47 protein-coding genes (2 of these 47 cut by a window edge) are annotated in these 57,210 nt (G+C 64.5%); 23 read left to right on the top strand and 24 right to left on the bottom strand.

Translation table 11 applies throughout. The annotated features are described in order from the left end of the window. From AC1DSA_RS05720 to AC1DSA_RS05730, 3 genes are all read left to right on the top strand, one after another. A protein-coding gene (locus tag AC1DSA_RS05720; protein ID WP_477886962.1) for a pirin family protein crosses the window boundary here: on the top strand, positions 1-304 show its 3' end. The gene continues 578 nt to the left of window position 1, outside the view; the window shows 304 of its 882 coding nt (coding positions 579-882); its start codon lies beyond the left edge, outside the window; its stop codon occupies positions 302-304. A 994-nt stretch (positions 305-1,298) separates the two neighbouring features. Continuing rightward, complete coding sequence (locus AC1DSA_RS05725) at positions 1,299-1,871, top strand: cytochrome P460 family protein (RefSeq protein WP_477886964.1); 573 nt, start codon at positions 1,299-1,301, stop codon at positions 1,869-1,871. 1,385 nt (positions 1,872-3,256) lie between these two features. Next, positions 3,257-4,798: a PAS domain S-box protein gene (locus AC1DSA_RS05730; protein ID WP_477887424.1), complete on the top strand. Its 1,542-nt coding sequence runs from the start codon at positions 3,257-3,259 to the stop codon at positions 4,796-4,798. Positions 4,799-4,875: 77 nt separating this feature from the next. Here the strand turns inward: AC1DSA_RS05730 and AC1DSA_RS05735 are convergent, their stop codons facing one another. Further along, entirely contained in the window at positions 4,876-5,694 is an 819-nt protein-coding gene (locus AC1DSA_RS05735; RefSeq protein WP_477886966.1) for an alpha/beta hydrolase, read from the bottom strand. Between the two features lie 987 nt (positions 5,695-6,681). On the opposite strand from AC1DSA_RS05735, the gene AC1DSA_RS05740 reads away from it, so the two are divergent. Next, the gene (locus AC1DSA_RS05740; RefSeq protein WP_477886968.1) at positions 6,682-7,488 is read left to right on the top strand and encodes an IclR family transcriptional regulator; all 807 of its coding nucleotides are present in this window, start codon (positions 6,682-6,684) and stop codon (positions 7,486-7,488) included. A 26-nt stretch (positions 7,489-7,514) separates the two neighbouring features. On the opposite strand, the gene AC1DSA_RS05745 is transcribed toward AC1DSA_RS05740, so the two are convergent. The 4 genes from AC1DSA_RS05745 to AC1DSA_RS05760 form a co-directional block, all read right to left on the bottom strand. Continuing rightward, positions 7,515-13,172 (bottom strand): trifunctional serine/threonine-protein kinase/ATP-binding protein/sensor histidine kinase, encoded by a 5,658-nt coding sequence (locus AC1DSA_RS05745; protein WP_477886970.1) that lies wholly within the window; start codon positions 13,170-13,172, stop codon positions 7,515-7,517. Between the two features lie 327 nt (positions 13,173-13,499). Continuing rightward, positions 13,500-14,204: a gamma-glutamylcyclotransferase gene (locus AC1DSA_RS05750; protein ID WP_477886972.1), complete on the bottom strand. Its 705-nt coding sequence runs from the start codon at positions 14,202-14,204 to the stop codon at positions 13,500-13,502. A gap of 93 nt (positions 14,205-14,297) precedes the next feature. Beyond that, the gene (locus tag AC1DSA_RS05755) at positions 14,298-14,750 is read right to left on the bottom strand and encodes a MaoC family dehydratase (RefSeq protein ID WP_477886974.1); all 453 of its coding nucleotides are present in this window, start codon (positions 14,748-14,750) and stop codon (positions 14,298-14,300) included. Positions 14,751-14,842: 92 nt separating this feature from the next. Further along, on the bottom strand, positions 14,843-14,977 hold the full coding sequence (locus AC1DSA_RS05760) for a hypothetical protein (RefSeq protein WP_477886976.1): 135 nt from the start codon (positions 14,975-14,977) through the stop codon (positions 14,843-14,845). 388 nt (positions 14,978-15,365) lie between these two features. Between AC1DSA_RS05760 and AC1DSA_RS05765 the strand changes: the two genes are divergently transcribed. The 7 genes from AC1DSA_RS05765 to AC1DSA_RS05795 all read left to right on the top strand — a co-directional run bounded on the left by AC1DSA_RS05765 (position 15,366) and on the right by AC1DSA_RS05795 (position 21,790). Beyond that, the gene (locus AC1DSA_RS05765; protein WP_477886978.1) at positions 15,366-16,565 is read left to right on the top strand and encodes an MFS transporter; all 1,200 of its coding nucleotides are present in this window, start codon (positions 15,366-15,368) and stop codon (positions 16,563-16,565) included. Positions 16,566-16,624: 59 nt separating this feature from the next. Further along, positions 16,625-17,440: an SDR family NAD(P)-dependent oxidoreductase gene (locus tag AC1DSA_RS05770; RefSeq protein WP_477886980.1), complete on the top strand. Its 816-nt coding sequence runs from the start codon at positions 16,625-16,627 to the stop codon at positions 17,438-17,440. Then, the gene (locus AC1DSA_RS05775; protein WP_477886982.1) at positions 17,441-18,010 is read left to right on the top strand and encodes an N-acetyltransferase family protein; all 570 of its coding nucleotides are present in this window, start codon (positions 17,441-17,443) and stop codon (positions 18,008-18,010) included. Next, positions 17,979-18,221 carry a hypothetical protein gene (locus AC1DSA_RS05780; protein ID WP_477886984.1) on the top strand — a complete coding sequence of 81 codons (243 nt, stop codon included), beginning with the start codon at positions 17,979-17,981 and terminating at the stop codon, positions 18,219-18,221. The genes AC1DSA_RS05775 and AC1DSA_RS05780 overlap by 32 nt, the downstream gene beginning before the upstream one ends. Next, the gene (locus tag AC1DSA_RS05785; protein WP_477886986.1) at positions 18,215-19,903 is read left to right on the top strand and encodes a redoxin domain-containing protein; all 1,689 of its coding nucleotides are present in this window, start codon (positions 18,215-18,217) and stop codon (positions 19,901-19,903) included. Before AC1DSA_RS05780 ends, AC1DSA_RS05785 begins: the two co-directional genes overlap by 7 nt. Before the next feature lie 42 nt (positions 19,904-19,945). Then, positions 19,946-20,860: a LysR family transcriptional regulator gene (locus AC1DSA_RS05790; RefSeq protein WP_477886988.1), complete on the top strand. Its 915-nt coding sequence runs from the start codon at positions 19,946-19,948 to the stop codon at positions 20,858-20,860. A gap of 147 nt (positions 20,861-21,007) precedes the next feature. Further along, positions 21,008-21,790 carry an SDR family NAD(P)-dependent oxidoreductase gene (locus AC1DSA_RS05795; RefSeq protein ID WP_477886990.1) on the top strand — a complete coding sequence of 261 codons (783 nt, stop codon included), beginning with the start codon at positions 21,008-21,010 and terminating at the stop codon, positions 21,788-21,790. 86 nt (positions 21,791-21,876) lie between these two features. Here the strand turns inward: AC1DSA_RS05795 and AC1DSA_RS05800 are convergent, their stop codons facing one another. From AC1DSA_RS05800 to AC1DSA_RS05835, 8 genes are all read right to left on the bottom strand, one after another. Next, positions 21,877-22,314, bottom strand: a complete 438-nt coding sequence (locus AC1DSA_RS05800) for a cupin domain-containing protein (protein WP_477886992.1) — start codon at positions 22,312-22,314, stop codon at positions 21,877-21,879. A 46-nt stretch (positions 22,315-22,360) separates the two neighbouring features. After that, the gene (locus tag AC1DSA_RS05805; protein WP_477886994.1) at positions 22,361-22,732 is read right to left on the bottom strand and encodes a hypothetical protein; all 372 of its coding nucleotides are present in this window, start codon (positions 22,730-22,732) and stop codon (positions 22,361-22,363) included. 104 nt (positions 22,733-22,836) lie between these two features. Next, positions 22,837-28,431, bottom strand: a complete 5,595-nt coding sequence (locus tag AC1DSA_RS05810) for a trifunctional serine/threonine-protein kinase/ATP-binding protein/sensor histidine kinase (RefSeq protein ID WP_477886995.1) — start codon at positions 28,429-28,431, stop codon at positions 22,837-22,839. A gap of 190 nt (positions 28,432-28,621) precedes the next feature. Beyond that, positions 28,622-29,677 (bottom strand): thioredoxin family protein, encoded by a 1,056-nt coding sequence (locus tag AC1DSA_RS05815; RefSeq protein ID WP_477886997.1) that lies wholly within the window; start codon positions 29,675-29,677, stop codon positions 28,622-28,624. 59 nt (positions 29,678-29,736) lie between these two features. Further along, positions 29,737-31,053 carry an epoxide hydrolase family protein gene (locus AC1DSA_RS05820; RefSeq protein ID WP_477886999.1) on the bottom strand — a complete coding sequence of 439 codons (1,317 nt, stop codon included), beginning with the start codon at positions 31,051-31,053 and terminating at the stop codon, positions 29,737-29,739. Continuing rightward, positions 31,050-32,069, bottom strand: a complete 1,020-nt coding sequence (locus AC1DSA_RS05825) for an alpha/beta fold hydrolase (protein WP_477887001.1) — start codon at positions 32,067-32,069, stop codon at positions 31,050-31,052. The genes AC1DSA_RS05820 and AC1DSA_RS05825 overlap by 4 nt, the downstream gene beginning before the upstream one ends. Positions 32,070-32,078: 9 nt before the next feature. Next, positions 32,079-32,483 carry a cupin domain-containing protein gene (locus tag AC1DSA_RS05830; protein ID WP_477887003.1) on the bottom strand — a complete coding sequence of 135 codons (405 nt, stop codon included), beginning with the start codon at positions 32,481-32,483 and terminating at the stop codon, positions 32,079-32,081. Positions 32,484-32,493: 10 nt separating this feature from the next. Then, complete coding sequence (locus AC1DSA_RS05835) at positions 32,494-33,840, bottom strand: epoxide hydrolase family protein (RefSeq protein WP_477887426.1); 1,347 nt, start codon at positions 33,838-33,840, stop codon at positions 32,494-32,496. Positions 33,841-34,043: 203 nt separating this feature from the next. Here AC1DSA_RS05835 and AC1DSA_RS05840 point away from each other — a divergent pair, with 203 nt between their 5' ends. Continuing rightward, a complete protein-coding gene (locus AC1DSA_RS05840) occupies positions 34,044-34,694 on the top strand; it encodes a VOC family protein (RefSeq protein ID WP_477887005.1) in 651 nt (216 codons plus the stop codon). Positions 34,695-34,742: 48 nt separating this feature from the next. Here AC1DSA_RS05840 and AC1DSA_RS05845 read toward each other — a convergent pair whose 3' ends face one another. The 3 genes from AC1DSA_RS05845 to AC1DSA_RS05855 form a co-directional block, all read right to left on the bottom strand. Continuing rightward, a complete protein-coding gene (locus tag AC1DSA_RS05845) occupies positions 34,743-36,047 on the bottom strand; it encodes an epoxide hydrolase family protein (RefSeq protein WP_477887007.1) in 1,305 nt (434 codons plus the stop codon). 143 nt (positions 36,048-36,190) lie between these two features. After that, positions 36,191-36,535: a response regulator transcription factor gene (locus tag AC1DSA_RS05850; protein ID WP_477887009.1), complete on the bottom strand. Its 345-nt coding sequence runs from the start codon at positions 36,533-36,535 to the stop codon at positions 36,191-36,193. Positions 36,536-36,711: 176 nt separating this feature from the next. After that, entirely contained in the window at positions 36,712-37,290 is a 579-nt protein-coding gene (locus AC1DSA_RS05855; protein WP_477887011.1) for a flavodoxin family protein, read from the bottom strand. Positions 37,291-37,652: 362 nt separating this feature from the next. Here AC1DSA_RS05855 and AC1DSA_RS05860 point away from each other — a divergent pair, with 362 nt between their 5' ends. After that, on the top strand, positions 37,653-43,220 hold the full coding sequence (locus AC1DSA_RS05860; protein WP_477887013.1) for a trifunctional serine/threonine-protein kinase/ATP-binding protein/sensor histidine kinase: 5,568 nt from the start codon (positions 37,653-37,655) through the stop codon (positions 43,218-43,220). Positions 43,221-43,226: 6 nt separating this feature from the next. Here the strand turns inward: AC1DSA_RS05860 and AC1DSA_RS05865 are convergent, their stop codons facing one another. Further along, positions 43,227-43,895 carry a response regulator transcription factor gene (locus tag AC1DSA_RS05865; protein WP_477887015.1) on the bottom strand — a complete coding sequence of 223 codons (669 nt, stop codon included), beginning with the start codon at positions 43,893-43,895 and terminating at the stop codon, positions 43,227-43,229. Between the two features lie 445 nt (positions 43,896-44,340). Here AC1DSA_RS05865 and AC1DSA_RS05870 point away from each other — a divergent pair, with 445 nt between their 5' ends. After that, positions 44,341-44,817, top strand: coding sequence for a (2Fe-2S)-binding protein (locus tag AC1DSA_RS05870; RefSeq protein ID WP_477887017.1), 477 nt, complete (start codon positions 44,341-44,343; stop codon positions 44,815-44,817). Further along, on the top strand, positions 44,814-46,988 hold the full coding sequence (locus tag AC1DSA_RS05875) for a xanthine dehydrogenase family protein molybdopterin-binding subunit (protein WP_477887019.1): 2,175 nt from the start codon (positions 44,814-44,816) through the stop codon (positions 46,986-46,988). Before AC1DSA_RS05870 ends, AC1DSA_RS05875 begins: the two co-directional genes overlap by 4 nt. A gap of 63 nt (positions 46,989-47,051) precedes the next feature. Here the strand turns inward: AC1DSA_RS05875 and AC1DSA_RS05880 are convergent, their stop codons facing one another. Genes AC1DSA_RS05880 through AC1DSA_RS05890 form a run of 3 tightly spaced genes read right to left on the bottom strand, consistent with a single transcriptional unit; the run spans position 47,052 to position 48,834 of the window. Beyond that, positions 47,052-48,149: an FAD-dependent oxidoreductase gene (locus tag AC1DSA_RS05880; RefSeq protein WP_477887427.1), complete on the bottom strand. Its 1,098-nt coding sequence runs from the start codon at positions 48,147-48,149 to the stop codon at positions 47,052-47,054. Further along, complete coding sequence (locus AC1DSA_RS05885; RefSeq protein WP_477887021.1) at positions 48,122-48,463, bottom strand: FAD-dependent oxidoreductase; 342 nt, start codon at positions 48,461-48,463, stop codon at positions 48,122-48,124. Before AC1DSA_RS05885 ends, AC1DSA_RS05880 begins: the two co-directional genes overlap by 28 nt. After that, on the bottom strand, positions 48,460-48,834 hold the full coding sequence (locus AC1DSA_RS05890) for a hypothetical protein (RefSeq protein ID WP_477887023.1): 375 nt from the start codon (positions 48,832-48,834) through the stop codon (positions 48,460-48,462). Before AC1DSA_RS05890 ends, AC1DSA_RS05885 begins: the two co-directional genes overlap by 4 nt. A gap of 578 nt (positions 48,835-49,412) precedes the next feature. Here AC1DSA_RS05890 and AC1DSA_RS05895 point away from each other — a divergent pair. Both AC1DSA_RS05895 and AC1DSA_RS05900 read left to right on the top strand, forming a co-directional pair. Further along, the gene (locus AC1DSA_RS05895; RefSeq protein ID WP_477887025.1) at positions 49,413-49,643 is read left to right on the top strand and encodes a hypothetical protein; all 231 of its coding nucleotides are present in this window, start codon (positions 49,413-49,415) and stop codon (positions 49,641-49,643) included. 58 nt (positions 49,644-49,701) lie between these two features. Continuing rightward, complete coding sequence (locus AC1DSA_RS05900) at positions 49,702-49,968, top strand: hypothetical protein (RefSeq protein ID WP_477887027.1); 267 nt, start codon at positions 49,702-49,704, stop codon at positions 49,966-49,968. Between the two features lie 387 nt (positions 49,969-50,355). Here the strand turns inward: AC1DSA_RS05900 and AC1DSA_RS05905 are convergent, their stop codons facing one another. Beyond that, positions 50,356-50,883, bottom strand: coding sequence for a DUF4148 domain-containing protein (locus AC1DSA_RS05905; protein ID WP_477887429.1), 528 nt, complete (start codon positions 50,881-50,883; stop codon positions 50,356-50,358). Between the two features lie 442 nt (positions 50,884-51,325). On the opposite strand from AC1DSA_RS05905, the gene AC1DSA_RS05910 reads away from it, so the two are divergent. Genes AC1DSA_RS05910 through AC1DSA_RS05920 form a run of 3 tightly spaced genes read left to right on the top strand, consistent with a single transcriptional unit; the run spans position 51,326 to position 53,032 of the window. Further along, complete coding sequence (locus AC1DSA_RS05910) at positions 51,326-51,796, top strand: MotA/TolQ/ExbB proton channel family protein (protein WP_477887029.1); 471 nt, start codon at positions 51,326-51,328, stop codon at positions 51,794-51,796. Beyond that, entirely contained in the window at positions 51,786-52,445 is a 660-nt protein-coding gene (locus tag AC1DSA_RS05915) for a hypothetical protein (RefSeq protein WP_477887031.1), read from the top strand. The genes AC1DSA_RS05910 and AC1DSA_RS05915 overlap by 11 nt, the downstream gene beginning before the upstream one ends. Before the next feature lie 2 nt (positions 52,446-52,447). Beyond that, complete coding sequence (locus AC1DSA_RS05920; RefSeq protein WP_477887033.1) at positions 52,448-53,032, top strand: hypothetical protein; 585 nt, start codon at positions 52,448-52,450, stop codon at positions 53,030-53,032. Between the two features lie 106 nt (positions 53,033-53,138). Here the strand turns inward: AC1DSA_RS05920 and AC1DSA_RS05925 are convergent, their stop codons facing one another. After that, positions 53,139-53,618, bottom strand: a complete 480-nt coding sequence (locus AC1DSA_RS05925; RefSeq protein ID WP_477887035.1) for a RidA family protein — start codon at positions 53,616-53,618, stop codon at positions 53,139-53,141. Positions 53,619-53,641: 23 nt separating this feature from the next. Then, on the bottom strand, positions 53,642-54,340 hold the full coding sequence (locus AC1DSA_RS05930) for a LuxR C-terminal-related transcriptional regulator (RefSeq protein ID WP_477887037.1): 699 nt from the start codon (positions 54,338-54,340) through the stop codon (positions 53,642-53,644). 203 nt (positions 54,341-54,543) lie between these two features. Here AC1DSA_RS05930 and AC1DSA_RS05935 point away from each other — a divergent pair, with 203 nt between their 5' ends. Then, entirely contained in the window at positions 54,544-55,584 is a 1,041-nt protein-coding gene (locus AC1DSA_RS05935) for a D-cysteine desulfhydrase family protein (RefSeq protein ID WP_477887039.1), read from the top strand. A gap of 191 nt (positions 55,585-55,775) precedes the next feature. On the opposite strand, the gene AC1DSA_RS05940 is transcribed toward AC1DSA_RS05935, so the two are convergent. Further along, positions 55,776-56,195 carry a DUF4148 domain-containing protein gene (locus tag AC1DSA_RS05940; protein WP_477887041.1) on the bottom strand — a complete coding sequence of 140 codons (420 nt, stop codon included), beginning with the start codon at positions 56,193-56,195 and terminating at the stop codon, positions 55,776-55,778. 245 nt (positions 56,196-56,440) lie between these two features. Between AC1DSA_RS05940 and AC1DSA_RS05945 the strand changes: the two genes are divergently transcribed. Together AC1DSA_RS05945 and AC1DSA_RS05950 are read left to right on the top strand one after the other, a co-directional pair. Next, positions 56,441-56,950, top strand: a complete 510-nt coding sequence (locus AC1DSA_RS05945; RefSeq protein WP_477887042.1) for a hypothetical protein — start codon at positions 56,441-56,443, stop codon at positions 56,948-56,950. Between the two features lie 112 nt (positions 56,951-57,062). Beyond that, positions 57,063-57,210, top strand: partial view of an alpha/beta fold hydrolase gene (locus tag AC1DSA_RS05950; protein WP_477887044.1) — the start only. It continues 827 nt past the right edge of the window; only the first 148 of its 975 coding nucleotides appear in the window; its start codon is at positions 57,063-57,065; its stop codon lies beyond the right edge, outside the window.

Below are 57,210 nucleotides of genomic sequence, written 5' to 3' on the forward strand. Positions count from 1 at the left end.
CGGCACCCGCTTCGAACAGCCCCTGCCTGCCGGACACAACGCATTCGTCTACGTGTACCGGGGCGAGGCGACTGTGGGCGGAACCGTCGTCGGGGCGCACAGGATGGCCATCCTGGCGAACGAACCACGCGCGGACGGCGTCGTGATCGAGGCCGGTCCGGACACGAAGGCGCTGCTCATCGCAGGCCGGCCGCTCAAGGAGACTATCGTGCAGTACGGCCCGTTCGTGATGAACACGCAGCAGGAGATCTACCAGGCCTTGAGCGACTTCCGCGCAGGGCGACTGGGTGAGCCGCAGCGCTGACGACGCCGCAATCAGTTCGGCGCGCGGACCGTGCGGACGGCCGCCTACACCAGCGCGCCGAAGGATCCCAGCTGAGGGTGCGGCGCGAGCCTGGCGGCAATCCTTTGTCGGCGGCTCGCTTCGGCGGCGCGTCGCAGCCACTCGGCGCGCGGCAGCAAGTCCACGTCCTGCGCCGCGTGGACAAGGGCCTCCAGTCGCCGCTGCAGCTTGCTTTTGAACAGTCGACCAAGCCCAAGCATTTGCAAAGATCTCATTCCCAACTCCTGTTTCTTGCTGGCCTGGTCAGCATGCCGCAGCGGGAATCCGCGCACGGAAGCTGGCAGACAAGCGGCGCCCTCACGGAGACAGGTAGCTCGTAGCTCGCTGGTTGTGCAGGGTAGAGACAAAGAGCAACGGGCGATTGGCCGGCGGAGCAAAGGGCGGACGCGAGCACATCGCTTGCTCGCTGCCCGACGGATTCACACTACTCGCGGACAAAGGAAAAGGCCCATCGCTATAGGTTCAATAGCGATGGGCCTTTGTTTCTGGCGGAGCAGGAGGCAGCAGTATCGGGCGCCTAAGTACCTGCTGCAGCATGCTTTTTCTAACGTGCTCCAAAACAGGTACCCGTACTGTACCCCTATAACGGATCGCCCGTTTTGCTTCCCCGAGTAGGCAAACTTGTGGCGCAAAGCTCCGGTTTGAAGCAAGCAGTGGCCCTTCGTTCCCCGCTTCGCTTGTAGGCTCCTCTCCCTTCTTCGTAGACCTGTGTCACCTGTTCGGGTCGGCGCAAGAAGGTCAATCAGCATCGGTCGTGCAGCCACACCCGAACACCGTGGGACACCAGCGTCCTCAGTGCACCCGACCTTCCCCGGAAGCGGGGATCCTCCCAATGGCCTAGGTCCGCCACGTGCCAAGGTGCGCGGCAGAGTGCATGACCACGTGATGTGATTGAACCCGATCTCGGAATCCTGTCGGACTTCCGAATCAATCCATCCTCAATTAGGAGTTCGTCATGCAAATGCCTGTTAGATCTCTCTGTACCCTGATCGGTGCCGTCATCCTTGCTGGTTCCGGCATCTTCATCGCTGCTTCGGCGGCGGACGCCATGCAGGACAAGTACAGCTTGAAGGTTCCAGGCGGGCTATCGTTTGCCGAGTTCAAAGGGTACGAAACCTGGGAGGTGATCTCGGTGAGTCACGGTGGCACGGCCATAGCCGTTACCGTGGGGAACCCCGCGATGATCAGTGCCTACAAGGCCGGCTTTCCGTCGAATGGAAAACCTGTTCCCGACGGCGCCAAGATGGCCAAGATTCATTGGGCTCCCAAAAAGAGCGAATTCTTTCCGGATGTGACGGTGCCAGGCGCACAAAACGACGTCGACTTCATGGTCAAGGACAGCAAGCGTTTCGGGAATGACGGCGGATGGGGATATGCGTTCTTCAAGTACGACGCCGGGACCGATACGTTCAGGCCCGCAACTACCGCGGACACACCTCCGCAGGCAAACGACGCCAAATGCGGTGTAGCCTGCCACACCATCGCCAAACAACGAGATTACGTATTCACCGAGTACGGCCACCGGTGACTTGGCGCGGCGACGCCTACTCCCACCCGAGCTCTTCAAAGTATGTGGCGCGGCCTGGGTCTGTTTACCAACCTAAGGCCGCTCGCCGCAAAGCCGCACTGCCAAAGTTCGGTGCCCACAAGCCATTCGCAATGAACCTTGTTGCCGATCACCACGATCACCGTCATCAACCCACGGTCGTGGAGCGTACTGACCGTGTCACCGCTTTGAAAGGGAACGCTGCAAGGAGCGACGGTTCGATCGAATTCTGGGATGAGCGCTGACATTTGAAATTCTGGGACGAGTGTCACTTACGACCGCTCTTTGTGAACCCAACCAATCAGCGGTGATCCACGTGTGCGTACGGTCGTGCACAAGCATTCGCGCGCCCCGCACTCCCAAATCTCAATGGACATCTTTCTGAAGGCGCGCTCAGAGCTTGTCGGCACGCCGATGAACACTCGTTTCAGACAGCGATGCGACGACGACGGCAAGACGATAGCTTGCAGCCGCACGGAGCCGAGAGACCTCGGCCAGCACGGCGGCCGTGGGTGGATCTGCTCCCATGTCCCACGCCGCCCACACGGCCTGAAGGCGGCTTTCGACCTCGCGGGCCGCTGAGTCTGCGCGTTTCCACTCCTCGTACGCCTCTCTGGTCTTCTCTGACATCAGCGCCCTCAGCGTTCCACTTACTCAAAACTCCCGCACCTTGTCGAAACGCTCGTGTACGCCAACTGCGTGATTGCACCCCAGGGTTTTTCATCTCTTCAGCACTGCGTCTGGCTCGCGATCGGCCGCCGGTGTTCTCACACCGACGGTCCTGCGGGGAAGGAGGGCCGATTCTGCATTCAGAATTGCATGCATCGGCATTCCAACAGCCATCCTCAGTTTCGCAGTGCGGAACGCAAGGGCTGTCTTGCCAACACGAGGCTAATGCAGCGGTCTGCGAACACCCGCTCCGAGCGAACCCACGCACGAGTCGAGATGACAGTCCAGGATCCAGATCAGCTGCTGTTCACCCTCAGGCGCTTCTCCTCTAATCAGCGCGCTGCCGAGGACATCGCACTGCGCGCAGCCGCGGCGCCCGCCCCGAGCCGGTCACGGGGCAAAAGTCAGCGGACCAATACCAAAGTCCCATAGACTTTGATGGAATGTGTGACGCCATAATCGGCGGGCGAGTTGCACCCTCCGATCTCGGGGGCGCAAGCGCGAAGCTCCGAATCTGGCTTACGCAATTTCGGGGCAGCCGGAGGTACGCACGTGCCCGAATTTTCTTTGGACAGTAGACGGCTTTTTGCTCAACCGTCGAAGGACCTGCCTAGACGCTCCGCAGGGGCCGCGCCGTGAACTCAGTTTCTACAGAGATTGCAATACCGTCCGAGGTTTTTCGGAAGTGGCAGCGAATTGTGGATCTCTTGGCGGAGGTCGTGCACGTCCCGTCGGCGGTGGTGACCAAACTCGAACCACCGTACACGTACTACAAAATCGTCGCCTCCAGCAATTCCGAGGGGAACCCCTTCCCAAACGACGACACCTTCGCGATGGACATTGGGACCTTCTGCGAAACAGTCATCAAAAACCGCGAGCCACTCCTTGTTCCAAACGCGTTGGATGACATTCGCTGGAAGGATGCTCCCGAGATCAAGACAGGGATGGTTTCGTACCTGGGATTTCCCGTTCTTTGGCCTGATGGGCGGATCTTCGGAACAATTTGCGTCCTTGATGACAAAACCAATCCGTACAGCGACGCCTACCAGGAGCTCCTGTGTCTTTGCCGCGATGTCTTGCAGGATGATTTGAAGACCTTGGAGCGATTGGGCAACGAACTGGAAGACCAACGGGCACATCTCAGTGAGCTGTTCGCGAGAGTTCCAGAGGCTGTTGTCATGGTCGATCGCGACCGCATGATCACCCGTGTCAACCCGGCATTCACGAAGATCTTTGGCTATACGGCAGACGAGGCGATTGGTCAGACAATCAAAGAACTGATTGCGCCAGACGATCTGCAGGAAGAGGTCGAGGGTTTCATGAATCGGATGGCTCAGACTTTGGACGCATTTGCGGTGGAGACCGTTCGCAAACGCAAGGACGGCACGCGCATTCCAGTCTCCCTGATCTGCGTTCCTGTGCCATCCACTGACAATGGGAATGCTGGGTATGTGATCTATCGGGACATTTCGGAAACCAAGCGGCTTCAGGATGAGCAGCGACGAAACCACGAACTCCAGCTGATATTCGCTCATGCAAATCGCGTTGCGATCCTAGGGCAGATGTCGGCGTCCATTGCGCACGAGCTCAACCAGCCGTTGACAGGCATCATCACAAACTGCGGCGCCTGTCTTCGAATGCTGACAAGCGATCCGCAAAATCTCGACGGTGCACGCGAAGCGGTGCGCCGGACGATGCGGGACGGATACCGCGCTTCAGAAGTCATTACGCGCTTGCGTGCTTTGTTCAGCAAGAGAGCGCCGACGTTTGAGCCAGTGGACCTGAATGAAGCTGCACGAGAAGTGATTGCGCTCTCACTTGGTGAGATTGAGAGCAGGCAGGTGATTGTGAAGACCGAACTTGCGCACGATCTCTCGTTGGTCACGGGAGATCGTATTCAACTGCAGCAGGTCGTGCTCAATCTGCTCCGGAACGCGTTGGATGCCATGAACACAGTCGATGATCGACCCAGAAATCTGCTCATTCGAACTGAACGGGAGGAAGGCGATTCAGCGCGGTTGAGCGTGAAGGACGCTGGGATCGGCTTCGACCCGCACACGATGGACAAACTGTTCGAGGCTTTCTACAGCACCAAGAGCGACGGGATGGGAGTCGGCCTTGCAGTGAGCCGCTCCATCATTGAGAACCATCACGGCCGCCTGTGGGCGGCTCTCAACGATGGTCCTGGGGCCACGTTCTCTTTTTCGGTTTCTTGTTGCACCCAACCAGAAGCTCCATAAGAGATCTTTGGGAATACCTGCACTGGCCGAGAACCCACAATCGACGTGCACGACGACCGCGGATTGGTTTCTCCGGTTCAGAGTCGGCCGAGCGCCGACATCAGGGCCTTTCGAACCATTGGGAATTGGTGAACGTCTCCGTGGCCCGCTTCCGTGACACGCAGCAAATGCGCGGAGCGCATCGACTTGCACAGAGCCTCGCTGTGGTGAATGCCAATCAGTTCGTCCTTTTCCCCGTGAATCAGCATGACGGGCCCCAGCATCTTCGCCGCGTACTTCAGCGTTTGCAGCGGATACCGCAGGACTCGCGCCGGCACCCAGGGGTACAGCTCGGCGGCCAGCGCGCGCATGCTGCTGTAAGGAGATACCAGAAATGTCAGATCCGGCGCGCTGCCCTCCGAGGAGAGCTGCGCCGCGAGCGCGGCGGCCAGCCCTGTGCCGAGCGACTGGCCGGAAATGACCACCCGCTTGCCTTCATACATCGGTCGAAAGTACGTCCATACAGCCATGACATCGGTGTGCAGCTGCTGCTCGCTCTCGATCTGGCCGGTGCTCTTCCCGAAACCTCGGTAATCCAGCATCACCACGTCGAAGTTCGCCTGCCGGAAGGGTTCGAGCTCCACAAACCATTTCTTGAGATTGCCCGAATTGCCGTGCAGGAAGAAGAACACCCCGCGCGGATCCGGGAGCGCCATGCGTGCTACCGAAAGCCGCGCCCCGCGCACGTCGATGAAGAATTCACACGTGTCGCCGTCCATGCAGATCGGATCATCGAGGGGCAGAGGGTCGGGTTCGAACAGCAGCCGTTCCTGGCGTAAGTAGAGCCAACCGACGGCACCCGCGTAGATGGCACAAATGCCCAACAGAACGGAAGCCGAGAAAATCGCATACACCATGAGTCTTCTCCAGTAGGTTCAGAAGTTCTCATGGCGACCAACCGCGCACAATTGCACGATGGTGTGAACCGTGCGTGAGTCGGAGACCAACGAAGGAGCGCCAGGAGTGGACGCCCGGCAAAGCGCAGTCGGCGCAGCCTACCGCGGAGCACATGCAGCACCGAACGACATCAACGAGTAGTCCATCCGCCTTTGCATGTAGGCATCGTCGTAATAGAAGACCTGCTCCGCGTTGTGGTTCGCGATGGTCTTCGGGAACGTCACCGCGAGACGCCGCCAAGTCTCGTCCCCTTCTGACCATGGTTCCATTTCCCTCACCTCGACTCCGGGCTGAGCAAAAACGAAGGGCGTTGCGAGGTAATTCCAGACTGCGGCGCTGGTGAAGTACGCTACCTGAAGCGCGTCCCACGGAGTTGCGAGAGGATCGGATGGCTGCGGAAGGGAATTTCGCGGCTCCAGTCGCTGTTCGATGACGGACCCTGGATTCTCTTGGCCTCCATCCAATGGAGGAGTCCTCCGTGAGAATCGAGTACGGCAGAAAGCAGCATCCATCGAGGACTCCTTGTTGAGAGAGGGAGTCTGGGCGCCATGTGACAGATGCCTATAGACGATGGTGCAGGCGAAACCTACGCCTTATAGCCTACGGGACGGCAAAGCGAGGACTTCTCCTCCATCGCCGAAATGCAAGCCATCCGCCCACTCGGGGTGTGCCTGGGCATGTGCGCGCTTCCGTTCTTCGAAGCCCCCTGCTCTGTTCGGACATGGACACGCGCGGAGTGGCACGTCACCGTGGCTGCGGTCCCTTGTGGAAACGTCCGAGTGCCTCCATCTCTGCCTTGTCGTCAGAGAGATCGCATTCCCGATTTCGCAGCGCGGAACGCACGAGGGTTCCTGAAACTCGCTGCGGATACTCCACTCTTCTAACGGTGAAGGTGGCGGCACAACACCGCGGATCGAACGCAACGCACACGGAAAGCAGCCGGAACAATGAAGCAGCACGATGGAACCATGCCAGCCCGCGGGGAAGGCGATCGGCAGTTCGTGATTGCACTCGCCCGTGGCTTGCATCTTCTTCGCGCATTCCGATCCGCCGAGGATCGCTTGAGCAACCAGGACCTTGCGCGGATTTGCTCCTTGCCAAAATCGACGGTGTCGCGGCTGACGCATACACTCACGGAACTTGGCTATCTGCACCACGTGCATGAAACAGGGCGGTACAAACTCGGCATTGCCACCCTCGCTTTGTCTGGCACCGCGTTGTCCCGCCTTGGGCTCAAGGAAGCAAGCACTCCGGTCCTCCAGGAACTCGCTGAGCAGACCGGTGCGATGATTTCCATGTCATTTCGCGACGACCTGTCGATGGTCTACATCGCAGCCACTCAAGTCGAGAACTGCGCGGTGGGGTTCCAGTTGACCATCGGATCACGCGTGCCCATTGCTGTCACTGCGGCTGGCCGTGGCTACCTCGCGGGCGCTCCGGAAGATGTTCGCGACGCATTGCTCAACCGGCTGAGGACGCTCGCGCCCGCAGGATGGCACCGGATCAACGATGGTGTGCGCCGCGCTATCACGGACCTGCAGCAGCATGGCTGTGTCACGTCCTTCGGAGAATGGAAAGAGGAGATTCACAGCATCGCCACGCCCGTTTCTCTTGGCAATGAGCTTCCTATGGTTGTGCTCAGCGCCGCTGGGCCAGCGCGTCACTTTTCGCCTGATGTCTTGATGGATGAGATCAGGCCGCGCATGCGAGCAGCCGCCAACGAAATCGCATCCCGACACTCCGACAGGGTGTAGACACAACTCGTCTACACGCATCGCGCCTATTGTCCTGCCGACCAATGTGTCACGACCTCGCTGGGAATCGGGATCGTGAACGAGAAGCTGGCACCCGGACCTTCGTTCGGCTCGCCCCATAGCCGACCGTTGTGCCTCTCGATGATCGAGCGACTGACCGACAGCCCGATTCCCATTCCGCCACTCTTTGTCGTGTAGAACGCCTCGAAGAGCTTTTCCATGGCGTCCACGCTGAGGCCGATACCTGTGTCGCGCACGGTCAACTGGACACGATCGTCCTCGGATCGGCCAGTTCGGATCAGCAAGTGCCTGGAGTGCGCGTCGACGTTCGTCATCGCATCCGCAGCATTGCGCAATAGATTCATGATGACCTGCTGGAGCTGGATGCGATCCCCCTTGACGGGCGGGAGATCCTCCTCGAACTCGCACCGGAGATCCACTCGCTCGTTGTGCAGCGCCGTGGACGACAGCGCAACGATCTCGCGCGCGGCTTCATTCACGTCGACCCATTCGGACACAGTCTCCGCTTTGGCAAAAAGCGCTCGCAAATGCTTGATGACTTCGGAGGCGCGGTGGGCGTCGCGGATTAAGCGGCGGGCGGGCTCCATTGCTCCCGGTACGTCGGGGGGATCAACCCCCAGTCTTCGTACGCAAACACTCGCGTTCGCAACGATTCCCGCGAGCGGCTGGTTCAGCTCGTGCGCGACGGACGCGGACAGCTGACCGATGCTGGCCATGCGGTTCGCGTCCGCCAGGCGCAGCTCCAGCTCGTGGTAGCGCCGTTGACTGTCGCGCGCTTCTGCCTCCGAGCGCTTGCGCTCACTTAGATCCAGGACGAAGGCGACACCCTCGTTTCCGCTGACGTCGAAGGATGCAGCACCGATCATGACGGGCACGCGGCTTCCATCCCTGCGAAAGAACTCCTTCTCGTAGGCTTGCACTCTGCCGCTTTCTTTGACCACTTTCAGCATTCGGCTATCCAGCTCGCGCCAATTCGGTGGCGTCAGGTCCGTCCAGCACAAGCCGCCCGAGCTGAGATCCTGCCGGTCGTAGCCCAGCATGAACAACAATGCGTCGTTGGCATCGAGCACCTGTCCGCTGTGATCCCAGATGAAAATGCCGATGATGTTGGCCTCCACCAGCCGCCGGATCCTCGATTCGCGTTCAGCCAGCGCCCCGTAAAGGCGCGTGTTTTCGAGAGAAATCGCGGCCTCCGACGCAAGCAGCTTCAGCACCGGAACGCGGGCTGGGGCGAACACCTGGGGCGCAAGGTTGTTCTCGAGATAGAGCATCCCGATGAGCTTCGCCCGGTTCAAGAGGGGCAGGCAAAGAACGGATCGCGCACACCGAGCCTGGATGTACGGATCCGAGGAGAACGCCCCGTCGGCGCTTGCGTCGTCCAAGATCACGCTCTCCAGCGAGCGCAGCACGAAGTGGCACACGCTTTCCGGCAGGTGCGCTTGCGTGACGGGCTCGTCCCGCAGCTGCACGATCACCGAATCTCCGGAAGTCCTCGCCTCGGCGGCTACCCGGTGCGCGCCGCCTTCCGTCAGGACCAGAACTCCGCGCTCGGCCCCGGCGTGCTCGATCGCTGTACGCAGCAGCGTCTCGATCAGCTTCTCCAGCACAATCTCCCCTGAAACCGCTTGGGACACCTTGATGACGGTTGCGAGTTCCAGGTGTTCCACCGGAGTACCCATCGTGCTCGTACCCGCGTGCGCCCGGCTTTCGTCCCGGAGACCCGGGTGCTCCTCATCGAGAAGACGGACCTTGGCGCCGGCTCCCCATCGCATGTAGCAATGGCTTGCATTTCGCAGGTAAAGGGTGGCAATGTCCCGAAAGCCCCGGCCTGCGTAGAAGCGCGCGGCAGTCTCGCAAGCGACGGCCTGGTGGTGAATGAAGCCGTGGATCTCGGAAGTCCGGATGGCGTGCTCGTAAAGGCGCTGCGCATCGAGCTCGCGGCCCTCCACGCGAGCGATCTCCGCGCCGATCAAGGCCGCGCGACCTTCGAAGTTCTCCGGGCAGTGCTCCGTCCAGAGAACGAATTTGCCGTGCTTGTGTTTCAGTTGCCGCAGGGACTGCTGCTGCTGTAGTGCGGGTAGAGTGGGATAGAGCGATGCTAGAGACAGCGCGTGGAAGAAATGGAAACTCGCCTCCATGGGCATCGCCATGACGGCGGCAATCATCGGCTCCGCTTCCGCAGCGGCCTCCAATGCCTCAACGTGGCGGCCGCACAGGCTGGCGAACATCATGTTCATCACGTGATGAAAGGCCGTTCCGCTGATGAAGGCGGCTCGAACCGTCACATCCACGCTGGCTTGGGGGTCGATCGATCCGGCGCCCCCCATTGGGTCCGCATTGCTGCCCATCAGCAGGCGCACGAAGCGCTGCTCAAGAAGTATCGTTTCGTGGATCGCGTCGTTGTGGCTCTGCTGAGCAAAGGCTGCAAACCGGGCAGTGGACGCCAATACCTCCTCCAAAGCGTGCCCGTTCTCCCACACATGCATTGGGATCTGGAAAGCCAGGAAGCCGCCGTACACGTAATCGCCGACCTCCAGGCATGCCGTGAACGCCTGCTCCAGAATTGGGAGGCCGGTGGCGAAGTGCCGCCGCCAGAAGTTGACGTGATCCCCGTTCAGGTGCAGCAGCGTTCCGCGCAGACGCCGGTTGTCGAATCGCTCATTGAGCCGCAGCGAGAACTCGGAAAACTGGTATGCCAAGTGGATTTCTTGCGGCACGGACACCAGCCACAGTGCCACCACGCCATAGGCGAAAGGCGATTGCACTGTGTTCCCATCGCGGATGGACCGGTGGACGGCCTCGAGCGTGACCAGTGGAAATAGCGGCGGGCGGGCGATGTACGCGCATGGGGCGCTTTCGACCAGCAAGTCGACAATGGCCCAAGTCACAGGGTCGACCGCAGTCGGTGCCTCCAGGAAGTCGCCAATCGAGCGACCGCCGAGGCGTTCCGGCAGACTGGCGAACTGCGCCTGGACCGCCGCTTCGATGTCGTTTTCGGATTCGGGAAAGGTGACGCCAAACGCGCGCAGCGCCCTCAAACCGACTGCCAGACCCTCGTCGTATTTTCCCGAGACCTGGTAAAGCTTGATGCGCAGGCTGTGCACCTTCGCCGCGTCGAGCTCCGACTTGGACTTGCTCAAAATGGTGTCAAAGAGCATGTCTGCCGCGTCGAAGTTGCCGACCAGGTATTCGCATTCAGACAGCAGCAAGAAGAGCTCGAAACTTTCCTCATAACGTCGCGCCCACGGTTCAGGTGCAAGGAGCGCCACTGCTTGCACGAGGTAGTTCCGAGCCGAAGCGTAGGCGGTCGATCGCTTCGCTCGCTTTCCGGCGACAACGTTCAGCTCCGCCACCCGTTGGCGCTCGTGCACGTCGGTCATCAGTTCCGCGCCGCGGTTGAACTGGTTCACGACGTCGAATACCGCATCCTCGAGGTCGTCGGACGCCGTTCCGGCCAGGAGCAGTCGGCCAATGCGAAGGTGCGCCGCGGCGCGTTCGGTTGCCGGGATGAGCCCGTAGGCCGCCTCGTGCACTCGATCGTGGACGAACCTGAAGCCGCCTTCCACGCTCTCGATCAGTTCCAGTCGCACCGCGTCCCACAGATCGGCCGTCACCTGGCCCTGGGGCGACGCATGCGCGATTGCGAGCGCGGCTGTTCCCGCGCGATTTCCGAGGCACGCCATCTGCTGCAATGCCGCCTTTGTCGGGGCGGGCAGCCTGCCGAGCCGGCCAACCATGAGGTCGGCAACGTTGGCGGTGTAGCCCTTGGCATGGATGCGATCCGGGTCCCAACTCCAGCGCCCCTGGTCATTCGTGATCAGTCCCTCTTCGGCGAGCTCGGCGAGAAACTGGATGGCAAAGAATGGGTTTCCGCCGGTTTTGTCGTGTAGCAGTTGCGCCAGCGGTGCGGCGCGCGCGGGTTCGCAGCGCAAACCGTCCTCGACCAGCTGGGAAAGGTCTCCACGGTCGAGCGGCGCCAGCCGCACATGGTGCACCTTGGCACCAGCCTGCTGGATCGCCTCAATCTTCCGCGCGAGCGGATGGCTCGGGCCCACCTCGTTGTCTCTGTATGCGCCGATCAAGATCAGGTGCTGCAGGTTTGCGCGGGTCAGCAGGTCTTCGACCAGGTCGAGCGTGGCTGTATCCAGCCATTGCAGATCGTCCAGCGCCAGGGCGAGCGGGTGCTCCGGTTGCGCAAAGACGCCAATGAAGCGGCGGAACACGAGCTGGAAGCGGCTCTGTGCCTGCTGCGGCGGCAGCTCGGGGACGGGGGACTGCTCGCCGATGATGAGGGCAAGCTCTGGAACGAGCTCGGTCATGAGCAAGCCGTTGGGGGCGAGCGCTTCTCGCAGGGCGTTTCGCCACGGAGCCAGCTCGGCGTCGCTCTTGACCAGAAGCCGGCGCGTGAGGCTCTGGAAAGCCTGCGCCAGCGTCGAATACGGAATGTCGCGCTTGTACTGGTCAAACTTCCCCGAGGCGAACAGGCCGCGTGGCGGAACGAGCACCTTGTGCAGCTCACTGATGACCGAGGACTTGCCAATACCGGAATACCCAGAGACGAGCACGAGCTCGGGCGATCCGCCCTTGACCACACGATCGAAGGCGGAAAGCAAGGTTTCTATCTCGCGATCCCGACCATACAGTTTCTCCGGCATCAGCAGCCGGTCGGGCGTGTCGTTCAACCCAGGACTGAACGATGCGATCTGCCCCTCGTGCTGCCAATCCGTCAGGCAGCGCCGCAAGTCGCTCTCCACGCCAGCTGCAGTTTGGTAGCGGTCCTCCGCAGTCTTGACAAGGAGCTTCATCACGATGGCGGACACCGCCGAGGGCACCTGGGCGCGTTCGCTCGGAGCAACTGGGCGCTTGGCGATGTGGCAATGGACCCACCCCATGGGATCCGAGGCGGTGAACGGCAGCACGCCGGTGAGCATCTGATAGAACGTGATTCCCAAGGAATAGAGATCGCTGCGCGAATCGATCGAGCGATTCATGCGGCCGGTCTGCTCGGGCGACATATAGGCGAGCGTTCCCGCGATGATCTCGGGAGCTTCGGGCGCCTGGCGCTCACGAGGCAGGCGTGAGGCGATGCCGAACCCTGTCAACCAGGCCGCGCCGCCGGGGCCGACGAGCACGTTCGCGGGCTTGATGTCCTTATGCACCAGTCCGCGCTGGTGGACCTGGCCCAGCGCCTGGGCCAACGCAATCGCGACTCTGAGGAACGGGGCCACTTCCATTGGGCGGCCGATGAGGCGTTCCAGCGGTCCGCCGCCGTTGTCCTCGAAGACGAGTGTAGGCCGTCCTCTCTGGAGGACCAGCTCCAGTGGCCGAAGGGCCCAAGCGCCGTCCAGATGTTCACGCAGCGCGTATTCGTGGGTCAGCCGGCTGATGGAGCTTCGCGACGGTCGCTCCGCAACCGGAGCAATCGTGATGAACGAATGATGAATGCCATCTGCGCCTTTGCGGGGCGTCCTGCAGATCCTGCGATCACCGTCCTCCCAAAGGATCTCGGGATGCCCACACTCGCTGCTGTCGTCGAGCCAAGACAATCGTTCCACGCAGGCCTCGCTCTCCGGGGCGTCACCCGTTGCACGATACCCCACGCAACTGAGGAACGATACGATACCTTCGTATCGGTCAGCGAGCCCGTCGAAGCGGGGATGCATGCCACGTGGTCACCGTGCCGCTTCGCTCAAACCGCATGCGAGCGCCACCGCATTTTCGAGCACCCACCGAAGGTATTCCCAAGACCATCGTGCAATGGAATCGACGCGCATCATCTGCTTAGATGCACAGGTGACCCAAGGAGCAATCCATGTGCGCGCCGCTAGAAGACGAGACACAACTCAACCATATCCGCGATCATCACCATCGATCAGAGCATCGTGGGTGGATGCCTGGCTTCGCTGGTTGGTGCATCGGCATTGCGATGTCTCTGGGAGGGTACGCCGCGATGGTGCTTGACGAGCAGCTACTTGGCTGTTGCCTCGCAATCACCGCGAGCCCGCAAGCAGCGCATCCAGTTCCTCCATTCCTCCGTCCTTGATGCCGAGCTCTCGGAGTTTGGCCATGGTGGCGTCGAAATACGCACGACAGGTTCCCAAGTGACCACACCCTGTGTCGATCAGACGCGCGGTTTCTTTCGGGGGAAGTGGCTTGAGGTAGCGCTCTTGCCCCCGATCGACCACAAAAGTCAGCGCGCGAACCGACTCCGTTCCCCGCCACGCAGTGACCCACCGCGCGTTGTACGAGCCCCAGGTCATCTCCCGGCGCCACAGGAGTTCGAGTTCGTCCGGCACCTTGAGAGCTTCGATGCGGAAGACCATGCCGGAGCATGAGCCTCCTCTGTCCAGCGCGAGCATCAGGCCGGGAGTTGCAGGAGCGCCCCGCCCGATGAGGCTGCGGATGCAGAAGCGGCGGTGCCAGCCGAACACCTTGGCCGGCGCCGAGTGACTGTGCTCAAGTCCAGGATTCCACATCAGCGAGCCGTATCCGAAGACATGCAGGTCCTTGCCCTCTTCGTGCTCCCCAAGAATCACCCGCAACGTATGGCCCATCTCCTCGGGCGTGCGTAGCCTGATGCCCGGGGGCGTCGTTGAACGCACCCGCTCATGGAAGTTCGCATCCGCCAACCGGGTGCGCAGATCGTGCTCAACAGCTCTCGACTCGTTTCTCACCCGGTTCCCTTCGTGCAGCATGGGTCGCTAAACTGGTCACACGCCGTCCCGCGGCACTCGCACGCGACCGCAACATTGTTGTTTCGCTTGCAAGACCGCCAGCTGTTCCTGGCATCAGGCGGACCGCCGCGGAACCATCAACTTCGCCGTCAGCACCTGGACGAGGTCGCCTCGCTGTGTAAGCGTCTTGCTGCGCAGCACGGCCACGCCGCGGTCGGGCCTGGACCGTGACGGAATAAGCTCGACGACCTCGCTCTCCACCCGAAGCACGTCACCGGGCCGTGTCGGTATCTTCCATTCGATCTCGCCGCCAGCGCCCACGATGCCATTGGCCAGCTGAGGGCCGCCAGACACGAGGAGCCGCATGGTGAGGGCGGCTGTATGCCAGCCGCTCGCCGCGAGGCCACCGAACATGGTGGATTTCGCCGCTCCGTCGTCCAGGTGAAATGGCTGTGGATCGAACTCGCCTGCGAAGCGCTTGATCTCCTGCTCCGTCACTTCGTGCGTGCCGCTCGAGAACCTGTCGCCGACCTTCAGGTCGTCGAAATAGAGAAGGTCGTTGTTCATGTCTGGCCTTTCGTTTCAACCGCGGGGATGCAGGAACTCTAGGCGACAAAGCCCACGCGCGGTGGTGCCCTGGCGCCAACTGTGCATTCCGTCTACGGCAACAGTCGTCGCCGCTTGCCTGCGCCGGCAGATGAACTCACCGTGATGCAGTGGCACTGCGCCGGGTTGCGCCACTCATGCGCGACGCCGCCCGCCATGAACATGAGTGCCAACCAGATCTTGCGCATGGGAGTTCCTTCGTGCCAGTAATCGCTCACCTTGGAGATGCGCGTTTCGTCGAACCCCGTATCTGGTGTCGTCCTGGGTGCTTCAAGGCAGCCTCCGCCTGAAAGTGGCCGCAGTGCCGCAAAAGTGATTTGCAGTAATTCGAACAATCGCGGGCGGCGCATTTTCTGCAGCCGCAACAGTCTGTTGTAGCGCGGGCCCTTTTCACACGCGGCATCGGCAACTAGATTGGCGGCCAGGCAATCACGCTTTCTGAAGCAGCGACGACGCACCGCCCGAAGTCAAACGCGCGTCACGGCCGAAAGACCAATCACAACCTCAGGGCCGTGGTGCACCGTTGCATGACCGCACGACGCCGCTCAGATCCTCCTCACTACTCAAGGTGGCACCATGACCAACTCGCCCCTCTCCCAGTCTCACGGACGCACGCTGACTGCAGCCCAGGCCCTGTGGCTCAAGGCGGGCATCCTCACGAGCTTCCTGGCGGCCTCGAGCGTGCCGTCGCCTCTGTACGCGATCTATCGCAGCCTGTGGGGCTTTTCGCCGCTGATGCTGACGGTCGTGTTCGCCAGCTACGCGATCGCAATGCTGCTGGCTTTGCTGGTATTTGGCGGGCTATCGGATTACCGGGGTCGGCGTGACGTGGTCTTGGCCTCCCTGGTTCTCGAGATCGTCGCGGTCTTGCTGTTCTGGGGCGCCGATTCGGTATGGTGGTTGCTGTCTGCCCGCATTCTTCAAGGACTGGCAACCGGCATCGCCACCAGCGCGCTGGGCGCCGGCCTGGTCGACCTGAACCGCGAACGCGGCGCCGTCATCAACAGCGTCGCACCCCTGGTCGGCCTCGGAGTCGGCGGGCTGGGCTCCAGCTTGCTGGTGCAGTTCGCCCCCGCGCCGACGCGGCTCGTGTTCGACGTCCTGCTGCTCACGTTCGGGCTGCTGCTTGTCGCGGCGTTCTTCCTGCCGGAAACGGCACCGAAGCGTCCCGGTGCCCTGCGTTCGCTCATGCCGTCGATTGGAATTCCGAAGCAGGCGCGGGCAGCCATGCTGGGCGTCCTTCCCGTCAACACAGCTCTGTGGGCACTGGGAGGCTTTTACCTTTCCCTCGGGCCGACCCTCGCGCGGACGGTGACCGGCAACAGCGCGCCCCTGGTGGGTGGCGTGATGATCGGCGCGTTCTGCCTCGCCAGCGCGGCCGCGGTGGGCGTTTCGCGCAAGTTCACGGCGCGCTCTGCCACTGCCGCAGGTTCTGCCATGGTGGGAGTCGGCGCACTCGTGACACTGGCGGGTCTGCAGTGGCTCGGAGCCGGAGCCGCATTGGCGGGAACGATGCTCGCTGGCGCGGGTTTCGGCTCCGCTTTCAGCGGTTCGCTTCGCACCTTGGTGCCGCTTGCGCTCGCTCATGAGCGCGCGGGCCTGATGTCCGGTTTCTTCGTTGCGTGCTACCTCGCGTTCAGCGTACCCGCCATTGTCGCTGGACTGCTCGCCGGGCAGATCGGTCTGCAGGCCACTGCGGTCGGGTACGGGCTTGCCGCAGCGGCCCTGGCCTTCCTCGCGCTGCTGCTGCTTCCCCCCACGCCGCGGCCCATCTGAAATCACCGACGCGCGTCTACCTGGCGCGCTCCCGAATCACTTTTCGATCCAGGCCTCACATGACACGCTCTAAACCACATCGGGGAACCGCCGTCATCACTGGCGCCTCCGGCGGCATCGGCGCCATCTATGCCGATCGCCTTGCTCGCCGTGGGCACGACCTCATCCTCGTCGCTCGCAATGCGAAACGCCTCGACGAGGTGGCCACGTCGCTCGTGCAGCAAACCGGCCGCAAGATCGAAGTCGTCGTGGCCGACCTCACGTCCAAGAAGGACCTGATCTCCCTCGAACTGCGGCTGGCGCGGGACGAAGCGATCCGTATGCTGGTGAACAACGCCGGCTTCAACGTGGGAGCGCCCTTCAGCGAGGCGGATGTCGATCAAATGGAGATCATGCTGAGCCTGAACGCAGTCGCGCTGACGCGGCTGACGCGCGCAGCGGCTCCCGCCTTCGTCGCCCGTGGAGGGGGCACGATCATCAACATCGCATCCGTGGTCGCTGTGGCGCCACGCATCCTGAACGGTGTGTACACCGCGAGCAAGGCATACGTGCTCAGTCTGTCGCAGGCACTTCAGCACGAACTGGGCGCCAAGGGGCTGCGCGTGCAAGCGGTCCTGCCGGGGGCGACCCGCACCGAGTTCTGGGACGTTTCGGGCGTGCCGGTTACCGGCCTTCCACCGGAGATGGTCATGAGCGCCGAAGATCTGGTCGACGCCGCCATGGCAGGCCTCGACCAAGGCGAGTCCGTGACCATCCCCTCCCTGCCCGACGCTGCGGATTGGGAACGCTACGAGGCCGCACGGGAAGCCCTTGCGCCGAACTTGTCCCGCAGGGTCCCGGCTACGAGATACGACGTCGCGCACCGGGTCGCTTGAGTGGCGGACCCATCCGCCTTCGCAGGGTCACTGAGTCTCGGCCGGGTGGTCTCGATCCGGTCAATCGAACCGGAAGACCTGCCGGCCCTGCGGACCTTCGTCAATCACCTTTCAAGAAAAACGAGCTACAAGCGGCTTCTCTCAGGACGCACACCCACCGAAGAGGAACTCCAGCGGTGGTGCTCTGTCGATCCGTCGCGCGAGGAAGCCATCGTGGCGATCACAGGCGACCGGACGGAGGACAGCATGGCCGGCGTTGCACGCTATGTGCAGGAGTCGCCTGCCGAGGCGGATTTCGCGATAGTCTTGGCGGATGCTTGGCAGGGTCTCGGCCTCGGCAAGCTGCTGATGACCGCGCTGGTGGCGTCGGCGAAACAGCGCGGCTTGCACAGACTCACAGGCATTACGCTGACCTCGAACGTCGGAATGTTGTCCCTCGCGCGCAGCCTCGGGTTCACGCCGATGCGACTTCCCGACGCATTCATCACGCAAATCACACTCGACCTTTTTCCTGTACACCCGTTCCGGGAAGCACCCCATGAACACGTCTTACCATCCCATCAGCTGTGATTTCCACGACGTCCTCGAATCGCTCGCTACCAGTCGTGCCCTCGCACGAGTCCGGTTTCACGCAGAAGAAGGCACGCTGCACGAACGCATCGCATCCGTCCAGGACGTTTTCAGCCGCGCCGGCGAGGAGTACCTCGTGATCAGCACGGGTGAAACAGTCCGCCTCGACCGACTTGTCGATGTCGACGGAACCGCGTCCGCGCCATGCTGACTGTCTTCCTCGCTTTCCTCGGCGGTGCCCTCACCATCCTGAGCCCATGCATCCTGCCGGTGCTGCCCTTCGTCTTCGCGCCCTCCGGCCGGCCCTTCAGCAGCCACACGCTGCCGATGCTGGCAAGCATGGCGCTTGCGTTCGCCGCCGTTGCCGCGCTGACCGCAGCCGGTGCTGCATGGGTGGTTACGCTGCACGCCGTCGCGCGGTATGCGGCACTCGCCCTGCTTGCGTTATTTGGGGCGTTGCTCCTCCTGCCGGGGCTGGCGCAACGAGTAACGCGTCCCCTGGTACGGCTCGGCGATCGTGTTTCCAGCGGAGCGTCGGCGTCGCGCCTGGCCCCGTGGGCACTGGGACTCGGTATCGCGCTGCTGTGGACGCCGTGCGCCGGACCCATCCTGGGTGTGCTGCTGGCCAGCGCGGCGCTCAACGGACCGGGTGTCGGCACCAGCTTCCTGCTGCTCGCGTATGCCGCGGGTGCGTCCACCGCTCTCGGGTGCGCCTGGTGGTTCGGCCGCGCCGCGTCCTCGTTGTCGGGCCGCGTCGCGCCAACCGTTGACAAGCTTCGGCGGTTCGCCGGCGCTGGCATTCTGGCCGCAGTTGCAGTTCCCGCACTGGGCCTGGACGCGAAGCTCCTCACTCGCGTCTCTGCACCAGCGACAACGGCACTCGAACAGTCCCTGCTCGATCGGGTACGGGTTACCAAGGCTGCTTCCCGCACGCCGGGTGCTCTGGATGCGCTAGCCGGCGCAACGGCTTGGATCAACACGTCTGCGCTCGACGCCCAGTCCCTTCGCGGCAAGGTGGTCCTGGTCAACTTCTGGACCTACTCATGCATCAACTGCCTTCGTGCGCTGCCGCACCTGAAGGCCTGGGCGGAGAGATACGGTCCTGACGGGCTCGTCGTCATCGGCGTGCACACGCCGGAGTTCGCGTTCGAAAAGAGTGCCTCGAACGTCAAGCGAGCCGTTGCCGACCTCGGCATCCCGTATCCGGTGGCGATGGACAACGGCTACCGTGTCTGGCGCGGACTGCAGAACGGCTCCTGGCCTGCGTTCTATTTCATCGACGCCGAGGGCCGCATCCGAGAGGAGATCGCGGGTGAACACGCCTACGAAAGATCGGAAGGCGTGCTCCGGAAGTTGCTCGCGGAAGCCGGACGAATTCCTGCCGCCGCTGAACCCGTCCATCCCATGGCCGAAGGGACGCAGGCGCCACCCGACCTGGCCACGCTGCGCTCTGGAGAGACCTATGTGGGCTATGGCAAGGCGGACAGCTTTGTCGCGAGTTCCCGCTTGCACAAGGACAGGGACGTGGAGTACGCGCCCGCGCAAGCGGTGCGCAACGGCACGTGGACTCTGGGGGGCTGGTGGCGGGTCGAGTCCGAGCGCGGCGTTGCCGTTCGCCCTCAGTCCCGGATCCTGCACCGCTTCCACGCGCGGGACCTTCACATGGTGCTGGGCCCCGGCACAAGCGGCCAACCGGTGCGCTTTCGCGTCTTGATCGACGGCCGTCCGCCTGCTGAGGACCATGGCAGCGATACCAACCCGCAAGGCGAAGGCGTCATCGACCGGCAGAAGCTGTACCAGTTGGTGCGCCAGCGCGGCGACGTGCACGAGCGGCTCTTCGAGATCGAATTTCTCGACCCAGGTGCGGAAGCGTACGCCTTCACCTTCGGCTGACGGGTTCGTATGATGTCCGCCTGCTGAGCGAGGAAGAGCAACATGGATCGCTTTTTCGCGATGAACGCGTTCGTGCGCGTGGTCGAGGCAGGCAGCTTCACCAAGGCCGCCGAGACGATGAGCCTGCCGAAACCGACCGTCACAAGGCTGATTCAGGGCCTGGAGCAGGAGTTGCGGGTGCGGCTCCTGGATCGCACGACGCGCTCGGTGACCGTCACCGCCGAAGGCGCCACCTACTACGAGCGAGTGGTGCGCCTTTTGGCGGAGCTGTCGGACATCGAATCGACGGCGAAGCAATCCATCGCCAAGCCATCCGGGCGACTGCGGGTCGACGTCGCGACTTCGATTGCAACGAAGGTCCTGATCCCGGCGCTGCCGGACTTCTACCGCGCCTACCCCGACATTCACTTGGAGTTCGGGATCGGGAACCGTTTCTCGGACCTCGTGGCGGACAACGTGGATTGCGTGGTTCGGGCCGGAACGGTGCTGGAGGATTTCCTTGCAGCAAGGCGCATCGGCGAGTTCCATCTGTTGACGTGCGCGGCGCCAAGTTACTTGAAGGAATTTGGCATGCCGAAGTCGGTGGCTGAATTGGAAACGCAGCACCAGTTGCTGGGCCTCGTGTCCACCCGCACGGGCAAGTCGATCCCGTTCCGCTTCATCAAGGGCGCGGAGACACATGAGATCGCCCCGCAGCCGCGCCTCGCTGTTGACGACACCAACGCCCACCTCGTGGCGGGCCTCGCCGGGCTCGGCATATTGCAGGCGCCTGCGTACGCGGTTCGCTCGGCGCTCGAATCGGGAGAGCTCCTTCCCGTGCTCCCGGAGTGGACGACACCGGCCGTCCCCGTCCACGTGCTGTACCGACCCAACCGCTACTTGGGAGCCAAGGTGCGCGTTTTCATTGATTGGACCGTCGCCCTGTTTGAGCGCAACTCCTTCCGGAAACCCGATTGATCCGCCCCACGATGGGTGGGCTTGCGCGTCAGGAGCAGACACCGCGCGTCATACCGAAGGCGTACTAGGAGACGATCCTTTTGGTGGACATGGCCTGCCCCCAATGGTGCAGTGGCTGTGCTCAAGGGCCGTCACTAGATTCCTGTCATGGCGCTGCAACGGGCGGCGCCCAATCAGGAAAGGATCCACTCCATGAGTTCTCAACGCAAGACAGCCATCGTCACCGGAGCTTCGAGCGGCATTGGCTTCGCCATCGCCAGGAATCTGCTGAACGCTGGTTGGAACGTCGCTGGTAATGCGCGAACGAAGCAACGCCTGGAGGACGCCAGCGCATCCCTGCCCAACGGCGACCGCTTTCTTGCGGTACCAGGCGACATTGCCGATCCGGACACGGCAGGCGCACTGCTGAAGGCAACGCTGGAACGGTTCGGGCAGGTCGACTTGCTGGTCAACAATGCCGGCATCTTCCAGGTCAAGCCTTTCGTGGAGTTCACGCGCGAAGACATCGACCAACAGATCGCGACCAATCTGAAAGGTGCCCTCTATGCGTCTCAGGTGGTGGCGCGCCACATGATCGGACGCAAGGAGGGAAGCATCATCAACATCACCGCGTCGGTCGCGATCAAGCCGCGAAGCGACATTCCAGCTTACCTGGCGGTCCTTCTCAAGGGCGGCCTGAACGAAGCCACGCGCGCCCTGGCGCTCGAACTGGCGCCGCACGGAATCCGAGTGAACGCCGTGGCACCCGGCATCATCGAGACGCCGATGCACTCCCCGGAACATCATGACTTCCTCAAGTCGCTGCAGGCGACGCGCCGCATGGGCACGGGGGATGAGATTGCTGAGGCCGTGCTCTACCTTGCCGGCGCGGCGTTCGTCACGGGCGTCGTACTTCCCGTTGATGGTGGGATGGCAGCCGGGAACGTCTGAAGCGGAATGGCCGGCCTCGTGGCGGGCCTCGACCCCTCTGCACCCCCGTAAAAACAATGGAGTGGGTGCGTTGGATTGGCGGAGGTCTACCGAGAACCCTCTCTCGGCAACACAAAGAGCGGCCGACCCTTCCTGACCAGGTAGGTGGAAAGCACTGACGCGCTACCTGGCCCGACATTCCTCGCCACGTGCTTCATTCCAGCGGGAATGAACAAGGCTTCGCCAGCGAGCAATGTCACCGGACGCTTGCCTTCCAGGGTGTATTCCAGGGCCCCTTTGAGCACATAGGCGATCTCCTCGCCGGGGTGGGAGTGGCGCGCCGACACCGCGGCCACATCGAAATCGACCCGCACCTGCACGGCCTGACCTCGCGCGAGGACGAGATCCTGCTGCAGCACCGGGCCGCGACGAACACCCGGCTGCTGCGCCTCGGAATCGGCGACGGCCAGCCCCGTGCCGGCCAGCAGGACGCTTCCTGCCATGCCGGCGTGGGCACTGGCGGGTGCACCCTGCGTGGCGGCCATCACCGTGGCGCCTGCGGAGCGACGCCGGAGCAAGATGAGCTCACCGTCAGGGCATCGACGCGCCGCGCCGGGCGAGGCGCACCGGCTGGGCCGCGCCGGCCCTGCTTTCAACGAGGTACATGGAGCCGCTGTCCTCGCCATTCAGCGCGGCGACTTCTTCGCGCGCAGCAAGGTAATCGCCTTTCACCTCGGCGTGCGTACGCTGACTCTTGAAGTACAGAAGCGGGTTGTAGCTGCGCGCCCACGGGTTGATGCCGGACTTCTTGTAAGCAACGAGCTCCGTCCTGACTTCGGCTGGCAGCCGGTAGGAAACGAATGCATCCGCCTCGACGGTGATGTCGCCGGCGAGCCCGGTGTGCGCGGACGCGGCGGCGGACGCCGCGGCGATGGCCAGCGCAATGGCAATGGAACGATACATGGGAGATCCTTTCGGGTGGATGGCGGCGCACTGCCGCCACGCCTGAAAGATCGCATTGCGGCAGCTTGCGCGGCATGCCTTCATGACCTGTCCTCGTCCCTGACTTAGGACGGAGAAGAAGCTGGGCCCCGCGATCCGCTCGCCACACCGGCGGGACCGGCAGCGGCCGGGATCGCAAACGAGAAGCTGGCACCCGGGCCGTCCTTGGCTTCGGCCCAGAGGCGGCCTTGATACCGCTCCAGGATCGAGCGGCTCACGGACAGCCCCACCCCCATACCACCGCTCTTGGTGGTGTAGAACGCATCGAACAGCTTGTCGACCTGCTTCACGTCCAGACCGACTCCGCTGTCTTCGACGGTGAGCTGCACGTTTCCGTCATCAGCCAGGCGCGTTCGGATGGCCAGAGCGCGCGTGCCCTCCGCCACGCCGCGCATGGCATCGGCCGCGTTGCGCACCAGGTTCATCATGACCTGCTGGAGCTGGATGCGATCGGCTTGCACCAGGGGTAAATCGGCGGCGAACTCGCAATGCACCACGACGCCGGCCTCCTGTAGCGCAGCGGACGACAGCGCAACCACCTCCCCGGCCGCATCGTTCAGGTCCACCTGTTCGGTGGCGACTTCCTTTCGCGCGAACATCGCCCGGAGGCGGCTGACCACGTCGGAAGCGCGGTTCGCGTCGCGGATGAGTCGGCGCGCCGCCTCGGCGGCGCCAGGAAGGTTGGGCGTGTCCGCCTCCAGACGCCGAACACATGTGTTGGCGTTGGTCACGGCAGCGGCGAGGGGCTGGTTGATTTCGTGCACGATCGCGGCCGTGAGCTGTCCGATGCTGGCCAGGCGGTTGGAATCGGCCAGGCGCATCTGCATCTCGTGGTTGCCGCGCTGTCGCTCGCGCGCTTCCGCTTCGGCACGCTTGCGTTCGCTGAGGTCGAGCACGAACGCGACTCCCTGGCGCCCACCTTCCTCGAGCAGGGCCGCTCCGATGAGCACCGGCACACGGCTGCCGTCCTTGCGGAAGAACTCCTTCTCGTACGGATGCAGGCTGCCGTTCGCCTGCAGTTCCGGAGCAAACCGCTGCCTGTCCCTTTCCGCCCAGTCCGCGGGCGTGAGATCGGTCCAGCGCAGGCCACCCTCGGTAAGCGCCCCGCGGTCGTGGCCGATGATGGCGAGGAAGGCGTCGTTAGCCTCAAGGATGCGTCCGGCGAAGTCCCAGAAGAAGACGCCAATAATGTTGGCATCCACCAGCCGACGGATCTTTGCTTCCCGCTGCGCGAGCTCAAGGTACAGGCGCGCGTTCTCCAGCGAGATGGCCGCCTGCGACGCAAGCAGCTTCAGAACCGCGAGGCGACCTGGCGCGAAGGCACCCGGTGCCAGATTGTTCTCCAGGTACAGCATTCCCACCAGTCCGCCCTGCTTCACCAAGGGCAGGCACAGCAGGGATCGCACGCCGCGTTCGCGAACATCCGGGTCGGCGGCAAAAGGGGATTGGCGGCACGCGTCGTCGAGGACCACGGTTTCCAGCGTGTGCACCACGTGCTGCAGGACCGAGCGCGGCAGTCGAGGCTCGCCCGAGCCCGCCACGCACAGCTGGACCACAACGATGTCTCCCGAGGTGGTCGCTTCAGCTGCGGCTCTCTGTTCGGCGCCCTCGGCGAGCAGCAGCAATCCGCGCTCGGCGCCGGCATGTTCGATGGCCGTGCGCATGATGGTGCCGAGCATCTTCTCCAGCACGATTTCGCCGGAGACCGCCTGCGACACGCGCACGACCGTCGCCAGATCGAATTGCTCGATCGGCGCGCCGATCGTAGTCATCGGAGAAACCACCCGCTCCTCTTCGGCAAGCGCCGGCCATTCCTGAGCCAGGTGGCGCACCTTGCCCTCGGCGCCCCATCGCCGGTAGGCGTTGCGCGCCTTGCGCAGGTGCAGCATGGCAAAGTCCTCGAATCCGCGCGCGGCATGAAATCGGCCAGCCAGCTCGTGACCGAGCGCCTCGTTCTGCACGAACCGGTGTTCCCGCGAGAGTCGGATCGCATCCTCGTACAGGCGCTCGGCTTCGAGTTCGCGGCCGGCAATGCGGGCCACTTCGGCCTTCGCCAGCAAATGGCGATCGCGAAACGTCACGGCCCCACGTTCGGCCCATTCGGACAGCTGGCGAAGTTGCACCTCCAGCTCTTTCCCTGCCATTTCCTGCTCTCCCGGGCTTAGGGAGTGCCAGGCTGCGCAAGCCGCCAACGCTCCATAGAAGCAGTGATCCAGCAACATGATGTGCCCGTCGACCGACCAAAGCACCGCGTCGGCATTCCGGGCGGCCTGCCGTGCCGCCGCATGGTCACCGGATAGATAGCGCGCTTGCTGCTGAAGAACCCAGTAAAGGCAGACCATCATTGTCATGCTGGCTGCCGGGAAACCGGCTTCAAACACGCCCTCATCGAAACCCGTTCCGGTGAACGTCGCAAAGTGGGCAGTGCGTCCGCGCAGCGCCTGCACGAAACGTTGCTGTGTGACGAGCACGTCGACGACGTCTCGAAAGCCAGCCTTGCGCACGAACTCCAGGCTTCGCTCGGTCTCACGCCAGACCTCATCGAGTGGATCGCCGCGCAGCAGGAGATCGGCGACAAGGTGATGGCAGGCATAGCAAGCGATCGTGACGTCACCACTTTCCACTGCAGTGCGGTGCGCGGGGCGCATTGCGTCCACTGCCACGCTGGCCGGCTGCGTCCACACGGCAGTCAGCGCCATGGAGAAATCGACCTTCGCACGCGACGCGGGCAGTCCGAGCTTGTCGACGAGGTCGCACGCAAGCTTGCCGAACCGGTAGGCATCGGCATAGCGGGCAACGTGCCAGCCGGAAGGCAGGTCGAACCATGCATAGCGCCGCCCGAGCAGCGCCAGTGCATGTGGCGACGCCTCGCTCAATCCGTGCGTCAGCGTCAGGTTCACCATGTGGCACAGGTGCAGGCGCACGAGGCTTGCGTCCGTGAAATACGCGGGAGAGTTCAGAACGGCGAGCACGCCCATGGCCGCCTGCACGTCCGGGTCCGTCATGCTGGGCAGGTCGATCAGGCTCTCAATCGGCCGCTCGCCCAGGTTGCGCCACACCTTCTCGTATTCCGCGTCGACCTGTTCCCGCGTGGGGTGGGGCGGCATGTCAATGCCAAAGAGTCGCAGACACTCCAGTGCGGTGGCGACCGCCTCGGGATACTCCGAGCGCATGACGTGCAAGTCAATCTTGAGACGATAGGCAGCGGCCTTGTCGATCCTGGATGCGCCCTTAGCGAGCAGCTGGGCTATCAACGGCTCCACATGGTCGCCATTGCCGCACATGAATTCGCATTCGGCGCGTTCCAGCCAAAGGCCGAATGCAAGTTCGTAGCAGCGACTCCACGCGTCCTCGGGCAGCAGCGCAATGCCGGCGGACAGGTAGGTGCAAGCAGAGGCATAGGCGGTGGACGACTTCGCCTTGCGGCCAGCGCGCAGGTTGAGTTCTGCCACCCGCAGGCGCTCCTGCGCGTCGGCCAGCATGTCGGCCGCGCGGTTCAACTGGTCGACGACGTCGATGACCTCGTCCGCATGCATTTCGGCCAGCAGCGCCCGACCGATGCGCAGGTGGATACCCGGCCGATGACCCCGGGGAATCAGTGAGTAAGCGGCCTCCTGGACACGGTCATGCACGAAGGCGTAGCTTCCGGGCATGCGGACAACCAGGCCGTCGCGTACCGCTGGCCAGAGGGCCGCATGAACCGCGTCCGCGGGTTGACCGAAGATGCGAGCGAGCGCTGAAAAGCGGGCGAGATTTCCCAGGCAGGCGAGCTGCTCGAGGAAGCTGCGCGTGTCCGCGCTCAGGCGATCGAGCTTGGCTACCACCAGGTCAATGACATTGTCGGTGTAGCCCTTGACTTGGATGCGTTCGAGGTCAGCAACCCACGCGCCGGTGCGCCGGTCGAAGGTGAGCAGCTTTTCCTCGGCGAGGGCTGCGAGGAACTGGATCGCAAAAAACGGGTTGCCGCCGGTTTTTTCGTGGACGAGATCAGCGAGCGGCCGTGCTCGGTCGATAGTGTCATGCAGCGCATCCGCCACCAGAGCCCCGACGTCGTCAAGCGTCAGCGGCGCCGGGACGATGGCGCTGACGGGCACTCCGGCAGCGCGAATGTCGTCAAGGCTGCGCGTCAGTGCATGGGAGGCATCCACCTCGTTGTCGCGGTAGGCGCCCACCAGGAGCAGATGCTGGACCTCGTGCTGGGTGGCAAAGTCGGCAAGCAGCGTCAGGCTCCCGGCATCCATCCACTGCATGTCATCGAGGAACAGCACCAGCGGATGCTCAGGGCGCGCAAACACTCCCAGCATGCGTCGAAACACGCGCTGAAAGCGTGCCTGCGCCTTGCGCGCGGGAAGCTCGGGGACGGCGGGCGGGTCGCCGATCAGCAGGGCGAGGTCCGGGATGATGCGCACCATCAGCTCGCCGTCGCCCCCGAGCGCCTCGCACAGCGCCGACCGCCAGAGCTCGACTTCAGGTTCGCTGCGCGCGAGCACCTGGCGCACGAGTCCCTGGAACGCCTGTGCCAGTGTGGCGTAGGGCACGTCGCGCCGGTACTGCTCGAACTTGCCGGACGCGAACAGGCCGCGCTGCGGAACGATCACCTTGTGCAACTCGCCCACGACAGAAGACTTGCCAATGCCAGAGTACCCCGAGACAAGCACGAGTTCCGGCGTGCCCCGCGCCACCACCCGTTCGAACGCGGCGACCAGCGAAGCCACTTCCTCCTCGCGTCCGTACAGCTTCTCCGGAATGCGCAACACCTCCGGCACATCCTGGGCTCCCAGTGGGAAAGCCTCAACGCGGCCGTTCGCTTGGTGCGCCACGAGGCAGCGCTGCAGGTCCGCCATCGCGCCAGCGGCCGTCTGGTAACGGTCCTCCGCTGTTTTTTCGAGGAACCGCATCACGATTGCGGAGACCACCGCCGGCACGTCCACCCGTTCCGCGGGCGGCGTTGCTCGCCTGGCGATGTGCGCGTGCACCCATCCCATGGGGTCGGAAGCCGTGAACGGAAGCGCTCCGACCAGCATTTGGTACAGGGTGACGCCCAGCGCATAAAGGTCGCTGCGGGAGTCGATCGAGCGGTTCATCCGCCCGGTCTGCTCCGGCGCCATGTAGGCGAGCGTGCCGGCGATTTCCTCGGGTGCCTGGGGCACCTGGCGCTCGCGCGAAAGTCGCGTTGCGATCCCGAAGCCGGTGAGCCTGGCATGGCCGGCCCCATCAACGAAGACGTGCGCCGGCTTGATGTCTTTGTGCACCATGCCGCGGGCGTGCATGCGTGCGAGCGCCGAAGTCATGGCGACCGCAATGTGCAGGAAGCGGCCGAGCTCCATCGGCGCCCCGAGCAGCCGCTCCAGCGGCTCGCCCCCGGGATCCTCCAGGAGCAGTACGGGCTTCGTGCCATTGCGCACGAGGTCCACGGGCCTCACCGCCCAGTCGGCGCCCAGTTCCTCGCGCAGCGCAAACTCATGCGCAAGACGTTCAAGGCTGCTGCGGGCTGGATCGTCGGCGACCAGCGACACCGCCAGCAGTGGAGGTTGCCGGTCCCCGGATGCCGGGCGCCATCCGCGCCAGAGCACGCGCTCCCCGTCTTGCCAAAGCAGTTGCAGGGCGGCATCGCGGTCGGGGAAGAGCACGGATGGGGAGGCCTGCAAAGACGGATTCATGGGAAGACACGGGAGCGCCAGAGGATGCGCCGCGCGTGCTCGGCGCGTCAACAATACCTTGGTGTCGCCCCGAAGCGGTGCATTTCCACCGCGGTGACGTTCCGCTGGCGCCTTTCCAGCTGCGACAGTTCATCCCAACCTGATTCGCAATGAGGAGCCTACGCCCAACATCGGCGATCCCCCCGCCCGCTTAGCCGAACGTGAACACAAAGACCTCGGCTCCGGGCGCGAGGAATTCAATTTCGAAGGTGCGATCGGCGATCGGCGCTGCCTGGCGCACGAGCTGGTACAAACGGTGTTCGACCAGCGTGCCCCGGCCTTCCGCGTCGACGTCACTCCCGTGCGCCGCGCCGGGGGCTTTGCCATCGATACGGATGCGGAACGGCACCGGGTTCGTGCGGGCCGCAGGTCCCATCACGAGATTCACGTCGCGCGCGTGAAAGCGGTAGACGACGCGCCCGTTTGCCGAGTCCAGGCGCACCGCTTCCGGCGCGGTGGTCCACTCGCCGCCGAGACCCCAGGCGTTCAGCCGCAGGCTTTCGGGCGCGGCGTAGGCGGCGCTTCCTGGCTTCAGCCCCCCTGGCGTCGAGAAGTTCCTCGTGCGCTCGCGGCCGAGGTACGTCTCCGGTGACCGGAGGTTGGACCAGTCGGCCTCCGCCTGGCTGCCTTTCGCCTGCACCTGTACCAGGTCGCCCGGAACACCGCTCACGCCCGCTTCGGCCAGCAGCTTCTGAATCATCCTTTCTGCCCCGTCGTAATCCCCTTCCCCGAGGTGGCGGTGTCGGATTCGGCCGTTTGCATCGATGAGATAGAGCGCAGGCCAGGCGCTGTTGCCGAACTTGTTCCAGATCGCGTAGTTGCTGTCCACCGCCACCGGATAGCCGACCTGGAGCTGGGAAGCAGCTTCGCGGATCTTGTCCAGGTCGCGCTCGAAGCCGAACTCCGGCGTGTGCACGCCAACCACCACCAAGCCCTGCTCCTTGTACTTCTCAGCCCACGCGCGCACATACGGGAGCGTGCGATGCCAATTGATGCAGGAGTACGTCCAGAAGTCGACGAGGACCACCTTGCCGCGCAGTTGCGCACCCGAAAGGGGCTTTGTATTCAGCCACGCGACCGCGCCCTCCAAGGCAGGCATGGCCGGCTCCGCATGGAGCGACGGGAGTGGTGTCCGGTCGAGCATGCGACCGTTGCCCTGTTCCACGAACTGGATCACGGTCGCCAATGCCAACGCGGCGATAGCCATCCCAAAGAGGATACGTAAGGCAGTCACTGTCATCTCTCCTGTCGGGCAACGCGAAGCGATCAGGCCTGTCGCACGCTCGCCCGCAGCGGCCGGAAGGCAGCCCTGAGTTCGGCGGCAAAGAGCCGTGGTTGCTCCCACGCAGCGAAATGGCCGCCTTTGTCGAGGCGGTTGAAGTACGCGAGCTTCGGATAGGCCCGTTCCGCCCAACTCCTTGGGGCCGCATAGATCTCGTCGGGAAAGACGCTCACGGCCACGGGAATGGGCACATTCTTGGGCGCGAAGAAGGGCAGCTTGCTTTCCCAGTACAGGCGCGCCGAGGAGACGCCCGTTCCGGTCAGCCAATACAAGGTGATGTTGTCCAGGATGTCATCCCGAGTGAGGCCCTCCGACTGTCCCTGGAAGACGCGCGCGATCAGCTTGTAGCTTCGGGCATCGTGATCGAGCATCCACGCGGCCAGTCCCAGCGGCGAATCGTCGATTCCGTACAGCGTCTGCGGCCTATTTCCCATTTCCTGCGCATAGGCCAGGCCATGCTTGTAGAAGGAGGCGAGCTGTTCGTACGCATTCTGCTCATCGGGCGCAAGGCCGGGCGGGGTTGCGGCGCCGGACTGGAGTGCACGCGCAATCTCGTCGGGCACCGTCGCCGGCATGTTGGTGTGGATACCCGCCAGTTCGCCGTGCGCAAGCAACGCCATCTGCTCCGTGACCGCGTTACCCCAGTCGCCTCCTTGCGCCACGTAGCGCGAATAACCAAGCCGCTGCATCAGCGCCAGCCAGGAACGCGCGATGCGGATCGGATCCCACCCGAGCGAGGTCGGCTTGCCCGAGAAGCCGTGCCCCGGCAGCGAAGGAATCACCACATCGAATGCGTCCGCCGCTTTCCCGCCGTGCGCCGTGGGCTTAGTCAGCGGACCGATGATTTTCATCTGTTCGGCAATCGAGCCGGGCCATCCGTGCGTGATGATCACCGGCAGGGCCCCCGGCTGCGCCGAGCGCACGTGGATGTAGTGGATGTCCACGCCGTCGACCTCGGTGATGTACTGCGGATAGCTGTTCAGCCTGGCCTCGAAGCGTCGCCAGTCGTACTCAGTCCCCCAGTGGCGCGCCAAGGCCTGAATCGTCGCGAGTTGCACCCCCTGCGATGCGTCGCCAACCAATTCGCGCCCGGGCCAGCGCGTCGCTCGGATGCGCCGGCGCAGGTCCTGTAGTTCGGCCTGTGGGAAGTTTGCGCGAAATACGCGGATGGCGCTCGTGCCGGTCGCTTCGGCGGTTTGCGTGCTTTCGCTCGCGGCGGGCAGCACGTGCGTGGAAAGGGTCGCCAGAGAACCGGCCAGCAAGCCGCGCCGCGTGATCGTATGCATGTTGTCCGAGGTCATGATGCGGTCACCCGTCCAGCTGCAACGTCGATGACAGCGCGGGCAAAGGCCTGAGGCGCTTCCTGCGGCAAGTTGTGGCCGATCCCTCCCGTGACGTGCCGGTGCGCGTAGGGCCCGGAGAACTTCTTCCCGTACACGGACGGATCGGGGTGCGGGGCACCGTTGGCGTCGCTTTCCATGGTGATCGTGGGCACGCTGATCACGGGGAAGCGCGCCAGCCGTGCCTCGAGCGCGTCGTACCTGGCCTCGCCTGGAGCGAGCGACAGACGCCATCGGTAGTTATGGATGGCGATGTCCACGTGGTCCGGGTTGTCGAAGGCCGCTGCGCTGCGTTCGAACGTCGCATCGTCGAACTTCCACTTCGGCGACGCAAGCTGCCAGATCAGCCGGGCGAACTCGCGGCGATAGCGCTCGTAGCCCGCCCTGCCGCGGTCGGTCGCGAAGTAATACTGGTACCACCACTCGTGCTCCGCTCCCGGCGGCAAGGGCGATTTGCCCGCCGCCTGGCTGCCGATCAGATAGCCGCTGACGGAGACCATGGCCTTGCAGCGCTCCGGCCACAGTGCCGCGACGATGTTCGCGGTGCGCGCGCCCCAATCGAATCCGGCCATGACGGCGCTGCCGATGCCGAGCGCGTCCATGAAGGCGATGGTGTCGACCGCGAGCGCGGACGGTTGGCCGTTGCGAACGCTCGCGGCGGAGAGGAAGCGCGTGGAGCCGTATCCGCGAAGATAGGGGACCAGCACGCGGAATCCGGCCGCCGCCAGCAGTGGCTCCACCTCGGTGAAGCTGTGGATGTCATACGGCCAGCCGTGAAGCAGGATCACCGGAGGACCCTCGGCGGGACCGGCTTCCACATAGCCCACGTCGAGGACGCCTGCGTGGACCTGCTTCACGCCGCTGAAGGAAGCCGCGGCTGCACGCTGCGCAACCGCGGCGGGCGGCAGCAAGAAAGGGCCGCCCGCTACGGCCAGGGTGCCCAGGAAACGACGTCGGTCGAAAGAGTCATCGATCATGGGGATCCCTCACGGCGCAGGTGCGAGCAGGGGCTTGCCCTTTTCGACGATGTACGTGGCCAGTTCCGCGCCGTAGCCGGTGCCCACGTTTTTCGCGGTGTGGATGGTGCCCGCCGGAATGAACAGCACGTCGCCGGCCTTGAGGGTCACCGGCGGCTTGCCATCGAGCTGGTACTCCAGCGTGCCCTCGAGGACATAGACGATCTCCTCACCTGGATGCGAGTGCCTTGCGGCGGTGACGCCGGGGTCGATGGCGACGATCGCCTGGATGACCTCACGTCCTGGTGCGCTCAAGTCCTGTCTTTGCAGGTCGGTGCGTTTCGTGCCCTGCAACTGCGCATGCGCCGAGGGCAGCGCCAGCAGGCCGGCGACCGCGAGCATTGCACCCGCCACGGTTGATTTGGATCTGTTCATGTCGCCACCTTTAACGAATGCTTTTGAAAGCCGCGCGCAACTCCGCTGCGAAGAGCAGAGGCTGTTCCCAGGCGGCGAAATGCCCGCCCTTGGAGGCTTTGTTGAAGTAGACGAGCTTCGGATACGCCCGCTCCGCCCAGCTGCGCGGGGCTTCGTACTGCTCGCCGGGAAAGATGGTCATCGCAACCGGGATGCCTACGCCCTTGGCGTTGAAGAATCCGCCCTTGTATTCCCAGTAGAGACGCGACGCGGAGACGCCGGTGTTCGTCAGCCAGTACAAGGTGATGTTGTCCAGGATCTCCGTGCGAGTGAGTTCGCCGTTCGCACTCGCGGCGCGCTGCAGGGCTGCAGCGACGGTCGCCGCCGGTTGGTCGTCCGCGTCGTTGTGGTCCAGCAGCCAGGCGGCGAGGCCGACGGGTGAATCTGCAATCCCGTAGAGGGTCTGCGGACGCGAAGCCATCAAGCGTGCGTAGTCCACCTGCTTGAACGTGCGTTGCAGTTGCCCGTAGGCCCGACTTTCTTCCGGAGACAAGCCGGCCGGCGCCGGCGCGCCCACCTGGAGCGCCTTGTCCACGTCGGCTGGGACGGTGGCGGGCATGTTGGTGTGGATGGCGAGCAACCCGCGCGGCGCCTGCAGCCCCATCTGGTCGACGACGAATGCACCCCAATCGCCACCCTGCGCGACGTAGCGCGCGTATCCCAGCCGCTTCATGAGCACGTCCCACGCGCGGCCCATGCGCTCGGGACCCCACCCCGTGCCAGTCGGCTTTCCGGAGAAACCATAGCCCGGCATCGACGGGATCACCAGGTGAAAGGCGTCCGATGCGGCGCCCCCGTACGCCGTGGGGTTCGTCAGGGGTTCGATCAGTTTCAGCTGCTCGATCACGGAGCCTGGCCAGCCGTGGTTGATGAGCATGGGCAGTGCGTCCGCATGCTTCGATCGCACATGGATGAAATGGATGTCCAGGCCGTCGATCTCGGTCACGAAATTCGGAAGCGAATTCAGCCTGGTTTCAACCTTGCGCCAGTCATAGCCTGTAGCCCAGTGCTGCGCCAGCGCCTCCATGGTGGCCAGCGGCACGCCCTGGGAGGTGCCGGGCACGGTCTCCTTCTCCGGCCACTGCGTGGCGAGGATGCGCCGGCGCAGGTCGTCCAGCTTGGCCTGCGGCACGTGGACGGTCAGCGGACGGATCACGCCATCGTCGGCGCCGCGATGTGGAACGGACGCCACGGTGCCGGTGGACGCCACTTCGCCGACTGCGCCTGCTGTGCTCGCGTTCGCGAGGGGGGTGATGGAAAGTGCGGCTGCCGATGTCGCGAGGAACCCGCGGCGCGACAGGGAGGATATGGATGTCATAGGTTCGTTTGGGAGGAACAAAGGGCGCGCGCGCTGGGCACGGATGAAAACAGATGGGGAGAGGATGATCGATCGCACGACGGCGGCTAAGCCACCTGCGTCGCACATCCGGGTCGTACTTCGGTCCGATGGCCTCGTCCGCTGCGCCTGCTCTGATCGGCTCGCGCCCGCAAAKGGGCGCGAGCCCACTCAAGGAGAAAGACATGAGCACCACCGCCGTGCGCAGCGACGCTGCGACCGCCACCCCGCGCGCCGGGTCCGTCGACCTGAAACTCGAGGTCGTCACCATCCCCGTTGCGGATACCGCTCGCGCGAGGGACTTCTATGCAGGCCTAGGCTGGCGACTTGACGCCGAGATCGTCCGCGGCGATTTGCACCTCGTGCAGATGACCCCGCCCGGTTCGCCGTGCTCCATCCATTTCGGCAGGGGCGCGACGAAGGCCGCGCCCGGCTCGGCGCAAAGGCTCTTTCTGGTGGTCTCCGACATCGAAGCGGCGCGCGCTGCGCTGGTCGATCGAGGCGTCGACGTCAGCGAGGTGTTCCATGCGGCCCCCGGCGAGCAACCCACCAAGGGCCCTGAGCCGATGCGGCGCACCTATGCGTCGTACGCGTCGTTCGAGGATCCCGACGGCAATGGCTGGCTGCTGCAGGAAGTGACCGCGCGCCTGCCGGGGCGCATGGACGGTCCCGACACGGTGTTCACGTCACGGGGCGATCTGGCCGCCGCGCTGCGCCGGGCCGAGGCCGCGCATGGCGAACACGAAAAACGCACCGGCGCAGCCCATGGCACCTGGCCCGAGTGGTATGCCGAGTACATGATTGCGGAACAAGGTGGCCGGCCTTTGCCGCAATAAAGGCGTGTGGCGCCGGGACGTTCGTCGCCGGCGCCACACATGCCGGGATCAGCGTACGGTCCGGAACGCCGCGCGCAGTTCCGCAGCGAAGATTTCCGGTTCCTCCCACGCGGCGAAGTGACCGCCTTTCTCCGCTTCATGGAAATAGACCAGGCTGGGGAAAGCGAGGCGCGCCCAGCTTTCTGGCGGCTGGTAGACCTCGTCCGGGAAAGAAGTCACCGCCACCGGCACCGTGATCTCGCGGGTTCTTTGCGCTGCCGAATTGGTGACGCCGCGCCCAGCGCCTTCCCAGTACAGGCGTGCCGCGGAGGTCGCGCTGTTGGTGAGCCAATACAGCGTGAAGTTGTCCAAGACGTCATCACGCGTGGGCGACTGCCGCGGATCTGCGCCGTAACTCCACTTGGCGAAGCCGGGATGCACGAGCATGAAGCCCGCCAGGCCGGCGGGAGAATCCGTCAGCCCATAGCCCACCGCTTGTGGCCGTGCGCCCAGCATGGTCACGTAGGCGAGATTGCCCATCTTGTTGAACGAGACGAGCGCATCAAACGTCGCCCTCTCCTTTTCGGACAGCGAAGCCGGTGCCGGCGCACCTGCTCCAATCAGCGGCACCAGCTCGCCCGGAACCGCCGCCGGCAGGTTGACGTGAATGCCCCGCAGACCAGACGGTGCCTGCCGGCCCATTGCCTGGGCGACTGGCGAGCCCCAATCTCCGCCCTGAGCGACATAGCGCGTGTAGCCGACGCGCTTCATCAGCACGTCCCAGGCGATGCCGATCCGATCGGGACCCCAGCCTTTGTCAACCGGCTTGCCCGAGAAGCCATAGCCCGGCAACGACGGGATCACGACGTCGAAGGCATCCTCGGCGCGGCCGCCATGCGCGGTGGGGTTGACCAGCGGGTCGATGATCTTCAGCTGCTCGATGATCGAGCCGGGCCAGCCATGGGTGATGATCATCGGCAGCGCGCCGGCATGGCGCGAACGCACATGGATGAACTGAATGTCGACGCCATCGATTTTCGTCACGAACATCGGCAACGCGTTCAGTTTGGCCTCGGCCTTGCGCCAGTCGTAGGCTGTGCCCCAGTAGCGCATCAGGTCTTGCACATTGTTTAGCTGCGCGCCCTGGGACGGATCGGCTACGGTTTCCCGGTCGGGCCAGCGTGTCGCCAGTACACGCTTGCGCAAGTCCCGCAGATCGGATTCTGGAACCTTCACGTGAAATGGCCGAATGGCGGTGTCTTCCTGCGCGTGCACTCGCGACGCGGAGAGCGGCAGGATCGCCGCCAGCGCGAGCATCGCGGCGGAAGTGGCAAAGACGCGGCGCGACGGCGCCGACCCTTGGACTGGAAACATGTTCTCTCCTGGAATGAACCGTGAATGCCCGGTGCACGGCACCGGAGAGGTCAGGCTACGCAGCGTCCAGGGCAGCTCCATCCGGCAGGATAGGGACTCGCGCCTCTGGCAGAAGTCGTACGCGGGAGCCGTCCCGCCCGCCGTCAGCTCTTGTCCAGCGCAGTCGTGATCGCCTCCAGCAGCGCGGTGTCACTGAAGGGTTTGAAGAGACATGCGACCGCCCCCTGCTCCCCCATTCGCGGCAGCAGCGCCGGATCGGCATGGGCGGTGATGAAGATCACGGGGATCGTGGAGCCGCGGCGTTTCAGTTCGAGAAACAGCTCGGGGCCCGTCATGCCGGGCATGGCGACGTCAAGGATGAGCGCGCCGGCGCCCGGAATCGGGACGCAAGCGAGGAATTCCTCGGCGGAGGCGAACGCCTGCGAGGCGAAACCGAATTCTCCGAGCAGGTCGGGCAGCGCTTCGCGGACTGACTCATCGTCGTCCACCACGCATACCAGCGGGCGCGCCGCGCCCACCGCACGCACCCCGCTCCCGCTAGTGTTCATCCCGGCTCCCATGCAATGTCCGACAGAGATTGCCCGAGATTCAGGGCGGCGTAAACGATACCTTGGTCTCAGTTGGTGCGGGGCCGCGTGGCCCCGCAGCTTGCTCCGACGGCCGGTCAGTTCACCGGCTCGGCATCGGCCACGCGCAAGCGCGCCGCCACTGCTGCGACCCGCCGGCCGAACAGGCGAGAGGTCTCCAGATCCCCCCGGACCATTTCGTTGATGGTGGCGTCCGACGGCGTCGTGGTGCCCAGTCCGGCAAAGGTCGCCACGTAGTTCATGTCGTCGCGCTTGGCTGCCTTGGAGTTGGCCGGCATCATGCCCGTGCCGACCCACAGCATCCCGTGCTGCTGGGACATGGTGAACAGGACGGACAGCGTGGACGCCTTGTCGCCGTTCATGCCGGCCGAATTGGTGAAACCCGCCGCCAGCTTGTCCTTCCATCCGCCCGCCGCCCAGACCTTGGACGACTCGTCGATGAACTTCTTGAACTGCCACGCGACATTCCCGATGTACGTGGGCGAACCAAAGATGATGGCGTCCGCCTCGGCCAGCTCGTCCCAGCCGTCAGGGGGCAGATTGCCGAGGTCATCGACGCGCAGCAGGTGCGCTCCGGCGCCAGCGGCGACCGCTTCGGCAATCTTGTGGGTGTGTCCGTAGCCGCTGAAATAGACCACGACGATGCTGTTCGACATGAGGTTTCCTGAAGTTGAAGGGTGAGTTGGGATCTGCGCAAGTCACGCGGGCTGCGCGCAGTGCCTTCACTTTGGTCTTCCATCGCCGTGCGCGCATCCACCTCCGGCTTGGCGCGTTTGTCGGCCATCGGACAGAGAGGCTGCACTGGCGGCGCCGCGCCCATCCCCTCATGCGGTGCCCCATCGATACCAAGGTAGGGTGGACAGGGTTGCCACGCCGGCGCATCCTCGGCACCCGGTGACGTTGCGCCGGCTTTCAGTGCGCAAACCGAAGAGCTCGACACGGCGCACTGGCTTTCCGTGCACACATGACAGCTTTCAGGATACCAAGTCCAGATCCTGCGGCCAGGCCCGGACATTCGATGAACACGACTGGTGTTGGCGCGCGCTTGGACGAGGACCGGCTGCAGGTGCTGTGGGACGATGGCGAGCGTGCGCTGTGCCGCGGCTTGCGTGACGACGGCCATGGCCCGTCGCGCACCGTGCTCACACTGCGGCTGATCGCCGAACGCCCGGCGCGCGCGAGCATCGATCGGCTCGCGCACGAATACGGTCTGCGCCAAGTGCTCGACAGCACCTGGGCCGTGCGCCCGCTGGAACTCGTGCGCGACCAGGACCGCCCCATGCTCGTGCTCGAGGACCCGGGGGGCGAGCCTCTGGAGGACATGCTAGGCAGCCCGCTCGAAATCGAGCGCTTCCTCCGGCTGGCGATCGCGACCGCGGGCGCGCTGGCGAAACTTCACCGCCAGGGACTGGTTCACAAGGACCTCAAGCCGGTGCACCTCCTGGTCGATGCTGCCGGGCAGGTCAGGCTGACCGGGCTGGGCTTGGCGTCCCGCTTGCCCCGCGAGCGCCAGGCGCCAACCCCGCCAGAGTTCATCGCCGGCACCCTGGCCTACATGGCGCCGGAGCAGACCGGGCGCATGAACCGCTCGATGGACTCGCGCAGTGACCTCTACTCGCTCGGAGTGATCTTCTACCGCATGCTCACGGGCGCGCTGCCCTTCTCGGCTGCCGATCCGATGGACTGGATCCATTGCCACATCGCGCGCTCCCCCATCGCCCCCGGCGAGAGGCTGCCCGGCGTGCCTGCACCGCTGTCGGAGCTCACGATGAAGCTGCTGGCCAAGACGGCCGAGGAGCGCTATCAGACGTCGGCGGGTGTGCAGCACGACCTGCGCCACTGCCTCGCCGAATGGGACGCCGGGGGCTGCATCCATTCTTTCGCCCTCGCCACCAACGATTTGCCGGACCGGTTGCTGATTCCGGAGAAGCTGTACGGCCGCACCGGCGAGGTTCAGGTGCTCCTGGATGCCTTCGAAACGGTTCTCGCAAAGGGGCAGCCGGAGCTCGTGCTCGTCTCCGGGTATTCCGGCATTGGGAAATCCTCGGTGGTGCACGAACTGCACAAGGCATTGGTGCCGGCGCGCGGCCTGTTCGCGTCCGGCAAGTTCGATCAGTACAAACGGGACATCCCATACGCCACGCTGGCGCAGGCGTTTCAGGCACTGGTGGACCAGCTCTTGAGCAAGAGCGAGGCGGAACTGCGGCAATGGCAGGCCGCGCTGAACGAAGCGCTGGGCGCGAGCGGGCAGTTGATGGTGGATTTGATCCCACAGCTGGAACTGGTCATCGGAAAGCAGCCCCCTGTGTCGCGGCTGCCGCCGCAGGATGCGCACCGTGCGTTCCAGGTCGTGTTCCAGCGTTTCCTGTCTGTCTTTGCGACCGCGGAGCACCCGCTCTGCCTGTTCCTGGACGACCTGCAGTGGCTGGACGCCGCCACACTCGACCTGCTCGAAGACGTGCTGGCGCACCATGACCGTCACCTGTTTCTGATCGGTGCGTACCGCGACAACGAGGTCAGCCCCGCGCACCCGCTGATGCGCAAGCTGGAGGCGATCCGGCGCTTGGGTGCGCCGGTGCGGGAGATCGTGCTGACACCCCTTGCCCACACGGACCTCACGCAGTTCATTGCGGACTCTCTGCGGTGCGACCCCGAGCGGGCGGCGCCTTTGGCACGTCTGGTGCACGAGAAAACCGGCGGGAATCCCCTGTTCGTGATCCAGTTCCTGCACGCGCTCGTCGACGAGGCGCTGGTCACCTTCGATCATGCGAACGCAAAGTGGGCGTGGAGCTTGCATCGTATTCAGTCGAAGCGCTACACGGACAACGTGGTCGACCTCATGGTGGCCAAGCTCAATCGGCTGCCGGCACGGTCTCTTCGGGTGCTGCAACAGCTAGCCTGCATTGGACATCGCGCTCCCTTCGACCTGTTGGCGACAGTGTGCGAGGCGCCCGCAGAACAGCTGCACGCAGACCTCTGGGAAGCAGTCCGTTCCGGGCTGGTGCTGCGGTCTGACACGACCTACGCGTTTCACCACGACCGCGTGCAGGAAGCGGCGTATTCGCTCATTGCGCAGGATTCGCGCGCGGACAAGCACCTGCGCATAGGACGGCTGCTCACGACCAGCACCCCACCCACGCAGCGGGGCGAAATCATCTTCGAGATCGTGAACCAGTTCAACCGCAGCACACACCTGATCACCGGGCGCCAGGAGCGGGATGAGGTCGCGGAACTGAACCTGCACGCAGCCGAACGCGCCAAATCCTCCACGGCGTATGCCTCGGCAACCCGGTATCTCGCGGCCGGCGCAGCATTGCTGGACGAAAGCTGTTGGGAGACACGCCACGCGCTGGCGTTCCGGCTCGAACTTCAGCGCGCTGAATGCGCGTTCCTCACCGACGCCACCGAAGAGGCGGAGCAGCGTCTGGCGCAGTTGGCGCTCCGCGCCCGTAACACGGTAGAACGGTCGCGCGTGACCTGTCTGCAGATCGACATGCACACCACGCTGGACCAGGGCGATCGCGCGATTGCCACTGGCCTTGCTTTCCTGCGTGAGCTCGGAATGAATTGGCCGGAGGAACCGACCGAGGAGGAGGTACGGGCGGAATACGAGCTCACGCAGGCGCAACTCGCCGCCCGCTCGCGCGATGAGTTGCTCGGCCTTCCGCTGATGACCGATACCGAGGCGGTGGCCACCCTCGATGTGCTGAGCAAGCTCACCGTGCCGGCCTTTTTCAACAAGGTGCCCCTCTATGCAGTGCTGGTTTGCCGTACCGTACGACTGATCCTGGCAAGCGGCAACAGTGACGCCTCTCCCGCAGGTTATGTGCGGCTGGGCATCGTGGCAGGCCGCCTGTTCGGCGACTACCAGGGTGCTTACCGCCTCGGAGAGCTCGGTCGCGAGCTGGTGGACCGGCGAGGACTCGCGCGTTTTCGGCCGGCCGTGTACTTCCTGCTGGGCAACATGGTGATGCCTTGGACGCGTCCCTACCGGGCGGGACGCGACCTGATCAATGTCGCCTTCAAGGATGCACGCGACAGCGGCTACCTGTACTACGCGACGGTGTGTGCAAAGGGTATGAGCGCCAACCGATTCGCGACCGGCGACCCACTGGCTCTGGTTCAGCGCGAGGCTGAGGAAGGAGTTGCGTTCGGCCGCACCGTCAAGTTCGAATCGTTCACCGACCTGCTGCGCGCGAATGTCGCGCTTGCACGCATGCTGCGGGGCCTGACTCCCCGCTTCGGCAGCCTCAACGACGTCGATTTCGATGAGGCGCAAATCGATTCACGCTACGCAGGCAAGTCGGGAATGGTGCAGTTCATGTACTGGACGACCAAACTGAAGGCTCGCTATTTCGGGCGGGACTATCCTGCAGCCCTCGCCGCGGTGGGCAAGCTGCAGCAGCTGCTTCCCACCAACCTGAGCACCATCGAGCCGGTGGAGTACCGCTTCTATGGGGCGCTTTCACATTTGGCGTGCTGCGATCGGAGCGTGGCCAGTGCCCGGGCGCTGCATCTGGCGGAAGCGAACGTGCACCACGCGCAACTGGAGGCATGGGCGTCAAATTGCCCCGAGAACTTCGAGAGCTGTGCGGCGCTCGTCGGCGCCGAAATCGCGCGGAACTCCGCCCGTGAGCTCGAGTCGATGCGCCTGTACGAGCGGGCAATCCGTTCCGCGCGCGCCAATGGCCTGAACCACATCGAGGCGCTGGCCCATGAGCTCGCGGCTGGTTTCCATGCGGAGCAAGGCTTCGCCGACCAGGCGGAGATGCACCTGCTCAAGGCCCGCAACGGGTACCTGCGGTGGGGGGCGGACGGCAAGGTCCGGCAGCTGGAGACCCTGCATCCGCACCTGGGCAATGCACTTGCCCCGCCGCCCGCCAGTGGAACCATAGGCGCGCCACTCGAGAACCTTGACCTCGCCACGGTGGTGAACGTTTCGCGGGCGATCTCCGGTGAGATCGTGCTGGACAAGCTGCTCGGAACCCTGGTGCGCACCGCCATTCAGCAAGCCGGCGCCCAGCGGGGAGCGCTCATCATCCCCGGGGATCCGGAGCCCCGCATCGAGGCGGAAGCCATCGTGGACGGCGACACCGTGGCAATCGAGCTGCGCGACGGGCCGGTGGCCGACGCAACCCTGCCGAAATCAGTCCTGCTGTACGTGCTGCGCACTCTGGAGCCGGTGATCCTCGATGACGCGGCATCCCATCCTTCTTTTGCCGCGGATCCCTATGTGCGGCAACACAAGTCGCGCTCGATCTTCTGCCTTCCCCTGCTGACGCAGGCCAAGCTCAGCGGAGTTCTGTACCTGGAGAACAATCTCGCACCGGGCGTGTTCATCCCGGGCCGCACGGGAGTGCTCAAGATGCTCGCGTCCCAGGCGGCGATTGCCCTGGAGAACGCCCGCCTCTATCGGGACCTGGCCGAACGCGAGTCCAGGATTCGGCGATTGGTGGATGCAAACATCATCGGCACCTACATCTGGAAAGTCGAGTCGCGCGACCGCGGCAAAGTGCCTGTGCTGGTCGATGCGAACGACGCGTTTCTGCGCATGGTTGGGCATGAGCGCGCAGACCTCGTGGCCGGACGCGTCACCCGCGCGACGCTGTCACCGCCGGAGTGGCGCGAGCGCGATGCGCTGACGATGGCACAGGTGCAGGCAGTGGGCAGCGTAGCGCCTTTCGAGAAGGAGTACATCCGAAAAGACGGCAGCCGGGTGCCGGTCCTGATGGGGCTTGCCGCGTTTGATGAACGCCGCGCGGAAGGACTTGCCTTCGTCATCGATCTGAGCGAGCGCAAGCGCGCAGAGGCCGAGGCGCGCGGTAACGAGCGCCGCTACCGGGAGGTGGAGTCGGCGCTGGCACATGCCAGCCGTGTCGCCACGATGGGGCAGCTGACCGCATCGATTGCGCATGAAGTCAGCCAGCCGGTGGTCGGCGTCATCTCCAACGCCGACACCGCCCTGCGGCGACTGCAGGCAGAGCCCCCCAACATCGCGGGGGCGGCGGAGGCGCTGCAGCGTATCGTGCGCGACGGCACGCGCGCCCGGGAGGTGATCGGCCGGATCCGTGCGTTGGTGCGCAAGGCTCCGCCCCGCAACGATCGAGTGGAAGTAAACGGCGCCCTGCGCGAGGTGATCGAGCTCACCAAGCGCGAAGCGGTCAAGAGCGGCGTGCGGGTGCACACCGTTCTGGCCGACGGCCTGCCGCTGGTGCTTGGCGACCGCGTGCAGCTGCAGCAAGTGATGCTGAACCTGATCGTGAACGCCATCGATGCGATGGGCGGAGGCGGCGAAGGTCCGCGGGATCTTTGGGTGAGCACCGAAATCGTGGATGCCGACACCGGAGGCGACGACGTCATGGTCGGCGTCAGGGATTCCGGCCCTGCTCTGAATATCAGCGAGCTTGGTCGGGTGTTCGAGGCGTTCTACAGCACCAAGCCCGAGGGCCTTGGCATGGGGCTGTCGATCTGCCGCTCGATTGTGGAGGCGCACGGCGGCAAGCTCTGGGCGGACGCCTCGGCACCTCGCGGAAACGTCTTTCGGTTCACCCTTCCAGCCGTTGCGGACCTCGCGGCGCCTTCCTGAATCCCGTCAGGTTTTCGGAGGCGAGGTGGAGTCTTCGCGCGGCACCGTGATGCCCAGCTGGGCCGCCATGTTCACCAGATCTGGCAGCGAGTCGGCGTGCATCTTTCGCATCACGCTGCCGCGATGGGCCTTCACCGTGATCTCGCTGATGCCCAGTTCGCCCCCCACCTGCTTGTTGAGCAAGCCGGTGACAACCAGGGCCATGACCTCGCGCTCGCGCGGACTTAGCGAGGCGTAGGTTTCACGCAGCGCTGCGAGCTGCGCCTGGCGCTCCAGCGCCGCACGGCTGCGTTCCAGCGCCTGCGTTACCGCGTCCAGCAGAATGTCGTTACTGAAAGGCTTTGTCAAAAACTCGACCGCACCCGCCTTCATTGCTCGCACCGTCGTGGGCACGTCGCCATACCCCGTGACGAAGATGATGGGCATGTCCCGTCGGTCGGCTGCGACACGTTCTTGCAGCTCGAGCCCATTGAGGCCAGGCATGGAGACGTCGAGGATCAGGCAGCTGGGGACCAGCTGCCGCGGACGCGCTAGGAATTCCTGCGCGGACTCGAAGGTTTCGGACTGCCATCCCACGGTACTGAACAGCGACTCGAGTGCCTCGCGAACGGACAGGTCGTCGTCAACGACGAACACGACGGGCATTGGCGCTGCGCCCCGTGCAGCTTCGGTCATCTCCGACTCCTTTTTTTCGAGGTTGCAGCAACGCAGCGGCCCTCGCACAGCAAGGATGCTCCGAAGCGGCGGCGCCGTAAACAGGATTCTGAAGCCCGCACCTGGGCCTCTGCGCCCGTGCAATCTGGTTGAGAGCTTCATCCCGCACCAGCGCGCTACTGCGGCGGTCCGACAGCCACGGCGTCGCTCCTTGCGCGGCTGCGCAGTGGCACCGACTGTGAGGGGATAAGTCGTCTCTAGCTACTACCCGGAAGGAGGTGCTCAGGGGGCGCCTCTCGCATGGGCGCGCCCTAAGCCATTCGGCCGAGCCGGGCACTGCGCCGCGGTCGGCTCCACATGTCGCACTCCGGCCGGATACGCGGCAGCGCCGCGCCAATGACAGTTGCTGGCGTCCCCCTGCTGCGCGTCCGCGCGAACCTGTCCCCATCCCCTACAAGGAGCACCCATGGCGTCAACAAGGATTTTGCGAATCAACGGGGAGCCGAAACCCATCGAAGTTTCCGACGACACGCCCCTCCTGTGGGTCTTGCGCGATGTCCTTGGCATGACCGGCACCAAATTCGGTTGCGGGCTCGCGCAATGCGGCGCGTGCACCGTTCACGTGGATGGGCAGGCGGTGCGCTCCTGTGTCCTGCCGGTGGCTGGTCTCAATGGCAAGAACATCACGACCATCGAGGCTGCCGCGAAAAGCGAAGTCGGCGCCCGTGTGCAGCGAGCATGGCTGGATCTGGAAGTCGTGCAGTGCGGCTACTGCCAGTCGGGCCAGATCATGTCAGCCACCGCACTCCTGGAGAAAACGCCTCAGCCGAGCGATGCCGACATCGACGCCGCGATGTCGGGCAACATCTGCCGCTGCGGTACCTACGTACGGGTGCGTCAGGCCATCAAACAGGCGGCCTCGGCCGGCAAGGTGCGGTCATGAACAGCGTTGCCGATACCACGCCGGGGACGGTGTCGCGCCGGGGGCTCCTGAAGGGCGCCTTCGCGGGCAGCTTCGTGCTCGCCTTCCATCTGCCGTCAGGGGCAGCCAGCGAGCCGGAAGTGGCCGCCGGGAAGCTCGACGGCAACTTCGTCCCGAATGCGTTTATCCGCATCGACCGCACTGGCACCACCACCCTCGTGATGCCGCAAGTCGAAATGGGCCAAGGCATCTACACGTCGATCGCGATGATCCTGGCGGAGGAGCTCGATGCCGATTTTTCGCGCGTGGTGTTACGGCATGCGCCTCCCGACGAGAAGCACTACGCAAATCCGACTTTCGGCGTGCAGGTCACCGGCAACTCGAACTCGATCCGCGCCTTCTGGACGCCGCTCCGGTCTGCGGGCGCCAGCGCACGCGCCACCCTCGTGCAGGCGGCGGCAGCCCGCTGGAACGTGGCGGCCGGCGAGTGCTCGACCGCGTCCGGACACGTGATCCACGGCCCGTCCGGCCGGAAGCTCGCCTACGGCGCACTGGCCGAGGCGGCTGCAGCGTTGGCGCCGGTGAAGAATGCGCCTCTGAAGGAACCTTCCCGCTTCACCCTGGTCGGCAAGCCGCTCAAGCGGCTCGACACGCCGGGAAAGGTCAATGGCGCTGCCGTGTTCGGCATAGACACCATGCTTCCCGGCATGAAGTTCGCGACCGTCGCTGCCAGCCCGGTCGTGGGCGGCAAGGTACGGCGTGTGGACGAGCAGGCCGCGAGGAAAGTGCCTGGCGTGCGCAAGGTGGTGGTACTCGATGACCTGGTCGCCTGCATCGCCGACCACATGTGGGCAGCAAAGAAAGGGCTGGAGGCGCTGAAGACCGATTGGGACGACGGGCCGAACGGGCAGGTTTCGACGCAGCAGATGTGGGACGAACTGCGCGCGGCCAGCCGGCAAGAGGGAGTGCTCGCCAAGTCCGTGGGCGACACCTCCAAGGCACGTGGGATGCGCCACGAGGCGGCCTACGAACTGCCGCTGCTCGCGCACGCGACGATGGAGCCGATGAACTGCACGGCGCGCGTGAACGCCGATGGCTGCGAGATCTGGATTGGTACGCAGGTGATAGCGCGCGTCCAGCAAACGGTGGCGGCCCTGCTGCGCATGCCTGCCGAAAAAGTGACGGTGCACAACCACCTGCTCGGTGGCGGTTTCGGTCGGCGGCTGGAGCCCGACATGGCCCTCACCGCCGTGCGTGTTGCACAGCAATACCCAGGTGTGCCGGTCAAGGTCGTGTGGACGCGGGAAGAGGACATCCAGCAGGACATCTACCGCCCGATGTACCGTGACATCGTGTCCGCCACCCTGGTGGACGGCCGGATCGATTCCTTCGACTACAAGGTGTGCGGCTCCTCCATACTCGCCCGCTGGCTCCCGCCGGCATTCCAGAAGGGCATCGACATCGACGCCGTGGACAGCGCGGTGGACATGCCTTACGACCTCCCGAACCTGCGGGTTGCCTATGTGCGTTCCGAGCCCAAGGCTGTGCGAACCGGCTTCTGGCGTGGAGTGGGCTGCAACAACAACGTCTTCGCGATAGAGTGCTTCATGGACGAGCTGGCGCGCAAGGCCGGCAAGGACCCGGTCGCCTTTCGTGCCGCAATGCTTGGTGGCAACCCGCGGCTCAAGGCCGCTCTGGAGCTGGCTGCGCAGAAATCGGGCTGGGGCCAGCCGACCGGCAAGCGTAGTGGGCGCGGTGTGTGTGCACAGCCCTCCTTCGGCAGCTTCATGGCCACGGTCGTCGAGGCCGAAGTGGACACGCAGGGCGAAGTCAAGGTGCACCGTGTCACCTGCGCTGTGGACACGGGGATTGCCGTGAACCCCGACACGATCGTGGCGCAGCTCGAAGGCGGGCTCATCTTCGGTCTCAGTGCGGCGCTCTACGGGAACATATCGGTGAAGAACGGGCGCATCGAGCAGTCCAACTTCCACGATTACCAGGTGCTGCGAATGAACCAGGTGCCTCGCATTGACGTGCACCTCATCCGCAGTGGGGAAGCGCCGGGCGGCATCGGCGAAACCGGCACGACCGCCGCACCGCCGGCGCTTCGGAATGCGATCTTCGCCGCCACGGGCGTGGCCCTTGCACGGCTGCCGATTGACCGAAAGCTGCTGGCGGCCAAGAAGGCGTGACGTGCGGCGCAGCTGACTGGGGCGGTTGGTCCGCACCGCCCCAGGCAGCGTCCAGCCGCCAGATCAGGACCTGGCCGCGAAGGCCTGCAATGGCTGCAGGCGCTGCAGCATGGTCGGGATCAGCTCGCTGATCGTGGGGTGGATCGGAACGCTCGCCGCGATCTGGCGCACATCCATGTTCCCGGTCATGACAGCGACCAGTGAGTGGATGATTTCGTCGGCGTCCGCGCAGACAAGCGTGGCGCCCAGCAGCCGCATGGAAGCGGCATCCACCAGCACCTTCATGAAGCCGCGGATCTCCGCGCGTTCCCTCGCGCGGCCCACGTTTTTCATCTGCATGAACCCGACGAGCACGTGGCCGCCTCGCTCACGGGCCTGCTGTTCCGAGTCCCCGATCCGTGCCAATGGCGGGTCGACATAGAGGGCATAGCGCGGGACACGCCCGTCGATGCTGCGCTGTTGGCCATCCAGGAGATCCGCCGCGACGACCTCGAAGTCGTTCCATGCGGTGTGCGTGAACGCACCGCGGCCGTTCATGTCCCCCAAGGCCCAGATGCCAGGAAGGTTTGTGCGCAGCCGGCCGTCGACGACGACGTAGCCGCGCGCGTCGCGTGCAACTCCCGCGTGCTCCAGGCCGAGGTCGTCCGTGTTCGGCTCACGGCCGGTCGCCACCAGGACATGGTCGGCGCGCAGCCGCTGAGGCGCGCCGTCGCGCAGGAACGTGAGGACAGCGTGGTCCGAGCTCTCGTCGCGTCGCAACCCTAAGCAGCTCGCTGCCAGTTCGAAAATCACGCCCTCGCTCTGCAGCGCTGCGCGCACTTCACCAGCTGCCTCCGGGTCCTCGCGCGAAAGAAGCGTGGCGCCCTGCTCGACCACGGTCACCCGGCTGCCGAGGCGCCGGAAAATTTGCGCGAACTCCAGCCCGATCGCCCCGGCACCGACGATCGCGAGGTGCGCGGGCAGCTCGTGCAGGTCGAAAACGGTATCACTGGTGAGGTACGGAACACCCGCATTGCGCACCCAAACGGGAACCACCGGGCGGCAGCCGACGTTCAGGAAGATCTTCGGTGCGCTGAGCTCACGTTCGCCTACAGCGATCGTTCCAGAGCTGACGAATCTTCCGTGGCCGGAGATCAGCGAAAGGCCCTCCGTGCGTTGCAGCCAACCCGAAAGACCGCGGAACGATTCACGACCGTCCGCATACGCGCACGCACCTTCGCGAACTCAACCGACACTTGCTCTCCAACGCGAACTCCGAACTCGTCGGCGCGGCGCGCCATCGCGGCCACCCGTGCACTGGCGACAAGGGTTTTGGTCGGCGTGCAGCCGGTGTGCACGCAAGTCCCGCCGACCCGTTCACGCTCCACCAGTGCGGTCCGGTGGCCCGCCTGTGCGAGCCGTACCGCAAGCGCAGGGCCCGCCTGGCCCGCACCGACCACGATTGCATCCCACTGTTCAGCCCTGGCCATGCTCATCCCCGCGCAAGATAACGCTCCGCCAGTGAAGCGTTGAAGACGGCTGCCGCGTCGCGCAGGATCGTCTCCGCGGGGGTGTGCTCGTCCAGCCAGACGTTCGGCTCGGCAAACCAGAGAGTGATCTCCCAGTCGCTGAGCGCCGGGACCAGTTCGCGGATCACCGCAGTGACTTCGGTGCGCGGCACCAGCGTGCCCGGGTCGAACTGGAACAAGGGCAGCATGGTGCGTCCCTGCCACTCGATACTGATGACGTGGCGGTCAACGATCCAGCGTGCCAGGCGCGAGATCGGCTGGTCCGTGTGCCGGCGCAAGCGGAAGACCATTTCTTCGGAACTGGCGAATCCGCCCGTGGCGCGGAAGGCATTCTCCATGTTCCGGTATTGACTGGCTTCCACCGCCTGCAAGGGCGTGGACAGCGCAGCGCGTGCGCAAGACAGTGGAAAGGTCTTTGCGACCCCAGGCTCGCGGTGGGACAGGAGCAGAGCATCTTCACGCATGACGGCTCCCGCAAGGTTCACAAGTGCATTTCACGGGCGCAAAGAAGTCCCGCCCGACTGCCGCGCGGGCCCGCAGGTAGTTGACTCTCGCGTGCTCGGTGAGCACGGAGGTGTCCACGTTGCCCTCGCTATCGCAGGGGAACGCATAACCCCTTCCCGTGTTGAACAGCCCGGCAAAACGCAGTTCGTAGACGTGTGCGCTACCGCTTCCGATCGCTGACGTATCCATCGCAAATCTCCCCGAAAGATGCCGTCATGAAAGCAGGCGGTCGCCCAAGCCGCAATTGGACGATGGTGTTCCCGGTACCTTGGTCTCATGCGGCACGAGGTACGCCTCCCACCGAAGCAGGGGACACAGCTATGCAGGAAGGCTGGGCAAGACCTTCGTGCAATCGACCATCCGGTGGACGTCTGCTTTCATGCGATCTCCCTCGATCCTCAACGGAGCATGCATGCAGACAAAGCCCTCGATGCCACGCCCCTCTTCAGGCGCAACGGAGTGGCCCACGACGCTGCGGTTCAGCAGGCGACTGGGCGAAGCGCTGCGCGGTGCCGACTACGCAGCAGCGTTCGAGGGAGCGAACGAGCCGACACCTGTGCACATCCAACTGCGCAATCCGCGGCGTCAGCGCGAACCTGGGTTGATTGCACTGCTACTTGGCGAACAGCTCACCGCGCCATGAGCGCGGGCACCCCCGCGCGCCATCCCACCCCCGACCCGTTCTTTCATCAGGAGATTCCATGGCCGACGAAGCAGACCTCGCATTTCACGCCGAGCAAACTCACCTCGCCGAGGCACTTGCCGCGCAGCGACAGCACGGCCCGGGACTCATCCCCACTGGCTCCTGCCACTACTGCGGTCGCGCGGACACGGTCGACCGCCTGTTCTGCGACACCGACTGCGCTGCGGACTGGGAGTACCAGGACGCATTGCGGCAGAAACTCGGACTGAGTCGTGGCAGGGCATTGCCTTCTTCAGCGCGTAGGACCCTGTCCCTGCGCCGCTGAAGCAAGACGACGCCCGCAGCCAAGCGGGCGGCACGCGCAGGCTCAAGGGCCAAATGCGCGATGAGACCTGCTATTGGCTCCACGAGCGGCGCATGCGCTTGATCTTGGGGCGGACGAACCGCGCAACGATGAAATCCGACATGAAAATCTTCCTCGACGAAGAGGTCATGCTCGCATCGACACGTTCGATCCTTACCTGGTACGCGCATCACGTTCGGTCTGTGGGATGGATCGTATTGGCCCGCTTAAACCCGGCAACACCACGGCAGGCCGTGCGGCGTGCTGTGCAGATGCTCGAGACGCGCGGATCTGGGGCGCCGCTCACGGAGGCGGCGCCCTCATTCCACGAAACACAGCCGTCCCGCCCGTTGGCGCGGGGCCCGAACGTCAGAACGACCAGGAAAAGGTGCCGCGTCGCGCGGTGGGCACGGGCCGCGGAGTGGCCATCATGCGAGCCGCATCCCCGTAGCGGCCCGGAGAGAGTTGGTATCGCGTGAGTCCCAGCTCCCCTCCGGCGAGGATGTCACCCGTACGCAGCGCTTCGGCGAGTTCCGCCTTCGCTTCCTCGCGGCTCTTGCCGGGAAGGCGTGCCACCGGTGGGTACAGGCTGGGGTACAGCTCGTTCAGGTTGCCGGAAGACTCACCAGCCACGATCTCCCCGCTTCGGATCGCCTCCGCCAGTTCGTTTTTGACCTCGTGGCGTGATTTGCCCTGGACGGCAGCGCTTGGGTACAGATCCGGGCGCAGCTGCCTGAGGGGAAGACCCAGTTCCCCAGGGGCAAGGAGCTCACCCGCCTGGATGGCGCGGTCCAGTTCGGCTCGCACCTCGGCGCGGCTCTTTCCGTCCTGGGCGTTGGCATGTTGCGCGCCGGCGAAAGCAAGCAGGCTGATGGAGAGGAGTATGCGGAGTTTCATGAGTTTCAAGTCCGGTTAATTGACGTGATCGCATGCGGCGCCAACGCGAAGTCGGGCAGCCACGCTTCATTGCACCCGCGAACGTCGGTCTTGACGGTTGACTTGGTGCACTGAGATGAAAGCGCATGTCGCGCGCCCGCGCCATTGCACGATGGTGTGCCCGATACCAAGGGAGCGGTAGTCGATACCTCTGGATTAGGCCGATGGCCCGATGCGCACATAGGCTGCGAGGGGAAGCGAGTCGTCGTGCTTCGTTCCGCTGCCGCTCGGGGGAGCAGCATCCATGCTAAGAGCCTCCCCTCGCAACAGGAGCGCTGCGATGACCACTCTCTCCCAGGAACTCTTCTATCAACACGTTCGCCGCTGCTGGCGCGAAGCCATGAACGAATGCCTGGCCGGCTGCCATCGGGTCAGTGTCCTGCATTGAACTGGAGGAATGCGCATGATCTCCAACCTGCGTTGGTGGCTCGTCTTCCTGTGCAGCGTCGGGGGATTCGCCATCGCCACGGCCACCGGCCACGTCGCAGCAATGTGGCATGTCGACGCATACAAGGTCAGCTTCCTGACGATCACCACGTATTTCCTCGTCACCGTGTTCATCGGCCGGCTCACGTGGCGCATCAGCCGCGGCGACCTCACGTGGCACCTTCGCTACCAGGAGGGCTACGACTATGCCGTGACGCTCATGACGATGCTCGGCCTGATCGGCACCGTGATCGGCTTCATGGGGCTGCTGGCAACCTCGTTCTCGTCATTGGCAGCGGCGGACCCGACCCTCGCGCGACGGGCGATCTCCAGCCTCACGGCGGGATCTGCGACGGCGCTGGTGAACACGCTGGTGGGCCTGGTCGCTGCCGTGGGCTTGAAGCTGCAGGTCATCAACCTGAACTTGGCGGCGAGCCATGCGGAGTAGCGGCAGCGACAAGGCCAACGCGATCGCGGCGATCGATCTTCTGCTGAACCTGCTCATGCTGTTCGTGGTGATCTCGGCGATCGCCATCGTGCAGATGAACCGCCCCTCCCAGGCGAAGTCACTCGAGCTCAAGGCCGAACTGGTGATCGACCTGACGTGGGCCGATCACAACTTTGCGGATCTCGACCTGTGGGTCATGCTGCCCGACGGTCGCAAGGTGGGCTTCACGGCCAAGGACCTGGGGGTGGCAACGCTCGATCGCGATGATCGCGGTGGCTTCGGCGACATCTACGCCGGAGAGCAGGGAGACGCCAAGGTCATCGCGGTGAACAAGGAAACGACGGTGATCCGAGCCATCCTGCCTGGTCGCTACGTGGTCAACGTCGACCACTTCCACCACTACAGCGAGTCCGATCTCGGAATTGCGGAGCTGGACACCACGCCGGACCCGGTGCGCGTGAAGCTGACCAAGCTGAATCCGCAGCTGGCGGAACTCACCTCGCGCACGGTGAGCGTGGGGCGGGTCGGCACCCAGCGCACCGCGTTCTGCTTCGAGGTCGAGCCCACGGGCGCGGTCTCGCAGATCGACACTGAATGCGACGTGCCCTTCGTGGGCGGCGCCGCCAATCCCATCCGACCTGGAACCTGATCATGCTGCGCGAACAGTTCAATCTCCTCTCTCCCGTGGTCGCGGTCTTGCTGCTGCTGATGGTGCTCGTGCTCTACGTGTACTACACCACGGCCCGGCATTACCGACTAAAGCTCCTGCTCGGACCCGCCCTGCTTGCGGCCTGCGCGTTCGCGGTGCCGGCGGTGGGAGCCAGGCTCGGGTATGGCTGGCCCGCACCGCTGCCCGATTCGTTCCAGTACGTCGGCCACCGCACGGTCATCGCGGGTGGCGAGAAACACTGGATCGACGTGATGCTGGTGTCGCAGCAGCAGGCTGGTGCCGAGCCGCGCCTGCATCGCGTGCGCTGGAGCCGCAAGATGGAAGAATCGCTGGAGCGCGCCGAACGAATGAAGGAAGGGCGCGAAGGCGGCGACATCGTTCTGTCCCGGCCATCCCGGGCAAAAGGCGCCGGCGCCGGCGACTCCGATGCGGGTTACTCCGCCCGCCGAATTCTGCCGAGCGACGCGACACCGAAGGGACCACTGCCCGCCCCTGGACTGCCCGGTCGGCAGCCGGGGGACCAGCCGGAGACGCCCCGCTCGTTGCGCCCCAACGTGATCGCCTAGGGTTGGTGCGGCGCAGCTTGCGCTGCCCGGCATAAGGGGAATGCACGCCGTCTCCTCCATCAAGAACGCCCCCGCGATACGGGGGCGTGCGCCGGGAAAGAACCGCTCAGGCCGCGATCTCGAAGATCAGCTCCAGCTCGATCGGCGAGCCGAGCGGCAGGCTGGCAACACCATACACGAGGCGGCAGGGCGACTTCTCGCTGCCGAACACATCCTGCAGCAGTTCGGAGGCGCCGTCCGCCACCTTCGGATGCTCGCGCAGCGCGGGCGAACTCGCGATCATCACGCCGAGCCGTACAACCCGGCGTACGCGATCCAATGTCCCCAGGTGGTGCCGGGCAAGCGCGAGGCCGTTCAGCGCGGCCAGGCGTGCCGCCTCACGGGCAGTTCCAACATCCAGGTCGGCACCCACGTGCCCGACATAGGCCGCTTCGCGGCCTCGGGTCGCCAGCATGCCGGTAAGGAACAGGAGCTGGCCCGACTGCGCCGCCATGACGTAGGCGCCGAACGGCTCCGGCGCGGTGGGTAGCTCCAGGCCAAGCTCCAGGAGCCTTTGTTCGGCAGTGGCAGGTGCGACGTTGGTCATCACGCGCTCTCGTTCGCTGCAGGTCACGCGTACTGCGGACGCGGCTCGGTCGAGCGCACCCGCATGGACACCGGCATGCTCTCGCCCTCGGTGTCGACCGTATCCTCCACCAGCCCACGCGCAGCGGCGATGCGTGCCGCCTGCGTGCGCGAACTGGCGCCGAGTTTCGTCATGATGGCGCTCACGTGCGACTTGACCGTGCCCAGCTCGATGCTCAGCTCGCGGGCGATCGACTTGTTCGGCTGGCCGATAGCGACAAGCCTCAGAACCTCCACTTCACGCGAGGTCAGCGAAGCCCGGGTCAGGCTGTCTGCCATCCGTTGCGCAACGGAAACGCTCATGTACCGGAGGCCATTCGCGACAGCCTTGACGCCGGCCATGAGCTCATCCAGCGGACCGCCTACGAGCAGGTAGCCGTACACCCCGGACTCGATGGCGCGGCGGATGTCGGCTTCCCGGTCGTTCGGCGTCAACGCAAGGATGCGTGCGTCACCCTGCACGCCGATCTGGCGCCGGACCCCGATGTCGGTCAGTTGCATCGCATTCGCATAGTCGGCGATCACGACGTCGACGTGGGGGCCGTCAGCGCCTAGATGGTCGACGCCGTGAACGAACACTTCGAACGTGGCGTGCTGGCGCAGTGCTGCGACCAGGCCGGCACACAGGATGGGATCCGGGTGCATGACCAGCAGGTTGAAGCGGCGCATTGATTGGAAATTCATGGTTTCTCCAGCTGAATGAGGTCGGTTGTGAGGGTGTGCAGCAGCGCCGATCCGGCCCGGGCCACGGACGTGAGTTCACATCAGGCAGCACTGGCACTCCATTGGACGTTGGTATCGGCAATACCAAAGGTGGACAAAGTTGACCCGCGAAGCGTCTAGATTGGTCACGTACGCCGCCGGTGCGGCAACGGAGATCGACAAGCATGGACACCGCACGCCTCCTCGACCGCTTTCCCCGCATTGACCTCGTACGGGGACCTACGCCGATCCAGCGCCTGCGTCGGTTGGAGGCTGCGCTCCATCCAGAGCTCGGGGCCACGCGCGTGTTCGTCAAGCGCGACGATCTCATGGCACTCGGTGGCGGCGGCAGCAAGCTTCGCAAGCTCGAGTTCCTGCTTGGCGACGCGCTGGTCCACGGCGCCGATACGCTGATCGCGACGGGACTGAGCCAGTCCAACAGCACGCGCCTGGCAGCCGCGGCGGCAGCACACCTCGGGCTGCGCGCGGACCTTGGACTGCGCGCGAGATCGCCGCTGGACAGTGGGGAATACGCGGTCGGCGGCAACGCGTTGCTCGCGGAATTGTTCGGTGCGGTGATCCATCCGCTGCCACACGACGCGGACGCCAAGGCCTTCGCAGCTGAACGCGCCGCTTTGCTCGACCGGAACGGACGTATCGGCTATGTGATCCCCGCAGGTGCAAGTTCGCCGCTGGGCAGTCTCGGCTATGTGGCGGCCGCGCTGGAGATCGCACAGCAGGAACGGGCCTTGGGCGCCCAGTTCGACCGTGTCATCGTCGCGAACGGCAGCTCGGGAACCCACGCGGGTCTGATCGCAGGTTTTGCATTGCTTGGCCGGCGGACGCCGGTGCACGGTTTCTCGGTACTGCACAAGGCAGCGGATGCACATGCAGCCACCCTGGCGCTCGCCGGCGCCGCGCTTGACCTGCTCGGCCACGGCGACCCGATTCGCGCCGCGGACGTGACGGTGAGCGATGCGTTCCGTGGTCCGGGATATGGGCACGCGACGAAGGACGCGATCCACGCGATCCGCATGCTCGGCGCACACGAAGGACTGCTGCTCGATCCGGTCTACGGTGGCAAGGCCTTTGCGGGCATGCTGCACGAGGCGCGCACCGGAGCGCTGAAATCGTGTGGCAACGTGCTGTTCCTGCTCGCGGGCGGAACGCCCGCTTTGAACGCGTACCGGGACGACCTGATCGCGGCGGATGCGTCCCGGGATTGAACCGTATGCTGGCCAGGTCACTGCCGCAATCCGAGCTCGAAGGGGGCCGCCGTCCCTGCAGGCGAGGCAGCGCACAGAGCCTGCGGGCATTTCACGGTGATGCGCGGAACTGTGCCTGCGGCGATCGAGCCCGTTTCAGCACGATCGCCGCCTGCCCACCCGTGCCCTGCTACGGCCAAGGCCTGCGCTCCTCAGCGCTGCGTGGAGGGGCGCACGACGCCAGCGGTCCGCTGCCGCCAGCCTGCATCGCCGCGGGCCATGTACCGCTGCGGAAAGAGCTCCCGCTGGGTGAGCCCCGACTCGCCGTAGGCAATGTCGCCGTCGCGCACGGCTTGCAGCGTTTCGGTGCGAACCTGCTCGCGCGTCTTGCCCGCCACTTGAATGCGCGACGGGTAGGCGGCCGGGTTGCGTTCGTAGGCGGTGCCGCCCTCGCCGGAGACCTGGATGTCGCCGGTACGCTGCGCTTCCTTCAGCTCCGCGAGGACGTCGGCGCGCGACTTCGCACTCTGGATGCTGATCGCGAATTGCCCGGAGCGATCAGGGGTTTCGGCGTGTGCGGCAATCCCGGCGAGCGACAGCAGACCAGCGAGGATGAGGGAGGTGCGTTTCATGGTGATTTCCTTTCGGGGGTTGGCGGAGATGACTCCGATGCAGCCAATGTAGGCCGCGCTCTCCCGGAGAAAAAGAATGCGAACCGAAAGAGGCCGTTACGCGGCGGAGAACAATCCGGCTCGCGCCTTGCTCGTTCTCAATTCCGTAAAAGTGCATTGCGGCGAACGCGCTTTCTTCGCGCAGACTCGCTTCCTAAACTGCGCACTGTTGCCTCGCACCCTGAGTGCGCAAGGGGAGAGATTCAATGAGGGTCGTCCGCTCCACCAGCGCCATGATTCGCGTTCGCCGCTTCACGGTGGTCTCGGCCAAGCCGTTCGAGAACGTCGTGGAGAGTCTCACCTCCACGATTGGGCAACCCGATTTGCAGGCCTTTGGTGAGACGCTGCGGTTTGCCGATTGCCTCGAAGACCTGGTCGACGTCGCGCACGCGGTGGTCGGTCCTTCGGGTCTCATGGAATTCGGCCGCTTCGACGTCGGCGAATTGCTCCGCAAGGTACGCGGCCACGGGGGTGCGCGTCTGCTTCGCATTCTGGTCGGCAACCCATTGACCATGAAGGACTTGGCCGAGGCTGTTCCCGACGCCGCAGCGTATGAGCCGGTCACCATCCTCGTGGACGAACGGCCGGACGGCGTGCACATCTCATACGACTCACTGGCGAGTCTGCTCGCTTCGTACGGCAGCGAACGCGCAATGACCCTCGCCGAGCAGGTGGACAACACCGTCGAGGACCTGATGACCGTCGCAGCGCGCTAAAGCGTGGAATCGCCACTCGCATGGCGGGCATCCTGCCCCGTCCAAGGATGGATGGCGAACAGCCTGCCAGCACTTAAACATGACGTTGAAACAGCACTTCCATGGAGCACCCATGTCCCTTCGATTGATCAGGCACCTGCTCGCGCTCCCATTTGCCCTGGGACTCGGGCTGCTGGCCGCATGTGCAACTCCTGCCCTGCCTCCGACTCCATCTCCGAAAGCGGAAATCGGCACGATCGAGGTCAGTTCTGGCCTGGAGC

It is taken from the genome of Ramlibacter sp. P4_H7, from assembly GCF_056400765.1.

What these genes read in the sequence shown, in the direction of transcription:
- AC1DSA_RS05865 (WP_477887015.1), bottom strand. Translation starts at nt 43,895, where the DNA reads ATGACCGAAGCTGCACGGGGCGCAGCGCCAATGCCCGTCGTGTTCGTC.
- AC1DSA_RS05820 (WP_477886999.1), bottom strand. Translation starts at nt 31,053, where the DNA reads ATGACCTCGGACAACATGCATACGATCACGCGGCGCGGCTTGCTGGCC.
- AC1DSA_RS05770 (WP_477886980.1), top strand. Translation starts at nt 16,625, where the DNA reads ATGACACGCTCTAAACCACATCGGGGAACCGCCGTCATCACTGGCGCC.
- AC1DSA_RS05905 (WP_477887429.1), bottom strand. Translation starts at nt 50,883, where the DNA reads ATGAAACTCCGCATACTCCTCTCCATCAGCCTGCTTGCTTTCGCCGGC.
- AC1DSA_RS05920 (WP_477887033.1), top strand. Translation starts at nt 52,448, where the DNA reads ATGCTGCGCGAACAGTTCAATCTCCTCTCTCCCGTGGTCGCGGTCTTG.
- AC1DSA_RS05755 (WP_477886974.1), bottom strand. Translation starts at nt 14,750, where the DNA reads ATGAACAACGACCTTCTCTATTTCGACGACCTGAAGGTCGGCGACAGG.
- AC1DSA_RS05735 (WP_477886966.1), bottom strand. Translation starts at nt 5,694, where the DNA reads ATGGTGTATGCGATTTTCTCGGCTTCCGTTCTGTTGGGCATTTGTGCC.
- AC1DSA_RS05855 (WP_477887011.1), bottom strand. Translation starts at nt 37,290, where the DNA reads ATGTCGAACAGCATCGTCGTGGTCTATTTCAGCGGCTACGGACACACC.
- AC1DSA_RS05870 (WP_477887017.1), top strand. Translation starts at nt 44,341, where the DNA reads ATGGCGTCAACAAGGATTTTGCGAATCAACGGGGAGCCGAAACCCATC.
- AC1DSA_RS05725 (WP_477886964.1), top strand. Translation starts at nt 1,299, where the DNA reads ATGCAAATGCCTGTTAGATCTCTCTGTACCCTGATCGGTGCCGTCATC.
- AC1DSA_RS05910 (WP_477887029.1), top strand. Translation starts at nt 51,326, where the DNA reads ATGATCTCCAACCTGCGTTGGTGGCTCGTCTTCCTGTGCAGCGTCGGG.
- AC1DSA_RS05930 (WP_477887037.1), bottom strand. Translation starts at nt 54,340, where the DNA reads ATGAATTTCCAATCAATGCGCCGCTTCAACCTGCTGGTCATGCACCCG.
- AC1DSA_RS05790 (WP_477886988.1), top strand. Translation starts at nt 19,946, where the DNA reads ATGGATCGCTTTTTCGCGATGAACGCGTTCGTGCGCGTGGTCGAGGCA.
- AC1DSA_RS05940 (WP_477887041.1), bottom strand. Translation starts at nt 56,195, where the DNA reads ATGAAACGCACCTCCCTCATCCTCGCTGGTCTGCTGTCGCTCGCCGGG.
- AC1DSA_RS05895 (WP_477887025.1), top strand. Translation starts at nt 49,413, where the DNA reads ATGCAGACAAAGCCCTCGATGCCACGCCCCTCTTCAGGCGCAACGGAG.
- AC1DSA_RS05765 (WP_477886978.1), top strand. Translation starts at nt 15,366, where the DNA reads ATGACCAACTCGCCCCTCTCCCAGTCTCACGGACGCACGCTGACTGCA.
- AC1DSA_RS05835 (WP_477887426.1), bottom strand. Translation starts at nt 33,840, where the DNA reads ATGACATCCATATCCTCCCTGTCGCGCCGCGGGTTCCTCGCGACATCG.
- AC1DSA_RS05840 (WP_477887005.1), top strand. Translation starts at nt 34,044, where the DNA reads ATGAGCACCACCGCCGTGCGCAGCGACGCTGCGACCGCCACCCCGCGC.
- AC1DSA_RS05825 (WP_477887001.1), bottom strand. Translation starts at nt 32,069, where the DNA reads ATGATCGATGACTCTTTCGACCGACGTCGTTTCCTGGGCACCCTGGCC.
- AC1DSA_RS05750 (WP_477886972.1), bottom strand. Translation starts at nt 14,204, where the DNA reads ATGCTGCACGAAGGGAACCGGGTGAGAAACGAGTCGAGAGCTGTTGAG.
- AC1DSA_RS05875 (WP_477887019.1), top strand. Translation starts at nt 44,814, where the DNA reads ATGAACAGCGTTGCCGATACCACGCCGGGGACGGTGTCGCGCCGGGGG.
- AC1DSA_RS05805 (WP_477886994.1), bottom strand. Translation starts at nt 22,732, where the DNA reads ATGTATCGTTCCATTGCCATTGCGCTGGCCATCGCCGCGGCGTCCGCC.
- AC1DSA_RS05780 (WP_477886984.1), top strand. Translation starts at nt 17,979, where the DNA reads ATGAACACGTCTTACCATCCCATCAGCTGTGATTTCCACGACGTCCTC.
- AC1DSA_RS05740 (WP_477886968.1), top strand. Translation starts at nt 6,682, where the DNA reads ATGAAGCAGCACGATGGAACCATGCCAGCCCGCGGGGAAGGCGATCGG.
- AC1DSA_RS05815 (WP_477886997.1), bottom strand. Translation starts at nt 29,677, where the DNA reads ATGGCTATCGCCGCGTTGGCATTGGCGACCGTGATCCAGTTCGTGGAA.
- AC1DSA_RS05890 (WP_477887023.1), bottom strand. Translation starts at nt 48,834, where the DNA reads ATGGAGAATGCCTTCCGCGCCACGGGCGGATTCGCCAGTTCCGAAGAA.
- AC1DSA_RS05785 (WP_477886986.1), top strand. Translation starts at nt 18,215, where the DNA reads ATGCTGACTGTCTTCCTCGCTTTCCTCGGCGGTGCCCTCACCATCCTG.
- AC1DSA_RS05885 (WP_477887021.1), bottom strand. Translation starts at nt 48,463, where the DNA reads ATGAGCATGGCCAGGGCTGAACAGTGGGATGCAATCGTGGTCGGTGCG.
- AC1DSA_RS05745 (WP_477886970.1), bottom strand. Translation starts at nt 13,172, where the DNA reads ATGCATCCCCGCTTCGACGGGCTCGCTGACCGATACGAAGGTATCGTA.
- AC1DSA_RS05830 (WP_477887003.1), bottom strand. Translation starts at nt 32,483, where the DNA reads ATGAACAGATCCAAATCAACCGTGGCGGGTGCAATGCTCGCGGTCGCC.
- AC1DSA_RS05925 (WP_477887035.1), bottom strand. Translation starts at nt 53,618, where the DNA reads ATGACCAACGTCGCACCTGCCACTGCCGAACAAAGGCTCCTGGAGCTT.
- AC1DSA_RS05845 (WP_477887007.1), bottom strand. Translation starts at nt 36,047, where the DNA reads ATGTTTCCAGTCCAAGGGTCGGCGCCGTCGCGCCGCGTCTTTGCCACT.
- AC1DSA_RS05800 (WP_477886992.1), bottom strand. Translation starts at nt 22,314, where the DNA reads ATGGCCGCCACGCAGGGTGCACCCGCCAGTGCCCACGCCGGCATGGCA.
- AC1DSA_RS05900 (WP_477887027.1), top strand. Translation starts at nt 49,702, where the DNA reads ATGGCCGACGAAGCAGACCTCGCATTTCACGCCGAGCAAACTCACCTC.
- AC1DSA_RS05795 (WP_477886990.1), top strand. Translation starts at nt 21,008, where the DNA reads ATGGCGCTGCAACGGGCGGCGCCCAATCAGGAAAGGATCCACTCCATG.
- AC1DSA_RS05760 (WP_477886976.1), bottom strand. Translation starts at nt 14,977, where the DNA reads ATGCGCAAGATCTGGTTGGCACTCATGTTCATGGCGGGCGGCGTCGCG.
- AC1DSA_RS05915 (WP_477887031.1), top strand. Translation starts at nt 51,786, where the DNA reads ATGCGGAGTAGCGGCAGCGACAAGGCCAACGCGATCGCGGCGATCGAT.
- AC1DSA_RS05945 (WP_477887042.1), top strand. Translation starts at nt 56,441, where the DNA reads ATGAGGGTCGTCCGCTCCACCAGCGCCATGATTCGCGTTCGCCGCTTC.
- AC1DSA_RS05935 (WP_477887039.1), top strand. Translation starts at nt 54,544, where the DNA reads ATGGACACCGCACGCCTCCTCGACCGCTTTCCCCGCATTGACCTCGTA.
- AC1DSA_RS05810 (WP_477886995.1), bottom strand. Translation starts at nt 28,431, where the DNA reads ATGAATCCGTCTTTGCAGGCCTCCCCATCCGTGCTCTTCCCCGACCGC.
- AC1DSA_RS05860 (WP_477887013.1), top strand. Translation starts at nt 37,653, where the DNA reads ATGAACACGACTGGTGTTGGCGCGCGCTTGGACGAGGACCGGCTGCAG.